This window comes from Streptomyces sp. NPDC018026, from assembly GCF_044327745.1.
In the GTDB taxonomy this organism is placed as follows: domain Bacteria; phylum Actinomycetota; class Actinomycetes; order Streptomycetales; family Streptomycetaceae; genus Streptomyces; species Streptomyces rubrogriseus.
Map to the genome: position 1 here is coordinate 1 of NZ_JBIRFY010000028.1, position 40,400 is coordinate 40,400.

Consider the following 40,400-nt stretch of genomic DNA (forward strand, 5'->3'; position numbering starts at 1 on the left):
GTACTGCAGGGGGGACCCTGTGGGAGAGTAGGACGCCGCCGAACAATTATTGCTGGGAGACCCCGCACCGGGAACGGTGCGGGGTTTTCTGCGTTCAGGGGTCGTAGAGACGGACCTGAACTGAACTGGGCGGGGCCACAAGGCCCCGCCCTTTTCTATAGGCGGCCTGCGGCTTTGAGTTCCAGGTAGGCGTCCGCGAGTGCCGGAGGAAGCTCGTCCGGGGTCGCGTCGACGACCGTGACGCCGTGCCGGCGGAGCTGGTCGGCGATGTGGCGACGCTCCGACTGGGCCTGTGCGGCCGCCGCGGCCTCGTACACGGCATCCGTGTGGCCGCGGGCTTCGGCCATGGCGGAGATGTGCGGGTCGGCCACCGAGGCCACGAGGACCGTGTGGCGCTGGGTCAGCTGTGGCAGGACGGGGAGCAGCCCCTCCTCGATCGGGGCCGCGTCGAGAGTCGTGAACAGGACGATCAGGGACCGGCGGGGGGCCGCCCGGAGAGCGGTGGCCGTGAGACCACGCGCGTCGGTTTCCACCAGCTCCGGCTCGACGGTCGCCAGGGCGTTGACCAGGGAGGGCAGGAGGTCGCCCGCGGTGCGGCCCTGGAGCAGGGCGCGTACCCGGCGGTCGTAGGCGAGGAGGTCGACGCGGTCGCCCGCGCGGGAGGCCAGGGCGGCCAGGAGCAGGGCGGCGTCCATGGAGGCGTCGAGGCGCGGGGCGTCTCCGACGCGACCGGCCGAGGTACGGCCGGTGTCGAGCACGAGCAGGATGTGCCGGTCGCGTTCGGGGCGCCAGGTGCGCACGGCGACGGTGGAGTGGCGGGCCGTCGCGCGCCAGTCGATGGAACGGGTGTCGTCGCCGGGGACGTACTCGCGCAGGCTGTCGAACTCCGTTCCCTCGCCGCGGGTGAGGACGCTGGTGCGGCCGTCGAGTTCGCGGAGCCGGGACAGTTTGGAGGGGAGGTGCTTGCGGCTGGTGAACGGGGGGAGGACGCGGACGGTCCAGGGGACCCGGTGGGTGCCTTGGCGGGTGAGGAGGCCCAGGGGGCCGTACGACCGGATCGTGACGCGGTCCGCGTGGCGGTCGCCGCGGCGGGTGGGGCGCAGGCGGGTGGTCACGCGGCGGCGTTCGCCGGCGGGCACGGTCAGGCTGTGGCGGGAGGCCGCGGTCTCGGTGCCGGGCTGCCAGCTGCTGGGCGGCCAGGCGTCGCGCAGGCGGGCCCGGAGCGGACGGCCCGACGGGTTGGTGACCGTCAGGGTCACGTCGGCGGTGTCGCCCAGACGGGCGGAGGTGTCCCCGGAGCGGGTGAGGCCGAGGCGGCGTACGGGGGCGGCCAGGGCGAAGTCGCAGGCGCAGGCCGCGGCCAGCGGGGCGTTGACCGCGAGGATGCCCGTCCAGCTGGGGTCCCAGATGCCGACGGGGACGGAGGCCAGGGCCGCGATGAGCGCGGCGCGTCCGGTGAGTGCCATCAGCGGGGCACGGGGACGTGGGCGAGGATCGCGTTGATGACCGAGTCCGCGGTCACGCCCTCCATCTCGGCCTCCGGACGGAGCTGTACGCGGTGCCGGAGGGTGGGGAGGGCCAGGGCCTTCACGTCGTCGGGGGTGACGTAGTCGCGGCCCGTGAGCCAGGCCCAGGCGCGAGCCGTCGACAGTAGTGCCGTGGCGCCGCGCGGGGAGACGCCGAGGGTGAGGGACGGCGACTCACGGGTGGCACGGCAGATGTCGACGACGTAGGCGGTGATCTCCGGGGAGACGGTCGTCTTGGCGGCCTCCGCGCGTGCGGCCTCCAGGTCGGCGGCGCTCGCGACGGGGCGTACGCCGGCGGCGTGCAGGTCGCGCGGATTGAAGCCGGCCGCATGCCGGGTGAGGACGTCGATCTCGTCCTGGCGGGTGGGGAGGGGGACGGTGAGTTTGAGGAGGAAGCGATCCAGCTGGGCTTCCGGGAGGGGGTAGGTGCCCTCGTACTCGACCGGGTTCTGGGTGGCCGCGACGAGGAACGGCTCGGGGAGCGGGCGGGGCGTGCCGTCCACCGTGACCTGGCGTTCCTCCATGGCTTCGAGGAGGGAGGACTGGGTCTTCGGGGGCGTGCGGTTGATCTCGTCGGCGAGCAGGAGGTTGGTGAAGACCGGGCCCGGCTGGAAGGAGAACTCGGTGGTGCGGGCGTCGTAGACCAGGGAGCCGGTGACGTCGCTCGGCATCAGGTCGGGGGTGAACTGGACGCGTTTGGTGTCGAGTTCGGTGGCCGCGGCGAGGGTGCGGACGAGCAGTGTCTTGGCGACTCCGGGGACGCCTTCGAGGAGGACGTGGCCGCGGCAGAGCAGGGCTACGACGAGGCCGGTCACGGCGGCGTCCTGGCCGACCACGGCCTTGGCGATCTCGGCGCGCAGGGCTTCGAGGGCGGCGCGGGCGTTGCCCGGGGCCGCGGTCTGCCCGGCGTTGTCAGTGGTCGGGTCCATCATGGACGGCGTACCTCTCTTTCGAGGGCGTCGAGTTGGTCGGCGAGGGCGATCAGGGCCGCGTCGTCACCGGGCGGGGGGCCGAAGAGCAGGGTGTGCAGGGCCTGTCCGTCGTCGTGTGCGCCGTGGAGGTGGGCGGACAGGGCGGGGAGCAGGGACTCGGGCGAGTCCGCCTGGGTGACGGGGACGCCTACGAGAGGGGCGAGGCGGGTGCGGGTGGCGGAGCGAAGAGCGGTGGCGGCGCGGTCGCGGGCGTTCGCTTTGCGGTAGAGGCGGGCGCGGCCTTCGACGGTCTCGGAGGCGCGGATCGCGACGGGGAGTTTTTCGGGCACCAGGGGGCCGAGTCGGGGTGCCCGCCACAGGGCGGCGAGGGCGGCGGCGATGAAGAGTTGGAGGGTGCCCCAGAGCCAGCCGGACGGGAGCAGGTCGAAGAAGCCGCGTTCGTCGTCCGGGTCCGGAAGGTCGGAGAGGGAGGGGAGGTACCAGACCAGGTGGTCGCGGGAGCCGAGGAGCTGGAGGGCGAGCGAGGCGTTGCCGTGCTCGTCGAGGTGGTTGTTGAAGAGGATGTCGCGGGCGCCGAGGACGACGGTGTCGCCCGGGGTGCCTTCCGCGGCCGCCTTCGTGGACGGGTCGGGGATGCGCAGGAGGGTGGCCAGGCGTCGGCTGGGGTAGCAGGCGTCGGCTTCGAGGTGGGTGCTGTAGCGGATGCCGCCCGTGTCGGCGCTGCCCGCGCGCCGTGCGGCGGGCAGGTCGCAGGCGGGGGCCAGTGTCGAGTCGACGCTGACCGCGGGGTCGGCGGTGACGCCGGGGGCGAGGCGTTCGACGGCAGCGCCGCCCGGGGCGACCAGGACGGTGCGGCCGCCGGAGCCGGACGTCGCCGAGTGCAGTCCCGTCTGCTGGCGTTCCGTCAGGAGGTCGGGCACGGCGACCAGCAGGGTGGTGTCGGGTCCGGCCGCGGCCCGTGCTTCGTCCAGGGTGGTGACCACGCGCGTGGAGACCCCCCGGTCGGCGAGGAGTTCGGCGACGGCGCGGCTGCCGTAGGGATCGGCGGAGCGCGGGTCGAGTTCGCCGTGCCGGGCGTCGGAGCGGACGACCGCGATGGCGACGGCGCCGACGAGCAGCAGGACGAGGGCGAGTGCGATGCCCCGCGCGCGGGTCCACATCTGGCGGGCGGTGGGCGAGGCCGCGGTGGTGGGAAGCGTGGCCTCGGTGGTCATTCGGAGGCTCCCCGGCGGGTGTCCCGGTCCGTGGCCTCGCCCGTGCGGCGGCCGGTCGTGCTGCCCGCCAGGTGCGGCTTGCTGCGGTCCAGGTCGTGGTCGAGTTCGGTGAGGCGCCGGTACGACTCTTCGCTGCCGGGTCGGCCGCCGTACGCGACGTCGTCGAAGTCCCGTGCGGCGGCGCGCAGCCGGTCCTTGTGGCCGGGCAGGGCCCGGCCCGCCTCGGTGGCCGCCTCGTCGGCGGTGCGGCCGGGGCGGATGTCGAGCAGGGCGCGTTCCTCGAGGGCGCGGACGACGGCCCGCATGCGTTCCTGGACGGCCTGGCTCCAGTGTTCTTGGGCGGCGTGTGCCTGGGCGGCGGCGCGGTGGTCGGCGGCGCTGCGGGGGCGGTCGTCGAAGAGGACGGGGGCGGAGGCGGGTCCGCGTCGTGGGGTGCCCAGGCGCCACCAGAGGGCGCCCAGTGCCGCCAGGACGGCCACGACGACGACCACCAGGCCCAGCGTTCCCCCGGGTGTCGCGGTGGACGCCTTGCCGAACAGCTCCTCGATCCAGTCCCAGAAGGCGTTCAGGGCCCGCTGGAACCAGCTGGGGTCGTTCTCGTGGTACATCCGCTTGGACAGCTCGCGCCGCGCGGCGTCCCGCGCGGGGTCGCGCGGGATCGTCACCGGTGGTTCGTCGCCGGAGCGCGACACCGTTCGTGCGGCGGTGCGTGCCAGCACTTCCGTGAGAACTCCCCCCGCCGGACTCACCCCGTCAGCTCCCCGGGACGGCGCCGGAGGCACCGGAGCCCTGCGGGCCGGAAGCCTGCGGGCCGGAGCCCCGGGTCCCGGCGGCGCGGGCCAGTTCGAGGTCGAGGGCCTCGCGGCGGATGCGCTGGTCGATGTAGAGCAGCACGGTCACGCCCGCCGTGATCGGGAAGGTGATCATGGAGCCGATCACCGAGCCGATGCCGCTGACGACGAGGAACGTCCAGCCGAGGTCGCCGGTGCCGTCCAGGAAGCCGCCGACGCCGTCGCCGCCGAGGGTCGCGGCGAGGAAGGCGAAGGGGATCACGATGATCGACGCGACGACGTTGGCGATGACGGTGGCGAGCAGCTGGATGCCGAAGACGCGCCACCAGGAGCCGCGCACCAGCTTCACCGAGCGGCCCATCGCCTTCTCGATGCCCTGCTTCTCCAGCATCAGCGCGGGGGACGCCAGCGAGAAGCGGACCATGAGCCAGACGGCGACGACGCCGCCCGCCAGGAAGCCCAGGGCGGTCAGGGCCACTCCGGCCTCGCCGCCCGCGGTGGCGGTGACGAGGAGACCGGGTGTCATACCGGCCGTGACGAGTCCGGCGACGATGAGGAGCAGCAGGAGGATCAGGCCGAACAGCTTCGGCACCTGGGGGCGGGCGTCGCGCCAGGCCTCGCCGGTGGTCACCGGCCTGCCGAGTACGGCGCGGCTGGTGACGGTGGTGAGCAGGGCCGTGGCCAGTACGGTGCCGATCAGGGAGATCAGGAAGATGACCCCCGAGTTGATCGTGGTCTCGGCCAGCGCGTCGCCGAGTTCGCTCAGGGTGGCGTCGGGGTCGTTGAGGGCCTCGCTGCCGGTGTCGTCCAGGACGAGGCCTTGGAGCAGCACGACGATGACCTCGGTGAAGATGGCCACGGTCAGGGAGATGCCGAGGACGGTGCGCCAGTAGGTGCGCATGGTGGAGACGGCGCCGTCGAGGATCTCGCCGACGCCGAGCGGGCGGAGCGGGATCACGCCGGGCTTGGCCGCGGGCGGGGGACCGCCCCAGCCGCCGCCCCAGCCACCGTGTCCACCCCTGCCGCCGTATCCGCCGTATCCGCCGGGGCCGCCGTAGCCGCCTCCGGGGGGTCCGGGGGGCGGGGTGCCCCAGCCCGGGCCGGGCGGTGGGGGAGGCGGGGCCTGGCCGCGGTCCGCGGGGCCGGTGGGAGCGGACCACTGGCCGGGGGGCGGCTGCTCCTTGGACCACTTCGTGCCGGGGCTCGTCGGTTCCGCACCCGGCCGGTCCGCGGGCGGCGCGGGCTGATCGGGGCCGGCGGGGCGGTCGGCGGGCTCGGCGGGGCCGGACGCGCCGGGCTCGTGCCCGTCGGACGGGGCGGATCCGGGCGATGCCCAGCCCGGAGTGTCGTTCATCGTCGCTCCTTCACGGTGCGCGTCCGCGGTCGCGGCGGCGGGTTGGCAGCCATCGTGCCATGGGGGCGTCGGCTGCGGACCGGGCGCGGTGGGGGCTGCGCACCTTCAATTGTCCGTCGTCCAGGGGGCAGACTGACCGCATGGCTGATCAGGACGCGCGAAACGGCGAGGACAAGCGGCCGGCCGGGATACCGGCCCTTCGCTGGGAGGAACCCCCCGAGGGCCCGGTTCTGGTGCTGCTCGACCAGACCAGGTTGCCCGCCGAGGAGGTCGAGCTGGTCTGCACGGACCCGGCCGCGCTGGTGGCGGCGATCCGCTCGCTCGCCGTGCGCGGGGCACCGCTGCTGGGCATCGCGGGCGGCTACGGCGTCGCGCTCGCCGCCGTACGGGGCTTCGAGGTCGAGGAGGCCGCGGCGGCGCTGGCGGGGGCGCGCCCGACCGCGGTGAACCTCGCCGTCGGGGTGCGCCGGGCGCAGGCCGCGCACCGGGAGGCGCTCGCCAGGACCGGTGACACCCGGCAGGCCGCCCGGGCGGCGCTGTCCGCGGCGAGGGCGCTGCACCGGGAGGACACCGAGGCCAGCGCCCGGATGGCCGCGCACGGACTCGCGCTGCTCGACGAGCTGCTGCCCGCCGGAGGGCATCGTGTCCTCACGCACTGCAACACCGGTTCGCTGGTGTCGGGCGGTGAGGGGACCGCCTTCGCGGTGGCGCTCGCGGCGCACCGGTCGGGACGGCTGCGGCGCCTGTGGGTGGACGAAACGCGTCCCTTGCTGCAAGGTGCTCGCCTGACGGCATACGAGGCGGCCCGCAACGACATGGCGTACACCTTGCTCACCGACAACGCGGCGGGTTCGCTGTTCGCGGCGGGTGAGGTGGACGCGGTACTGATCGGCGCGGACCGCATCGCGGCCGACGGTTCGGTGGCGAACAAGGTGGGGAGCTATCCGCTCGCGGTGCTCGCGCGGTACCACCATGTGCCGTTCGTCGTGGTGGCTCCGGTCACGACGGTGGATCCGGACACGCCGGACGGGGCGTCCATCGAAGTGGAGCAGCGCCCCGGATATGAAGTGACCGAGGTCACAGCACCTCAGGTGCCGGTGGCGGGAGCGGGAGGCGGGATTCCGGTGGCACCCCTGGGGACCCAGGCGTACAACCCGGCGTTCGATGTGACTCCGCCCGAACTGGTGACGGCGATCGTCACCGAGGAGGGTGTGGTTTCGCCCGTGACGACCGAGGCTCTGGCCTCGCTGTGTGCCAGGTCACGCCAGGTAACGATTAGCTAATGGGATGATGTCGGCTCGACCGACGGAAACGGCCCCTCCACCTGCGCTTATTCGCAGAGGGAAGGGCCGTGACATCCAACGGCGACATCAACGACTGTCGAGGGGCGATCCGTCGACATCCAACGCTCGAATCCGGGCCGGCTGTCGCAGCAGGCGGTCAAGCTGCCCCACCGCTTCGATGATGTCAGGCGTCAGCGCCTCAGCGTAGATGTCCATCGTCGTCGCGATCCGGCTGTGCCGAAGGATTGCCTTGACGATCCGCGGGTGCACCTTGAGGTGAACCAGCAGGGTGCCGCAGGACTTCCGCAGTCCCTTGGGGTTCATCTTGTCCAACCCCTCGGCCTTGATGATCCGCTGCATGGTCAGGTACAGGTTCGACGCCAGGAGCGGGTGACCCGTCCGCGAGATGAAGACGTGTCCGTCCGGATCTTCGAACCAGGGACGACCCAGACTGATCGCGCGCTCCCGCAGCATGGCCGTACGCATTCGAGTCCAGCGCAGGGGCGCGATGCACTGTGCCGGCAGGGGGAGGGGCGCCCTGGAGGTCTCGGTCTTGGTGTCCAGGTCGATCGTCCCGGCGCTGGAACGCTGCCGTTGCTGCTCTACCCAGAGAATCCGCTTGTCGAGGTCGATGTTCTCCCAGCGCAGGCCGCACACCTCGGCACGGCGGAGACCGAGCAGGCAGAGCAGCAGGAACGCCGGGTAGTACACGGTCAGCCCCCGGGCCGCAGCCAGGAAGCGGAGAACCGTCACGGCATCCCAGCTCTTGCCGCTGTCAGTCGTCGCACGGATGTGGACGAGCTTGGCCACGTTCCGAGTCAGGCCGATGTCTTCCACCATCGCGGCCGTGAGCGCCGCTGAGAGGACCCGAAGGGCCTGCTTGGCAGTCTTGGGTCCCTTCTCCTCTGCGAGCCGCTGCATGACCCCGCGCAGCTCCGCGACGCCCAGCCGGACCATGACCTTGGACCCGAGACGCTGCCGAAGGTGGTTGCGCACGGCCTGCTCGTACGTCTCGTAGCTCTTGGGCTTCAGGTTCGGCTTGACGATGACCTCAAGCCAGTAGTCGAACCACTGTCCCAAGGTCATGTCCCGCGTCGGTGTCGGGATGCCACCCTTGGCGCGGTCGAGGAGATCCCGGCGCTTTTGGTCGCATTCGTCGTACGTCTTGCCGTACGCGAACTTCCGCTTCACTGTCCCGTCAGGCTGAGGGACGTACACCGCAGCCTGATACCGGCCATCAGCGCGCTTGGTGACCGTGCCGGACCCATTGGGGTTGCGCTTTCGCTGACGGGACATCAGGAAGCCTCTTCAAGACGTGCGCGAATGTAGTCCTGAACAGCGCTCTCGGGAATCCGACGGCAGCGACCTTCGGTGATTGAGACGAGCCGCTTTTCCCTGATCAGGTCGTACACCTTCGAGCGGCTGTACTTGAGCCGCGCCATGACCTCTGGCACGGTCAGCAATTCAACAGTTGCGGTGGTCACGCGGCGGCTCCTTCCAGGGCCAATTGGTCTCGCAGGGCTTCGCGGGCGGTCTCCCGATTGAGTTGGAGATCCCGGGCGATGGTGGCGGCGAGCACGGATTCCCCGGGGGTGTGGCCGTGTCCGGCGTACTGCCAGTCCGTGAGCACGAGGACGGTGTCCGGCTCGCGGTCATCCAGGCTGAGGGCGGCGGCCTCTTGGGCGGCGCGGTAGTCGGCGCGTGCCTGGCGGAGGGCGCCGAGGGTGGTGGAGTAGCGGCGGCTCTTGCTGGAGAAGTGGCCGCGGAAGCCGAGCATGTGAGCCCAGGCCCACAGGCGTCGGTCGGGGTAGAGCTGATCGAGGCTCTTGCATGCGGTGATGAGGCGGCGGGCGTGGTCGGGGACGCCGTGGCGGTCGAGTTCGGAGAGCTCACCCACCCGGCGGTCGAGGGTGCCGGTGTTCTCAGCGGCTTTGGTGGCGTACTTGGCGACGTAGGAGGCGACGGCCTGTTCGGTGATGTCGGAGCCGTCCCCGAACGCCTTCACGGGCCGTACGTCGAGCTGGGTTCCCCACCGGAAGGTACGGGCCGGTTGGTCGGCGGCGGCCGGGACCGAGACCGATGTGTACGAGTGCGTAGTGGCGGCGCGGATCGCGTCGGCGAGGAGATCGACCGTGGCCCAGGAGGGCGGCGGGGCGTCCGGGCCGTCGGGTCCGTCGATGCGGATCACGGCATGGAAGTGCACGGCACCGCGTTTCTGGAACTCGGCAACCTTGCCGTACGACAACCGGGCGCACTCCTTGAGTTCACGTTGGGTGATGCCGGCACGGGCGGCGATCTCCCGGCGAAGCCGGTTGGTGAAGCGCTGCCAGAGCTGCCCGGCGTAGTTGTTGAACAGCACCGCGCCCGCGTAGTCGTACGTCGCCGGATCGAGAGCGGTACCCAGCTCCGGGGCGTCCGGGGCGTGGCGGGCACCGCAGCGGCAGGCGCCGCGGTCGGGCCGGTTGTGGACCGGACCGAACGACGGAGCGGTGAGGGTGGCGAAGACCCGCGGATGATCCCGGACGCTGACGGGGATGTCGCGGCGGTCGTCACCGGCGAGCCCGGCACGGATCAGGTGATACGTGTCGCCCGCGTAGGTCCAGGCGCAGGCGGGGCAGCGGGAGGCACGGCGGTTGCCGCAGGCCACCCGGAGGCGTCCGCCCGGCTCGTCGGCGGTCGAGTAGTGGTGCAGGGTGGCGCCGGTGGTCTTGTCCTTGTGGAGCGTCCAGCCGGTCAGGTGGATCGGGTCGGAGCAGCCGCCGGTGCGCTTGATCTGGTCTTGCCAGCGGTCGAAGCCGGGGGACCCGGCCACCCGCAGCAGATCGCCGAGGGTGACCGGGTCCAGGCCCGCCGGGGTGACGGCGTTGGTCACGCGTCGTCCTCCTTGGCGGTGTGGCGGTCGATCCAGTCCTCCGCGCAGACCTTGTGCACGGGCTTGCCGCGGTCGGAGCGCAGCGGGGTGGGCTTGGTGCAGATCACGCACGGCTGGTCGCCGGTGTGGTCGTAGTGCTCCGAGGAGCGCCAATTCAGCAGGGTCATGACAGTCACCGCCCGGCGCGGACGAAGGCGGCGGGGATGGCGTGGCCGGTGCCCTTGCAGGTCGGGCAGGTGATGCGGAGGGTGGCGCGGGTGCCGTCCGCGTGGCGGGTGCCGGTGGTGATGGCGACGGTCGGGAAGCCGTCGCAGTCGCGGCAGATGCGCGTGGTCGGGGCGTGCTGGGGCATCATGGGCGTGCCTTTCGGGTCCGTTGGGTCTGGAAGGTGGGAAGGCGCCCGGGGCGGCGGTTCTTTGGCGAGAGAGCCGCCCCGGGGGCCGTTAGCGGCGCCGGTTGCCGGAGGCGAGCAGGGAGCGCAGGACGACGGCGCAGACGGCGACCGAGGCGCCGGTGATGGCGACCGCCAGGAGCATGGAGACCAGGACGGCGCCGACGACCAGGACGACGGCAGTGCCGCCGCCGACGAGGGCGAGCGCGGTCCCCGGGGTGAGCTGGATCGTGGGCCGGGTCGAGGCCGCAACCGGAGCCGGGGCGACGTGCGTCGTGGTCGTGGTCGGGGTGCCGGGGGTGATCGTGGTCGGTTCGATGACGGCGGGCGGGGTGACGATGCCGGTGGGCTGGGGCATGGTCGGGAGCTTGGGCCGGAACATGAACGTTCCTCCTTCTGTGGGTTACTTGATCGCGGTGTCGATGACCGGGGCGAGGACGCTGTCAGCGAGGAGGAACCCGCCGAGGAGAAGCACGCCGATGAGCCACCAGGGCGGGCGGATGAGCTTGACGCCGAGGACTCCGACGCAGAGCAGGGCGAACCAGAGCGGGACGTCCATCACGGCCTCCTAGCGGACCTTGCAGCGGTGGGTGCGGGCGGCGAGCTGGGCGGCGGACTGGCTGGTGTAGTCGGCGGACCAGCCGCAGCCGTCCGAGCTGCACACGGCGGCGTGCTTGGTCTGGCCGTGACGGTCGCGGTGGGTGCCGATCTGCACCGGTCCGATCCGCATCACGGAGTGGAAGAAGTCGCGGGCAGGCATGACGGTGATCTCCTCTCGGTTCAGGCGAGTTGGGCGGCGATGGCGTCGGCCATATGCGGCGGGACGCCGAGGCTGGCGCGAAGGGTGTCGGCGTCGATCCGGGCGCCGGTTCGCTGCTCGTGGTCGGCGGCGACCTTGCGGGCGTGGTCGACCAGCGCAGCCGGAACCGCAACAGCGGGCGGTGATGCCGGGGCCGGGTCGGCAGACGGGAGCGCCGGAGCTTCGTCGACTGTGTCGACCGGTGCCCGGTCCGGCTGGGCGGCGGGGACCGGGTCGGGCTCCGCCTCGGGCGCGGGGGACGGGTCCGGGGCGGCGGACGTGTCCGGGGTCGAGGTGCGGGCGGTGGGTGAGTGGGCGAGGAGGGTGCCGCCGAGGAAGGCGAGGGCAGGCCATCCGGCGACGCCGAGGCGGAGCAGGGCGGGCGGGTGTTCCAGGTCCAGGAACCCGGCGGTGGCCACGTTCGCGCCGAGCGAGGCCACCAGGGCGATCAGGAACCAGCACCACGCCAGCCGGGACGGTCCGTCCGAGCGCAGTCGGCGCCAGGCGGCGACCAAGAGCAGGTCGACGGAGACGGGGTAAGCCCAGGCTTTCCAGCCGTCCTGTCCGGCAGCCGCGGCGAGGTCGTGGAGGTGGGCGAAGGACAGGGCACCGGCGATGACGGCTTGGACCAGGACGGCATCGACGCGAAGGGCAGTGCGGGCCATGGTGTCCTCCTTCCTGGTCAGTCGGTGGCGTGGCCGGTGCCCCAGCAGGTGAGGCACAGGGCGGTTTGGCGGTCGTCGGTGGCGCGTCCCTTGCGGGCGCCGACCCGGACGGTTTCGGTGTGCTCGCCGGTGCCGTCACAGTCCGGGCACTTCGCCGGTTCGGGCGTGGCGGGACGGGTCTTGCGGCGGGTGGTGGGCTTCTTCGCGGTAGCCATGACGGTGCCTCCAGGGCGGGTCAGGCGGCAGCCGGGGCCGACTCGATGGCCGGGGCCGGGACCGGGGCGAGGGTGCCGAGGGCGGGCCGGAACGGCGCGAGGGCGGGCAGATCCGGGGTCAGGTCAGCGTGCCTGTTGCAGACGTTCACGGCCTGCCGCAGTGAGGTGTGCGGGGCGCGGATGCGAGCCCAGCCGCCGGACGAATCACCAGTGACGGCGACGCCGGGCGTGTCGGTGGGGATCTGGATCGCGGCCACAACGGCATCCGGGGCGATGTCGCCGAAGGCCATATTCGCGCTGGATTCGTCGTTGACGCGGTGCGCGGTCCGGCCCGTGAGCTGGGCACGGAGCATCGTGATGCCCTTGCCGAGTTCGGAGCCGAAGCGCTGCCCGCAGATCTCCAGATAGATGCCGGCAGCGCGGCCGAGCTGAGCCAGCCGGGCCAGCGCGGTGATGATCCGATCCCGCCGCTTCTCATCCTCTTTCGTTGCGAAGAGCGCGAGTTCGGCAACCTCGTCGACCAGTACCACGATCGGCACCGGGCGCAGGTCTTCGGGCAGGTCCCAGATGTCGGCGGCGATGTCAGCATCCGGCACGTCCGCGGTGATCCGCTGCTCGGCCCGGATGAGCTGATACACGTCCTGCATGTGGGACACGAGGGCGTCGAGGAGTTCGGCGGCGGTGTCGGGGTTGTCGGCGAGCGCGGAGAACCGGCGGGCCAGCGGGAACAGCTCCACGCCCTGTTTGCAGTCGATACCGACCAGGGCGACCCGTTGCGGCGCGAGCGCGGCGACGAGGTTGCGCTGATAGACCGACTTGCCGGACTCCGTGGCTCCGAGGGTGAGCCCGTGCGGGACCGTGCGGTAGTCGCGGTAGTGCACGGCTCCGTCCTCGCGCAGGGCGACCGGGACCCGCATCGGCCGGGTGTCGACGCGGGCGGGCATCTGCACCCGCTTGAGCACGTCGTAACCGGTCATCCGCAGCTCCACCACACCCGAGCGCAGCTCACGCGAGGTGACCCCGTAGAGGGCGAAGGAGTGCCGCAGCCGGTCACACGAGGCCGCCACGTCGAAGGCGTCCTGACCGGGCCGGAGCTTGAGCCGCAGGACCAGGCCGGTCCGGGTGACCCGCAGCCGCAGGATGCGCGGGGCGCGGGGGCCGGGGATCGGCCGGTTGGTCATCCGGGCCAGGGTCAGGCGCCAGCGCGGGGCCGGGACCGTGAGGCCGCAGGCGTCCATGACCGAGCCGTAGCGGACCAGGACCCGCAGCGCGGCGAGGGTGACCCCGAAGGTCATCCAGTACCAGGCGGGGCGCCGCCACCGCAGGAGACCCGCAGCAGCGACGACCAGCACCAGGGCGATGATCGGCCACGTCATGGCTCAGGCCGCCTTCGAGGAGGAGGCACCCGCGGCGAGGGAGGTCACGGCGACCGCGCGGAAGGCGATGCCGTGGCGCTTCTGGCCGTTGAACTCGTTCTCCCACGGCCGGGCGACCAAGCCGGTGAGCGCGACCGGGGTGCCCATCATCAGGTCACCGGAGATGCCGGTCTCCGGGACGGTCACGGACAGGATCTCCACCTCACCGTTGGCCGCGAACATCACGTCCACGGTCGACAGCGCGGCGCCGGTCTCGGCGTCCATCGCCCGCTCGCCGGTACGGCGGTCCTTCACCTTCGGCTGCGGGGACTGAGCCACCATCACGGTGGCAGTGGACGTGTCGACGGGAATCTGACGCATCGTCTGTTCTCCTGAACTAGCGGGAGTTGAGCCGCCATCCGGCGGTGAGATCAGGAGACCGCGAAAGGTAGTGGACGCATCACGGTCCGTATGGACGTTTGGGGACGTCTGAGCTATCGTCAAAACGTCCCTACGGCGTCCATGGAAGGACACGTCATGGCGAACGAGCGTCTGCGCGCGGCGATTTCAGCGCAGGGCGAGACGATCCAGTCCGTGGCACAGCACGTCGGGGTGGACCCCAAGAGCGTGGAACGGTGGATCACGACGGACCGCACGCCGCACCGGGGACACCGCTGGAAGGCTGCGAGCTTCCTGGGCGTCGATGAGGTCTACATCTGGCCCGCCGTGCAGAAGCAAGCCGAGTCGGCGAGTAAATCCGAGCTGATCACGTACTACCCACACCGTGGGGCAGTGCCGGCAACGCTGTGGTCATCCCTGATCGAGAAGGCGAGCGACCACGTAGACATCCTCGTGTACGCGGGTCTGTTCCTCTTCGACAGCCACCCGGATCTTCCGGACCAGTTGGCAGAGAAGGCCAAGGCCGGAGGACAAGTTCGCGTCCTGCTCGGAGACCCCGACTCAGAGATGGTCCGGCAGCGCGGCGAAGAGGAAGGCATCGGTGGCGATCTGGCCGCACGTGCCCGGATCACCCGTCGGTACCTGGAACCGGCCATGACGACGCCGGGCGTCGAAGTCCGGTTGCACGACACGATCCTCTACAACTCGATCTATCGGTTCGACGACGACGTGTTGGTGAACCCACACGTACTCGGTGCGCCCGCGGGGCAGAACCCCGTGCTGCACTTCCGCTACATCCCGGGGGCGCGGACGTTCCGGCACTACATGCGGAGCTTCGACTACGCATGGGAGCACGGTCGGCCCGAGTAGGCAGCCGGAGCACATCACCACCGGCAGAGCGTGCAAGGCTTGAGGCATGGCCCGAGTCGACTATTTCAACGATCCGAACGCCCCGAAGGCGAACAGCATCGTTCCATCCGTCACCGCCGTGGCGCTGAACGATGCCGGGGAAGTCTTGCTGATCCACAAGACGGACAACAACTTGTGGGCCTTGCCCGGCGGTGGGGTTGACGTCGGCGAGTCAGCCCCCGACGCCGCCGTGCGCGAGACCAAGGAAGAGACTGGGTTCGACGTCGAGGTGACGAGTCTGGTCGGCATCTACACCAACCCAGCGCACGTCATGGCGTACGACGACGGCGAGGTGCGCCAACAGTTCTCGATCTGCTTCCGGGCCCGCATCGTGGGCGGCGAGCTGCGTACGAGCAGCGAGAGCAAGGAGGTGGCGTTCGTCCACCCCAGCCGACTGGACGACCTGAACGTCCACCCGTCGATGCGGATGCGGATCGACCGCGGGCTGAGTGATCGCCCCGATCCCTACGTCGGCTGATCAGCGAGGCGAGAGCGCGTCCGTTCGACGGCGGCCCCGAGGTACGGACGCGCCTTGCTGATCGCGTTGTGCACCTCGCTGCCCGGCTCGTATCGCACCAGAATCTCGTCAATGCGGTGATCGAAGTCGAAGGACTGTCCGGCCGGGCCAGTCGTCATGTCCGCGTAGATCAGCGCGTCGAGGACGGGAGAGTCCTCCCGTTCGTACACGTCAAGCTCAGCAGACAGCCCGCGCTGTTCGGCCTCGTACACGGCCCCAGAGTGGTGAGCGACGAGGCGGACGAGCCGGGAAGGCGCCCCGAGGCTTTCCAAATGACGCGCACCATCGAGCGGGTGGAACCCCGTGTCCCGTAGTTCCGGGGCGTAGCCGATGTCATGCAGCCAAGCCGCGGCGATGAGCAGATCACGGTCCTCTTCGGACACTGCCGCGGACGCTTCGCTTGCACGAGCCGCCACCGCCTGAGTGTGCAGCCAGCGGTTCCCAAGCGGAGGCAAGAGTGACTCGGCCAGTTCGGCCGCGCCGTGAGGCGTGTCCAATCCAGAGGGCATAGTCCGCACGGTAGCCGAGACGGGCGTGTAGCGGACACCCCGGACCAGCGGCCCAAGGCGTGGCGCGGTAAGAGTTTCCCTACTTCATCAAGGCTCGCTTCGCTCGCGTCGCTCCCGGCCTCCTGGAACTGCAAGCAGTCCGATCGGGAGATCGGAGGTGCCGCGCACAGCGCGGCGGCGCCGGTCGGTCGCCGCCGCGCCGCCCCTCCTTGCCTTCGTCACCGGGGCCGCGCGTCGACGCCCGCCCGCGCCCACAAGGGGGCGAAGACCAGGCCGGGGCGAGGATGAGAGAGCGATGTCGAGGTCAGTGCCCCGTCGTGGCTGGGGCGGCCGGCTCCACGGCTTTAGGCAGCCACTTTGGGGCGAGCCTCTAAGATCATGGCCCCAACGTCGTGCTTTAACGGGCAGGTCCACAGACTGCCCGACTCGCCATCAGCTTACGGGGCCATGATCACTCGCCCCAAAGCAGCTCCAGCCCAAAGCCGCTCCACCGGCCGCGACCGTGTGTGTCCGGCATGCAAGCCTGAGGCTTCATTGGATCATGTGTTCGATGCAAAATCATCCCGAAAGGGGCAGCACCCCGCTTGACGCTAAAGCCGGGATCGGGTTGCATGGTGAGTGGCCAGTGACAAGGGGTCCAGGGGACCTCTTCCCGATAGGGATAGCTGGCCTTTACCTTGCCTCCCCCCAGGGCGTGAAGGTTGTCGACAGGTTCGGCGCGACGCAGGGTTCGTACCACGAGCACTTCCGACCTTCGAGGATCCGCTGAACGGCCCAGAGGCCGTAGTCCGCGACCTGAACGCCCCATGACGTGGGAGCGTTCCAGACGCAGAGCACGATGTCGCGGTCAGTCGACAGTTGTTGGCAAACATCTTTCAAGGCGTGACGAGCACTCCCCTCCTTCCGGTTGGTGTTCAGGGACGCAGCAATCACGTAGACGGTGTCGCCAGGAGCGCTCACGCGACGGACTATCTCCTTGAAGTGGAGGTACCACGCCAGCTTGTAAAGCCGCATCTGCCCTGCTTCCCGTACGCGGGTGTAGGCATTGGGCTTGTAAAGAAAGGTTGTGTCAAGGCGAGGTCCTTGCTCCTTGATGAGCTCAAAGACCTCGGAGCGAGTGGCGTGCGAGTCAACTTTGGCGTGCAGACCTTGAGGTAGGGCCACGCCGTTGCGCTCCAGCCGGCATCGAAGCTGCAACCCCTGCCACAGGCAGTGGCCATGATCGCCTTCGAAGACCGCGGTACCGAATCCGAAGTACCTACTGGACCCGAGTGACCCCGACATGTCGAGGTCGCCCGTCTCGTCGGCGTACATGTATATCTCGGCCACTTACCCCTCCATCCTTCTGATCACGTTTCGTCACGAAGCTGCCTTCTGATGTCTGCAACTCCCTCCATGCACGGATATGTTGGCATGCCCTCTTGACACTCGTGGGGTTTCCTAGCGTTATGTGTCCACCTACCGTGGACGCATGGACGAGGTAGCTGCGAAAAATTCAGTGATCGGCAATCACGCCACCATGACGTTCAGCCCTGACCGACCGTGGCCATGGGTGTCTTACGACGATCCGGCATGGCCGATGGACCCGTGGGTCGTCAGCAACGACGAGGATCTCGCCGACGCGGCAGTGCGGCTTGCCATCTGGTACTTGCACATGCATGTCGAAGGGATGGCTCCGCTCCGGGCAGCTGCACTCTGCGAGGCAGCGATGCATCGTGTAGTCGCCGATGTAGTGGCGGAGGCGCGCACTCGACGCTTCTCTTGGGGTCGGATAGCGGCTTGTTTTGGCGTCGGGCGCACAGCAGCCCAGAAGCGATTCGGACGACACCCGAGTACAGACCGAGCTGAACAGCTTGAGGCCCAGTACCGGTGGCTTAGTGAGTACCTGTATGCAGCGGACCGTGACTCGCCGAGTGCTTACCCTGACCGTGAGGACGTCGAGATCACCCGCACCTTGTGCATCCGAAGGAGGCGGGGGCAGTACCAGGACCCCCTGGACCAGGTACCCAAGGTCGTAACTCGACGTCGAAGGGCAGCCCAGCGGGACGAGTAGATGTTGGCTTGGCATGGTGATGCCGGGCAGTGGAGCCGAGTTGGTGAGCATCTGCCCGGTCGGTGTGTCAGTGCCAGCCTTTAAGGTGCTTCCACCTTCGAAGTGACCCTGGGGGGGTTCATGTCTACTTGGCTTCTGAGCTGCAACCCGAAGAAGTTCGACCTTGAAGGGCATCGTCGCGACGGCCATGTTCTGGACTCGTGGACTGTCGTTCGCTTCGTGGGCGAAGTTGCGGCCGGCGACGAGTTCGTGTTGTGGGTGAGCGGTCCGAACGCCGGCGTGGTCGCGTACGGGCACTTCACCGGAGACGCCGAGTTTGGGCAACCTGACCTGCGCTACTGGGCCGAAGACCCGGGGCCGAGGCACTTTGTCCCGCTGGTGGTCGAGAAGTGGTTGGACCTTCGGGTTCCCAAGCAACGACTCGCTGACGACCCGCGGATGAGCGATGCCACGGTCCTTCGACAGCCGTTTGCCGGCAGCCCTCACCGGTTGACCGATGAAGAGTGGCAGGCCATGCGCGAGGCGATCGAGGTGTCAGAGGGCGCAGACCCTGACTGGGACCTGGAACCGGGCGACGAAATCCGAAGGGTCGACCTTCACGCAAGGTTCGGGGGAAGCACCCAGAACGGCATCTCTCCTTGCAGTACCACGGATAACGTTCTGATCTTCACTGCGCCGAGTTCAGGTCACCAGCACGGCTACTACGACACGTGGAACGAGGACGGAACCTTCCACTACACCGGAGAAGGTCAGACTGGTGATCAGCAGATGATCCGGGGCAACAGGGCGATCCTGGATCACCGCCAGAACGGGAAGCGACTGCGTCTGTTCGACGGTGCTCGGGGAACGGTGCGATACCTCGGGGAGTGGACGCTCGACGCGGAGGAGCCGTACACGGAGGATGAGGCGCCGGCCACTGGTGGTGGTGATCTACGGAAGGTCATTCGCTTCCACATGGTGCCGGTCAAGGCCACCATCACCGCGCCCGAGGTCGAGATCGGACAGGACTACGTAGCTCCGGATGAAACTGTCGCGCCGGCTCCGGGTACGCCGAGCGCGCCAGACCCGGATCTGGTGGGGCGTAACCTGTCGACGCACCGCAGGTTGCAAAACCTACTGGCCGCGGAAGCGCAGCGCCGTGGGTATGTGGCTCTGTCCCCAGATGTCTCCGACCCCGACTTTGATCTTGCGTGGCGGGAGACCGAAGGTCGTCTGACCGTGTGCGAGGTTAAATCGCTGACGCCCGCGAACGAGGCTCGACAGCTTCGTGCGGGACTTGGCCAGGTCCTCGACTATCAAGATCAGCTCCGTGAACGAGCGCCAGACGTGTCGGCTGTCCTGTGGGTGGAGCGGGAGCCGTCTGAGCGGAGGTGGGTCGACCTGTGTCAGCGTGTCGGTGTGACACTTGCGTGGCCGGGCGAGGAAGAGGCAGCGTTCCGGGGTGATCAGAACTGACATCCGTCGCTGACATCAACGCCGGCGGACGGGGGCAGACAGTAGCGACCCCGTACGACTATCGTCACAGGCCAGTGACCTGCCTCACCTGCGCCTTCGCATCTGTTACGAGAATGGGATGATGTCGTTTATGAAGGGACGAGTCCTTGTCGTCGACGACGACACCGCACTGGCCGAGATGCTCGGCATTGTGCTGCGTGGTGAGGGTTTTGAGCCGTCTTTCGTAGCCGACGGCGACAAGGCGCTGGCCGCCTTCCGGGAGACCAAGCCGGACCTGGTGCTGCTCGACCTGATGCTGCCCGGACGGGACGGCATCGAGGTGTGCCGCCTGATCAGGGCCGAGTCGGGTGTGCCGATCGTGATGCTGACGGCGAAGAGCGACACCGTCGACGTCGTGGTGGGTCTGGAGTCGGGCGCCGACGACTACATCGTGAAGCCGTTCAAGCCGAAGGAGCTGGTGGCCCGGATCCGGGCGCGGCTGCGGCGGTCCGAGGAACCGGCGCCGGAGCAGCTCGCCATAGGCGACCTGGTCATCGACGTGGCCGGTCACTCCGTGAAGCGGGACGGACAGTCGATCGCGCTGACGCCGCTGGAGTTCGACCTGCTGGTGGCGCTGGCTCGCAAGCCGTGGCAGGTGTTCACGCGCGAGGTGCTCCTCGAGCAGGTCTGGGGCTACCGGCACGCCGCCGACACCCGCCTGGTCAACGTGCACGTCCAGCGGCTGCGCTCCAAGGTCGAGAAGGACCCGGAGAAGCCGGAGATCGTGGTGACCGTCCGCGGCGTCGGCTACAAGGCCGGACCGAGCTGACATGGCCAGGGACAGTGCCGCTTCGGCGCCCGGGTCCGGGGCCCGCGCCGGACGGCCTGTCGGCCCCGACCCCGCCGGCCGCAAGCCTCCCGGCTCGCGGTGGAGCCGCCTGCTGGAGGGCGGGCTGCTGCACGGCGGGGTGCAGGGCAGCCCGGTGCTCCGGCTGTTCATGCGCTGGGTGCGCCGTCCCCTGCTGCCGGTCATGCGGCTGTGGCGGCGCAACATCCAGCTCAAGGTCGTCGCCACCACTCTGCTGATGTCGCTGGGCGTGGTGCTGCTGCTCGGCTTCGTGGTGATCGGGCAGGTCCGCAACGGACTGCTGGACGCCAAGGTGAAGGCCTCCCAGAGCCAGGCCACCGGTGGCTTCACGGCGGCCAAGCAGAAGGCCGAGGAGGCGGCGAGCACCAACGGCGACGACGGCACCCCCGCGGACGGGCGTCCCTCGCAGAACGTCATCCAGTGGATGAGTGAGCTGGTGAAGTCGCTCTCCAGCGGCGGCCAGAGCGCCTTCGACGTGGTCACCCTTCCCATGGGCGGGGAGAGCGGCAGCGGACGCGGTCCGCGCGCCTCCGGATCGGTCGACTGGGCGGTGAGCGTCCCCGAGGCCCTGCGGGAGCGGATCGACGGCGACACCGCGGCTGCCCAGAGCTACACCCGGATCGTCTACAACTCCGACCAGCCGTCCCAGCCGGGACTGGTCATCGGCAAGCAGGTCAACGACCCGAACGGCGAGCCGTACCAGCTGTACTACCTCTTCCCGCTCACCCAGGAGGAGAAGTCGCTCAGCCTGGTCAGGGGCACGCTGGCGACCGCCGGGCTGTTCGTGGTCGTGCTGCTCGGGGCCATCGCCTGGCTCGTGGTGCGCCAGGTCGTCACGCCGGTACGGATGGCGGCGAGCATCGCCGAGCGGCTGTCCGCGGGGCGTCTGCAGGAACGGATGAAGGTCACCGGCGAGGACGACATCGCCCGGCTCGGTGAGGCCTTCAACAAGATGGCGCAGAACCTCCAGCTCAAGATCAGCCAGCTGGAGGACCTGTCGCGGATGCAGCGGCGGTTCGTCTCCGACGTGTCGCACGAGCTGCGCACACCGCTGACGACCGTGCGGATGGCGGCCGACGTCATCCACGACGCGCGCGTGGACTTCGATCCGGTGACCGCGCGGTCGGCCGAACTGCTCGCCGACCAGCTGGACCGGTTCGAGACGCTGCTCGCCGACCTGCTGGAGATCAGCCGCTTCGACGCGGGCGCCGCCGCGCTGGAGGCGGAGCCGATAGACCTCAGGGAGGTCGTACGGCGCGTCGTCAGCGGCGCGGAGCCGCTCGCCGAGCGCAAGGGCACGGGGATACGCGTCGTCGGCGACCAGCAGCCCGTCGTCGCCGAGGCGGACGCCCGGCGGGTCGAGCGCGTGCTGCGCAACCTCGTCGTCAACGCCGTCGAGCACGGCGAAGGCCGGGACGTCGTCGTCAAACTCGCCGCCGCCGGGGGCGCCGTCGCCGTCGCGGTGCGCGACTACGGCGTCGGACTCAAGCCGGGCGAGGCCACCCGGGTCTTCAGCCGCTTCTGGCGGGCCGACCCGGCCCGCGCGCGCACCACCGGCGGTACGGGGCTGGGGCTGTCGATCGCCCTGGAGGACGCGCGGCTGCACGGCGGCTGGCTGCAGGCCTGGGGCGAGCCCGGCGGTGGCTCGCAGTTCCGGCTGACGCTGCCCAGGACGGCGGACGAGCCGCTCAGGGGGTCGCCGATACCGCTGGAGCCGGCGGACTCGCGCCGCAACCGCGGGCTCAACGACGCGGGCCTCGCCGACCCGGCGGTGGCGCGCGGCACCGACAAGTCGGTCGGCGTCCCGGCGCAGGTGCCGGCCGGGCAGGTGTCCGCGGTGTCCGCGCGGGGGCCGATAACGCCGCGGCAGGCCACGGTGGCACCCACGGCGGATCCGACGGCACTGCCGGGCAACGGCGCGCGCGTGGTGCCGAGGCCCGCGTCGGGCACGCGGAGACAGGACGGCGGACCGGCACCGGAGGCGGCGGGCCGCCAGGACGCCGGTCCCGAGGACTCGAGCAGGCAGGGGGAGGCATCTCGTGGGCGCTGACCGCGGGAGGGGCGGTCGGCGGGGGCCGGCACGCGTGGTGGCGTACGCCGTCGGCGGTGTCGTACTGCTGGCCGGATGTGCGGCCATGCCGGACAGCGGGGACCTCAGGGGCGTGGAGTCCACGCCCCGGCAGGACCCGCAGGTGCGGGTGTTCGCGTTGCCGCCGGGGGAGGACGCCCCGCCCGCCGACATCGTGCAGGGCTTCCTGGAGGCGCTGACCAGCGACGATCCGCACTACGAGACGGCGCGCAAGTACCTGACCGGCGACGCCGCGAAGAACTGGCGGCCGGACGAGTCGGCGACGGTGCTCGCGGGCGGGCCGGGAACGGAGTCCGACCACTCGGGCAACCGCGAGGACGCCAACGACTACTCGGTCACCCTGACCGGCACCAAGGTCGCCACGGTCGACGCGCAGCAGTCGTACGCCCCGGCCGACGGCGTGTACCGCGAGTCGGTGCACCTCACCCGGGACGGCAAGTCCAAGCAGTGGCGCATCGATTCGCTGCCGCCGGGCGTCGTCATGGGCAAGTCGGACTTCCAGCGCAACTACATGTCGGTCAACCGGTACTACTTCGCCTCGAACACCCCGGTACGGGCGGACGCCGAGACGGGCCCGGTGCGCGAGCCGGCGGCCGTCGCCGACCCCGTCTACGTGCGCCGGCGCGTGGATCCGATGACCCAGGTGGTGCGTTCCCTGCTCAGCGGGCCGACGAGCCTGCTGGGCCCCGTGGTCAGGTCCAGCTTCCCGACCGGTACGGCGCTGGCGAAGAACGCCGGCTCGCTGACCCCGGACGACCGCAGCAAGCTGACCGTTCCGCTGAACGACAAGGCGGCGCGGGCCGGCGCGGACAAGTGCGACGAGATGGCCGCGCAGCTCCTGTTCACGCTGCAGAACCTCACCCCGGCGGTGCAGGAGGTCGAGCTGCGCTCCGGCGGCGAGCAGTTGTGCTCGCTCTCCGAGGACCGCGCCGAGACGGTGGCGACGCGCGGCTCCGCGCAGCGGCCCGACTACCTGTACTTCGTCGACGACCAGGACCGCCTGGTACGGATCGCGGCCGGCAGCAACGGGACCCGGGCCGAACCCGTGCCCGGCCCGCTGGGCGAGGGCCGGAAGGCCCTGCGGTCGGTGGCGGTGTCGCGCGACGAACACAGCGCGGCCGGGATCGGTCTCGACAACAAGCTGCTGTACGTCGGTTCGCTGGTGTCGGGCGGTTCGCTCGGCGACCCCGTGCTGACCAGCAAGGGCAAGACGGAGGCGGACCGGCTGACCCCGCCCAGCTGGGATGCGCAGGGCGACCTGTGGATCGCCGACCGCAACCCGGCCGACCCGCGGTTGCTGCTGCTGAAGGAGGGCGCGGGCGAACCGGTGGAGGTGCGGACCCCGGGCCTCGACGGGCGCGTCCAGGCCGTGCGGGTGGCCGCCGACGGGGTGCGGATCGCGCTCGTGGTGGAGAAGGACGGCAAGCGGTCGCTGCTCATCGGGCGGATCGAACGGGACGGGAAGGCGGGCGACGTGCCCGCGGTCACCGTGCTCGAACTGCGCTCCGCGACCCCCGAGCTGGAGGAGGTCACGGCCATGTCCTGGGCCGGAGACGCCCGGCTCGTCGTGGTGGGGCGCGAGCGCGGGGGTGTCCAGCAGATCGGATACGTCCAGGTCGACGGCTCGACGCCGGAGGCATCGGTGCCCGCGGCCCTGACCGGCGTCAAGGAGATCGCCGCGACCGAGGACGAGCGGCTGCCGCTGGTGGCGTATTCGGAGGACCTCATCGTGCGGCTGCCGTCCGGGCTGCAGTGGCAGAAGGTGACGGAGGGGACCGCGCCGGTCTATCCGGGGTGAGGCGGTGCCGTTCGGCCGGGTGGGGCGTCCGCCGTTTCGTGGCCCGGCGGGGTTTTCCACAGGGCGCGGCCGACGTTTTCCATAGGCCTGGCGGGGCCTCGCGGGCAGGGGCACAGTGGTGGCCATGCGCGGATTGCGGACATGCCTGACACGGCGGACATGGCGGAGAGGGTGGGCGGACCTCACGGACCTGGTGCTGCCCGCCGAGTGCGGGGGCTGCGGCACGGCTCGGGCGGTGCTGTGCCTCCGGTGCCGTACGGCGCTGAGCGGAGCCCCGCCGTGCCGGGTGCGTCCGGAGCCGGAGCCGCCTGGACTGCCCGCGGTGCACGCGGCGGCGCCGTACGCGGACGAGGTGCGGGCGGCGTTGCTGGCCCACAAGGAGCGGGGCGTGCTCGCCCTCACGGCGCCGCTCGGGGCGGCTTTGGCGCAAGCGGTGCGGGCGGCTCTCCGGGCGGCGTGGGCGGGCGCGGGTGACGTGCGGGCCGGTGGTGCGGTGGGTGCCGGGGTGGCGGGTCCCGTGCCGGGCAGGGGTCCGGTGCTGCTCGTGCCCGTGCCGTCGGCGCGCAGAGCGGTGCGGACGCGGGGGCACGATCCGGCTCGGCGGATCGCCCTCGCGGCGGCGGGGGAGCTGCGGCGCACCGGGACGTCCGCCCGGGTGCTTGCCGTGCTGCGGCAGCGGTACGCCGTGGCCGACCAGTCGGGGCTCGACGCCCGGCGGCGGCTGGACAACCTCGCCGGTGCGCTCGCGGTGGCCCCGGGCGGTGCGGGACCGCTGCGCGAGGGCGGGACGGTCGTCCTGGTCGACGACCTGATGACGACGGGGGCGTCGCTGGCCGAGGCGGCCCGTGCGGTGCGCGCGGCGACGGCCGCGGCCGTTGAGTCGCGGGCGGGGCCGGCCGCGTACGGGACGGTGAGATCGGCTGTGTATCCGGCCGCGGCAGGGGAAGGCAGAGAGGAACGGAAGACCGGACCCCGAATGGCGGGTCCATACGGAGGCGGTGGCGTGATCCGTGAAGCGATCTGCGCGGCAGTGGTCGCGGCTTCACCAGATTCTTTCGAAATAAACCGGAACTGACTGAGAACTTACGTCGTTGCAGGTAATGAGGGAGTCAATTCACCGGAACGGAGGTACGCCGCGGTAGAGGGTGACGACATCCGTCCGGGCGAGATATGTTCGGTTGTGAGGCAAAGCCGCAGGCCACACCTCTCAAATCCGAATGCCGTGCTGCGGGTTTTACCGTCATCACCCGCACCGGTGGAGTGGAGATCCCGCCCGCGGGGGAGGAGGTGGACGTCACCGAGTCCGAGGTTTCGGGATGGACCGGAACCTGGTGCAAAAGGGAGATGCTCCGCCATCGAAGCGGAGCGATCCGGGAACGGAGTTCTGCGTGGACATCGTCGTCAAGGGCCGCAAGACCGAGGTGCCCGAGCGGTTCCGGAAGCACGTGGCCGAGAAGCTGAAGCTGGAGAAGATCCAGAAGCTCGATGGCAAGGTGATCAGCCTCGACGTCGAGGTGTCCAAGGAGCCGAACCCCCGGCAGGCCGACCGCTGTGACCGAGTGGAGATCACGCTCCGCTCCCGCGGTCCGGTGATCCGGGCGGAGGCGGCGGCGAGCGACCCCTACGCGGCGCTCGACCTGGCGGCGGAGAAGCTCGGCGCACGGCTGCGCAAGCAGCACGACAAGCGCTTCTCGCGCCGCGGCGCACGCCGGATCTCGGCGGCCGAGGTCGCCGACCACGTACCCGGCGCGGCGACGCTCAACGGGAACGGCGACGTCGTCCCGACGGAGAAGCAGGACGGCGTACCCACCAAGAAGATCGGCTCGCTGGAGGTCCAGGGCGACGGTCCGCTCGTCGTCCGGGAGAAGACCCACGTGGCCGCACCCATGTCCCTCGACCAGGCGCTCTACGAGATGGAGCTGGTCGGGCACGACTTCTACCTGTTCGTCGACTCCGAGACGAAGGAGCCCAGCGTCGTCTACCGGCGCCACGCCTACGACTACGGCGTGATCCACCTGACCACGGACACGATGGTCACTCAGGCGCACGCCCCCGACGCGGGCGATGCGCTCGGCGGCTGACACACGCCGCCGGACGGCAGCGGTTCGGTGCCCCTGGAGCGCGTGTGCGCCCCCAGGGGCACCGGTGTGCGACGGTGCGCGAGGGTGTGCGACCCCAGAGCTGCCCGTTCGGTCACCCCGCTGTCCGCCGGGCATGGAATCATGGCGGCAACGGCCCAACCGGTGGGTCGTTGCTCTGGGTTGGCGATGGCTCAGGACCACGTGCCACAGCCTTCAGGGGGAGGAACGATGGCGGACAGTTTCGGACCGATGCGGGGCGCGGGCGTCGACCACGGGATCGACGACGGGGTCGCCGGCATGGGCCCGGACGCGGGCTCCGCACGCGAGGAGCCGATCAGGGTGCTGGTCGTGGACGACCACGCCCTCTTCCGCCGCGGCCTGGAGATCGTGCTCGCGGCCGAGGAGGACATCCAGGTCGTCGGAGAGGCCGGTGACGGCGCCGAGGCCGTGGAGAAGGCGGCCGACCTGCTGCCGGACATCGTCCTGATGGATGTGCGGATGCCCAAGCGGGGCGGTATCGAGGCCTGCACCTCCATCAAGGAGGTGGCCCCCAGCGCCAAGATCATCATGCTGACGATCAGCGACGAGGAGGCCGACCTCTACGACGCGATCAAGGCGGGCGCGACCGGTTATCTCCTCAAGGAGATCTCGACGGACGAGGTGGCCACCGCCATTCGCGCGGTGGCCGACGGCCAGTCCCAGATCAGTCCGTCGATGGCCTCGAAACTGCTGACCGAGTTCAAGTCGATGATCCAGCGCACCGACGAACGCCGGCTGGTGCCCGCGCCGCGGCTCACGGATCGCGAGCTGGAGGTCCTGAAGCTCGTCGCCACCGGAATGAACAACCGGGACATCGCCAAGGAACTGTTCATTTCCGAGAACACCGTGAAGAACCACGTGCGCAACATCCTGGAGAAACTCCAGCTGCACTCCAGGATGGAGGCCGTGGTGTACGCGATGCGGGAGAAGATTCTCGAGATCCGGTGACCCGGTGCGGGGTTCCGGTCAGTCGAGCAGCCGGGCCAGCTCCCGGGTGAGCGGCTCACGCAGATCCGGAGTCTCGACCCGCTCCACGCGTACGTTCGTGCAGTCCACCCAGCTCGCCGCCTCGACCAGTGCCTGGGCCACCGCCGGGGCCGCCTTCGGGCCGTCCAGCGTGACCTGCTTGGCGACCAGGGTGCGCCCCTCGCGGGCCGGGTCCACCCGGCCGACGAGCCGGCCGCCGGCCAGCACCGGCATCGCGAAGTAGCCGTGCACCCGCTTCTGCCGGGGTACGTAGGCCTCCAGCCGGTGGGTGAAGCCGAAGATCCGCTCCGTGCGCGCCCGCTCCCAGATCAGCGAGTCGAAGGGGGAGAGCAGCGTCGTGCGGTGACGGCCGCGCGGGACGGTCTCCAGGGCCGCGGGGTCCGCCCAGGCGGGACGGCCCCAGCCCGCCACCGTGACCGGCACCAGCCCCGAGTCGGCGATCACCGCGTCGACCTGCTCGGCCTTGAGACGGTGGTAGTCCGCGATGTCCGCGCGCGTGCCGACGCCCAGGGACTGCCCGGCCAGGCGGACCAGGCGGCGCAGGCACTCCGTGTCGTCCAGGTCGTCGTGCAGCAGCTCGGCCGGGACGGCGCGCTCGGCCAGGTCGTACACCCGCTTCCAGCCGCGGCGCTCCACGCACACCACCTCGCCGTACATGAGCGCGCGCTCGACGGCGACCTTCGTGCCCGACCAGTCCCACCACTCGCTGGTCCTCTTCGCGCCGCCCAGGTCCGTCGCGGTGAGGGGGCCCTCCTCGCGGAGCTGCTTGACGACGCGGTCGTAGTCGCCGTCGGGGAGGTGGTGGTTCCAGTGCGGGCGGTTGCGGTACGCGCGGCGGCGGAAGGCGAAGTGGGGCCACTCCTCGATCGGGAGGATGCAGGCGGCGTGGGACCAGTACTCGAAGGCGTGGGTGTCCGTCCAGTAGGCGTCGTCGACGGTCCGGCGGCCGACCGAGCCGAGGCGGGCGTAGGGGATCAGCTCGTGGGAGCGGGCCAGGACCGAGATCGTGTCGAGCTGCACCGCGCCCAGGTGACGGAGCACGCCGCGGACGCCCGCGCGGCGGTCGGGGGCGCCGAGGAAACCCTGTGCGCGGAGGGCGAGGCGGCGGGCCTCGTCTGCGGACAGTTCCGTGGCGGCGGGCGGGAGGGTCGTCATACGTCCGCACGATAGAGGGTGGGTCTGACAGCGGGGAGCGGGAAGCGGGGCGCGGCCCCGCGGAGGTGGGCGCGGCGGCCCGGGGTTCAGGCGGCGCCCGGTGTCGGCAGGTACGGGGACGTGGACGGGAGGGCGAGGTCGGAGGGGAGGAGGGAGCCGACCCAGCAGTCGCGGCGGACGCCCTTGTTGTTGATCGCGGAGCGCAACGTGCCCTCCATGGTGAAGCCCGCGCGTTGGGCCACCGCGCGGGAGGCCGTGTTGCCGACCTCGGCGCGCCACTCCAGGCGGTCCACCGCCCGCTCGGTGAAGGCCCAGCGGGCGGCGGCGACGGCGGCCTCGGTGGTGTAGCCCCGGCCGCGGTGCTCCTTGGTGCCCCAGAACCCGATCTCACCGGTGCCCAGCGAGATCATCGTGACCGCGAGCATGCCCACCAGGTCCCCGGCCGGGAGGAAGAGACCGAAGGTGAACATCGAGTCGTTCGCCCAGCCGTCGGGGACCATCTGCTCCGTGAAGCCCCGCGCGTGCTCCGGGAGGTAGGGCGAGGGGATCGTCGTCCAGCGCTGGATGTCGGGATCCTGGGCGGCGGCGTGCACGGCCTCGGCGTCCCGGGGGCCGACCGTGCGCAGGACGAGGCGGTCGGTGGTGAGCGTGACGGGTTCCATCGGCCGATTCTGCGCGGCGTCCCCCACGGGCGCCAATATTTTTGCCGTGCGTGAACATCCGGTCACCTCTCGTGCGATTCACCGGAAGGTGCGGCACCATCCGCGGGGCCCGGACGTTGAAAGGGATGACAGCAGACGAGGATGCTGGATGCAAGGAGCGGACGGTCCCCGTCGCAGCAGGCCTCCCGGGGCAGCGGGGTCCTCGCATACGATGGCCGTTGCCCGATCCGTCACAGGAAACCGACCGTCCCAGGCCCGACCGGCAAGGAGACCAACCCCCGTGTCCGTCCTCTCGAAGCTCATGCGTGCAGGCGAAGGCAAGATCCTGCGCAAGCTGCACCGCATCGCGGACCAGGTCAACTCCATCGAAGAGGACTTCGCTGACCTCTCCGACGCCGAGCTGCGCGCCCTCACCGACGAGTACAAGCAGCGCTACGCCGACGGTGAGAGCCTTGACGACCTGCTGCCCGAAGCCTTCGCCACCGTCCGTGAAGCCGCCAAGCGCGTCCTGGGCCAGCGGCACTACGACGTGCAGATCATGGGTGGCGCGGCCCTGCACATGGGCTACGTGGCCGAGATGAAGACCGGTGAGGGCAAGACCCTCGTCGGCACCCTGCCCGCCTATCTCAACGCCCTGTCCGGCGAGGGCGTGCACATCGTCACGGTCAACGACTACCTGGCCGAGCGCGACTCCGAGATGATGGGCCGCGTCCACAAGTTCCTCGGTCTGAACGTCGGCTGCATCCTCGCCAACCAGACGCCGGCCCAGCGCCGTGAGATGTACGGCTGCGACATCACCTACGGCACGAACAACGAGTTCGGCTTCGACTACCTGCGCGACAACATGGCGTGGTCCAAGGACGAGCTCGTCCAGCGCGGCCACAACTTCGCCATCGTCGACGAGGTCGACTCCATCCTGGTCGACGAGGCCCGTACGCCGCTGATCATCTCCGGCCCGGCCGACCAGGCCACCAAGTGGTACGGCGACTTCGCCAAGCTGGTCACCCGTCTGAAGAAGGGCGAGGCCGGCAACACCCTCAAGGGCATCGAGGAGACCGGCGACTACGAGGTCGACGAGAAGAAGCGCACCGTCGCCATCCACGAGTCGGGCGTGTCCAAGGTCGAGGACTGGCTGGGCATCGACAACCTCTACGAGTCGGTGAACACCCCGCTGGTCGGCTACCTGAACAACGCCATCAAGGCCAAGGAACTGTTCAAGAAGGACAAGGACTACGTCGTCCTCGACGGCGAAGTCATGATCGTCGACGAGCACACCGGCCGTATCCTCGCCGGCCGCCGCTACAACGAGGGCATGCACCAGGCGATCGAGGCCAAGGAAGGGGTGGACATCAAGGACGAGAACCAGACGCTCGCCACGATCACCCTCCAGAACTTCTTCCGCCTCTACAAGCGCCACGACCACAACGACAAGGAACAGCCCGGCCTGTCCGGCATGACCGGTACGGCTATGACCGAGGCCGCCGAGTTCCACCAGATCTACAAGCTCGGCGTGGTGCCCATCCCGACCAACCGGCCGATGGTGCGCAAGGACCAGTCGGACCTGATCTACCGCACCGAGGTCGCCAAGTTCGAGGCCGTCGTCGACGACATCGAGGAGAAGCACCGCAAGGGCCAGCCGATCCTCGTCGGCACCACCTCGGTCGAGAAGTCCGAGTACCTCTCGCAGCAGCTCAGCAAGCGCGGCGTCCAGCACGAGGTGCTCAACGCCAAGCAGCACGACCGGGAGGCGACCATCGTCGCCCAGGCGGGCCGCAAGGGCTCCGTGACGGTGGCCACGAACATGGCCGGCCGCGGTACGGACATCAAGCTCGGCGGCAACCCCGAGGACCTCGCCGAGGCCGAGCTGCGCCAGCGCGGACTCGACCCCGAGGAGCACATCGAGGAGTGGGCCGCGGCCCTGCCCGCCGCCCTGGAGCGGGCCGAGCAGGCGGTCAAGGCCGAGTTCGAAGAGGTCAAGGACCTGGGCGGCCTCTACGTCCTGGGCACCGAGCGGCACGAGTCGCGCCGTATCGACAACCAGCTGCGCGGCCGCAGCGGCCGTCAGGGCGACCCCGGTGAGTCCCGCTTCTACCTCTCCCTGGGCGACGACCTGATGCGGCTGTTCAAGGCCCAGATGGTCGAGCGCGTGATGTCCATGGCGAACGTGCCGGACGACGTGCCGATCGAGAACAAGATGGTCACGCGCGCGATCGCGTCCGCCCAGTCGCAGGTCGAGACGCAGAACTTCGAGACCCGCAAGAACGTCCTGAAGTACGACGAGGTCCTCAACCGCCAGCGCGAGGTCATCTACGGCGAGCGTCGCCGCGTCCTGGAGGGCGAGGACCTGCAGGAGCAGATCCAGCACTTCACGAACGACACGATCGACGCCTACGTACAGGCCGAGACCGCCGAGGGCTTCCCCGAGGACTGGGACCTCGACCGGCTGTGGGGCGCCTTCAAGCAGCTCTACCCGGTGAAGGTCACCGTCGAGGAGCTGGAGGAGGCGGCGGGCGACCGGGCCGGCCTGACCGCCGACTACATCGCGGAGTCCATCAAGGACGACGTCCAGGAGCAGTACGAGGCGCGGGAGAAGCAGCTCGGCTCCGAGATCATGCGCGAGCTGGAGCGCCGGGTCGTCCTGTCGGTCCTGGACCGCAAGTGGCGCGAGCACCTCTACGAGATGGACTACCTCCAGGAGGGCATCGGCCTGCGCGCGATGGCGCAGAAGGACCCGCTGGTCGAGTACCAGCGCGAGGGCTTCGACATGTTCCAGGCCATGATGGAGGGCATCAAGGAGGAGTCCGTCGGCTACCTGTTCAACCTGGAGGTCCAGGTCGAGCAGCAGGTCGAGGAGGTTCCGGTCGAGGACGCGGCGCCGTCGCTCGACAAGGGCGCGCAGGACGCGGTTCCGGCCCAGGCGGGCGCCCGTCCGGAGATCCGGGCCAAGGGCCTCGACGCGCCGCAGCGCCGTGACCTGCACTTCTCCGCGCCGACCGTGGACGGCGAGGGCGGTGTCGTCGAGGGCGAGTTCACCGACGGCGAGCCCGCCCAGGCCCAGTCCGACGGACTCACGCGCGCGGAGCGCCGCAAGCAGGCCAAGGGCGGGCGGCGCCGCAAGAAGTAACGGCGCGGTGCCCGTGGGCGCCGTGGCGGTGGGAAGGGCCGGTCACCCGGGGTGACCGGCCCTTCGGCCTGTCCTGGCGGCGGTCGTGCCTGCCGGCGGCCTTGTTCCGGCGGTCCGGCTGGGGACTGTCAGTCGCCGTCAGTCGTCGTCCGCGCGGGTCCGGCGGGGGCCGCCCACTTCCACCGCCGTGCAGCGCCAGCGCAGGTCCCGGCCCCGTTCCAGGCGGAACGCCATGGCCCGCAGCCGGTCGCCCGCGCCGATGCGCGCGAAGACCTCCAGGGCGCCCGGCCGCGGCTCGAAGTACCCGATGTCGCGGACGACGGGGGAGCTGCCGCGGGTGCGCAGCGGGCCGCGTTCGGCGAGGTGGGCCAGGTCGTCGTAGGCCCGGCCGACGGTGTGGCGGAGCATCGAGTGGACGGGGCACCGACCGCTGAGGACGCCCAGCAGCAGCTCGGCGAAGTGGTCGGTGGGGCGCAGCTGCGGGACGGGCCGGCGAGGCGTCTGAGCGGGTACGACGGGCGCCGCGGAGGGCCGGGCGGCCCGTCGGAGGCTCCCGGGCGCGACCCGCCCCACGGAGGGGGCTGCGACAGGGGCCGAGGCGGCGTTCGCGGTGCGGGTCGGGCCGGAGGCCGTGCCCGGGCGGCCGTCGACGGGAGCCGTCGTGGTCGGGCGGCCGGGGGCGGAGGCAGTGGCCGGCTCGGGCGCCGAACCCGTGGCGGGATCGCCCGGGGGCTTCGCGACCGGGGCGGGCCCCGCGCCCCGGCCCGGTCCGGCCGTGGGCGGGCGGGTGTCCGCCGGCCGCGTACGCGGCCGCCGGGACCGGCCCGGAGACCCCGGCGGGCGCCCGCCGGGCCCCGCAGCACGCGTCCCGCGCGCCCCCGGTCTGCGGGGCGGCACACCGCCCGGCGCACGGGGCGCGGTACCACCGGGTCCGTCGGACAGGGTGCCGCCGGGGCCGCTGGACGGGACGCCGCCGGGTCCGCCGGGCGGCGTGGCCGCCGGGCCGTACGACGGCGCGGGGGCCGGGGCGTGGGAGGACGTGGCACCTGGGCCGCCGTAGGGCGGCGGCGGTGTTGGAGGGGATGCGGGGGCGGCGGGGCGGGGCTGGGTTCGGGTCATGACCTTGCGCATGGGAGTCCCCGTTCGGCGGCCCGGGTGATACCGGGCGGTAACTTCGCGGTCGGTGATCTTGTACGGGGTGGAGGGGCGGCACGGCAAGGACGCGGGCGGTCGGGTCGCGGGGGTCGGGAGGTTCACCTATCAGAGTGATGCGGGGGCGCGGAGAGGCCGGGACCGCGGGGTGGGGAGGGTGAATTCCGGGACCGGGGTGGACGTGTCGGAGGCCATGGGTGGGGACTCGAAAGGGGACACCCGCACGTATCCTGAAGGCTCTCCCGTCGGGCCGCCGAGCGCTCCGGCGGCGTCCCCGACCACGAAAGCGGCAGACCCATGCGCGTCTACGTCCCCCTGACCCTGTCCGGCCTCGCCGAGGCGCACCGGGCGGGAGAGCTGGGGACCGGGCCGCTCGTCGCCTACGCCGTCACACCGGCGCTGCGCGAGTGGTACCTGTCGGACGACATCGAGGAGCTGGAGTACGCCGCCCTCAACCGGGCCGCCCTGGCCTCGCTGCGCGTGCTGGCGGTCGACCCGGCCGAGGCGCGGCGCCGGGTCGTGGTCGCCGCGGACGTCCCCGACGGCGCCGCCGTGGCCGACCCGGACCGGGGACTCGATCCGGCGGCGCTGGGTGAGGTCCGGCTCGCCGGACCGCTGTCGCTGGCCAAGGCGGCCGCGGTGCACGTCGACTCCGCCGACGCCGAGGCGGACGTGCGCGCAGCGGCCGAGGCCCTCGCCGCGGCGGACGGCGGGGACGACGACGCCCAGTTCGTCGTGGACGGCGCGGAGGACCACGAGCTGCTCTGGTACGCGACGCAGGAGATCCCGAACCTGGTCTGAGCAGGAAGAACGTGCCTCGGTGTCCCGATTGTCAGTGGCGCCGGGTACGTTTTCGAGCATGGGGATGCAGACGGGCGCACACATCGTGTGGGACTGGAACGGCACGCTGTTCCACGACAACGACGCGATCATCGGAGCGACGAACGCGGCGTTCGCCGAGCTGGGGCTGGCGCCGATCACACTGGAGCGGTACCGGGCGCTGTACTGCGTGCCGGTGCCGAAGTTCTACGAGCGGCTGATGGGGCGGCTGCCCAGCGACGCCGAGTGGCAGGTCATGGACGCGGCCTTCCAGCGCCACTACAGCGTGCACCGGAGCCGGTGCACGCTCGCGGACGGGGTCACGGAGCTGCTCGCCCGGTGGCGGTCGGCGGGGCGCAGCCAGTCGATCCTCAGCATGTACGGCCACGACGAGCTGGTGCCGCTGGTCAGGGGCCTCGGGATCGAGACGCACTTCATACGCGTCGACGGCCGGACCGGGCCGTCCGGGGGCAGCAAGGCCGAGCACATGGTGCGCCACCTCGCGCAGCTGGCGCTGTCCGGGGTGGAGCCCGCTCGCACGGTGGTGATCGGGGACGCCGCCGACGACGCGGTGGCGGCGAGCCACGTGGGTGCCGGGGCGGTGCTCTACACCGGGGGGTCGCACAGCCGGGCCAGCCTGGAGGGGGTCGGGGTGCCGGTGGTGGACACGCTGGGAGAGGCCGTGGCGGTGGCGGAGCGGCTGGCGGGATGACACCGCCGTCCGGCACCGGGACGTGCCGGACACCGGGACGTGCCGGACACCGGGGCGTACCGGGCAGCGGGGCGTGCTGGACACCGGGGCGTGCCCGGCGCCGCGTCGTAGCTGTGCGGAACGTCCAAGTTGTGGGCCCGGTTTTGTACACATGCGGCTCATGACGGGGAGCCCGTGCGGGGCGATAGCCTGGTGGCGTGATCAGCGCGATAGCTCGCGGGGGCACTGGTGCCCCTGCCCTGCGCCCGGCACCCGCGGACGACATCCGCGGCCGGGCGGCGGTCGCTGATCCTCGCGGGCGGGACGGGGCATCGAACACCCCCGGTACGGCGCCGCACATCCCCCGGACGGTGACGGCGAGAGCGAAGTCACACCCGGTGGGAGCGGCGACATTGGCTGATATGCCCCCGCTCCTCTCATCTTGCGGCATAGCGTCGAAGCGGACCGGAGACCCCGTGTCCCGACGTCATGCCGGAAGGCAGGAGACCGTACTTCCTTCTACGTCACGCAACGGCGCGCGACAGGAGTCAGAGGACAATGCAGACCAAGCTGGACGAAGCCAAGGCCGAGCTGCTCGAAAGGGCTGCCCGGGTAGCTGAGAACAGCCCGGTCGGGGGCCACCTACCGACTGGGACGACGGGCGAGGGCACTGCGGGTGCCCCGGGCACGCCGGACGGTCCGGACGGCGCCCCGGACTACGCATCCGTGTTCGCGTTCCTCCAGCGCTACTACCGGCACACCGCCCCGGAGGACCTCGCCGACCGCGACCCGGTCGACATCTTCGGGGCCGCCGTCTCGCACTACCGGCTGGCCGAGAACCGCCCGCAGGGCACGGCGAACGTCCGGGTGCACACCCCGACGGTCGAGGAGAACGGCTGGACGTGCAGCCACTCCGTCGTCGAGGTGGTCACCGACGACATGCCCTTCCTCGTCGACTCCGTGACCAACGAGCTGACCCGCCAGGGCCGCGGTATCCACGTCGTGGTCCACCCGCAGATCGTGGTGCGGCGCGACCTCACCGGCAAGCTCGTCGAGGTGCTCGCCGGCGGCCCCTCGGCCGATCTGCCGCACGACGCGCACGTCGAGTCCTGGATCCACGTCGAGATCGACCGCGAGACCGACCGCGGCGACCTGAAGCAGATCACCGCCGACCTGCTGCGCGTCCTCAACGACGTCCGCGAGACCGTCGAGGACTGGGGCAAGATGCGGGACGCGGCGGTCCGCATCGCGGACCGGCTGGCGACCGAGGCCACCCCGGAGGACCTCCCCGCGCGGGAGCTGGAGGAAGCCGGCGAGCTGCTGCGCTGGCTGGCCGACGACCACTTCACCTTCCTCGGCTACCGCGAGTACGAGCTGCGCGAGGACGACTCCCTCGCCGCCGTCGCCGGTACCGGCCTCGGCATCCTGCGCTCCGACCCGCACCACGCGGCCGACGAGAGCCACCCCGTCAGCCCGTCCTTCGAGCGGCTGCCCGCCGACGCCCGGGCCAAGGCCCGCGAGCACCGGCTGCTGGTGCTGACCAAGGCGAACAGCCGGGCCACCGTGCACCGGCCGTCGTACCTCGACTACGTCGGCGTCAAGAAGTTCGACGAGAACGGCAACGTCGTCGGCGAGCGGCGCTTCCTCGGACTGTTCTCCTCCGCCGCCTACACCGAGTCCGTCCGCCGGGTGCCGGTGGTGCGGCGCAAGGTGGAGGAGGTGCTGGCGCGGGCCGGCTTCTCGCCCAACAGCCACGACGGGCGCGACCTGCTGCAGATCCTGGAGACGTACCCGCGCGACGAGATGTTCCAGACCTCCGTCGAGGAGCTGGAGCCGATCGTCACCTCCGTGCTCTACCTCCAGGAGCGCCGCCGCCTGCGGCTCTACCTGCGCCAGGACGAGTACGGCCGCTACTACTCGGCCCTCGTCTACCTCCCCCGCGACCGCTACACCACCGGCGTGCGGCTGCGGATCATCGACATCCTCAAGGAGGAGCTCGGCGGCACCAACGTCGACTTCACGGCCTGGAACACCGAGTCGATCCTGTCCCGGCTGCACTTCGTGGTCCGGGTCCCGCAGGGCACCGAGCTGCCGCACCTGTCCGACGCCGACAAGGAGCGCGTCGAGGCCCGTCTGGTCGAGGCCGCCCGCTCCTGGGCCGACGGCTTCGGCGAGGCACTGACCGCCGAGGTAGGCGAGGAACGCGCCGCGGAGCTGCTGCGCCACTACGGGTCCGCCTTCCCCGAGGGCTACAAGGCCGACCACGGCCCGCGCTCCGCCGTCGCCGACCTCGGCCACCTGGAACAGCTCGACGACGAGAAGACCTTCGCGCTGAGCCTGTACGAGCCGGTCGGCGCCGCCCCCGAGGAGCGGCGCTTCAAGATCTACCAGAAGGGCGGCACGGTCTCCCTGTCCGCCGTGCTGCCGGTGCTCAGCCGGCTCGGCGTCGAGGTCACCGACGAGCGGCCCTACGAGCTGCGCTGCGCGGACCGCACCACGGCCTGGATCTACGACTTCGGCCTGCGGATGCCCAAGGCCCCGGCCGGTGGCGCCGACTACCTCGGCGACGACGCCCGCGAGCGGGTCCAGGACGCCTTCGCCGCCACCTGGACCGGCAAGGCGGAGAACGACGGCTTCAACGCCCTCGTGCTCAGCGCCGGACTGACCTGGCGCGAGGCGATGGTGCTGCGCGCGTACGCCAAGTACCTGCGGCAGGCCGGTTCGACGTTCAGCCAGGACTACATGGAGGACACCCTCCGCAACAACGTCCACACCACGCGCCTGCTCATCAACCTGTTCGAGGCGCGGATGGCGCCGGAGCGGCAGCGTGCCGGGCGGGAGATCGTCGACGCCCTGCTCGAAGAGGTCGACGCCGCTCTCGACCAGGTGGCGAGCCTGGACGAGGACCGGATCCTGCGCTCCTTCCTCACCGTCATCAAGGCGACGCTGCGGACCAACTTCTTCCAGGAGGCGAGCGGCGGCATGCCGCACGACTACGTCTCCATGAAGTTCGACCCGCAGGCCATCCCCGACCTCCCGGCGCCGCGCCCGGCGTTCGAGATCTGGGTGTACTCGCCGCGCGTCGAGGGCGTGCACCTGCGCTTCGGCAAGGTCGCGCGAGGTGGTCTGCGCTGGTCGGACCGCCGGGAGGACTTCCGCACCGAGATCCTCGGCCTGGTCAAGGCGCAGATGGTGAAGAACACCGTCATCGTGCCCGTCGGCGCCAAGGGCGGCTTCGTCGCCAAGCAGCTGCCCGACCCGGGCGTCGACCGCGACGCGTGGCTGGCGGAGGGCATCGCCAGCTACCGGACGTTCATCTCGGCGCTGCTCGACATCACCGACAACATGGTGGCCGGCGAGGTCGTGCACCCCGCCGACGTCGTCCGGCACGACGAGGACGACACCTACCTCGTCGTCGCCGCCGACAAGGGCACCGCCAAGTTCTCCGACATCGCCAACGAGGTCGCCGAGTCCTACAACTTCTGGCTCGGTGACGCCTTCGCCTCCGGCGGCAGCGCGGGCTACGACCACAAGGGCATGGGCATCACCGCCCGCGGCGCCTGGGAGTCCGTCAAGCGGCACTTCCGGGAGCTGGGCGTGGACACCCAGACCGAGGACTTCACGGTCGTCGGCATCGGCGACATGTCCGGCGACGTCTTCGGCAACGGCATGCTGCTCAGCGAGCACATCCGCCTGGTCGCCGCCTTCGACCACCGGCACATCTTCATCGACCCGACGCCGGACGCGGCCACCTCCTACGCCGAGCGCCGCCGGCTGTTCGAGCTGCCCCGCTCGTCCTGGGAGGACTACAACACCGAGCTGCTCTCGGCGGGCGGCGGCATCTTCCCGCGCACGGCCAAGTCCATCCCGGTCAACGCGCACGTCCGCGAGGCCCTCGGCATCGACTCGGGCGTCACCAAGATGACCCCGGCCGAGCTGATGAAGGCGATCCTCAGCTCCCCGGTGGACCTGCTGTGGAACGGCGGCATCGGCACCTACGTCAAGGCGTCCACCGAGTCCAACGCGGACGTCGGCGACAAGGGCAATGACGCCATCCGCGTCGACGGCAAGGACCTGCGGGTCCAGGTCGTCGGCGAGGGCGGCAACCTGGGCCTGACCCAGCTGGGCCGGATCGAGATCGCGCTGCACGGCGGCCGGATCAACACCGACGCCATCGACAACAGCGCGGGCGTGGACACCTCCGACCACGAGGTGAACATCAAGATCCTGCTCAACGGTCTCGTCAAGGACGGCGACATGACCGTCAAGCAGCGCAACAAGCTGCTCGCCCGGATGACCGACGAGGTCGGCGCGCTGGTCCTGCGCAACAACTACGCGCAGAACACGGCGATCGCCAACGCCCTGGCGCAGTCCAAGGACATGCTCCACGCCCAGCAGCGCTTCATGCGGCACCTGGTCAGGGAGGGCCACCTCAACCGGGCCCTGGAGTTCCTGCCCACCGACCGCCAGATCCGGGAGCGGCTGAGCGGCGGGCACGGGCTGACCGGCCCGGAGACGGCCGTACTGCTGGCGTACACGAAGATCACCGTCGCCGAGGAGCTGTTGCACACCTCGCTGCCGGACGACCCGTACCTCAAGGGTCTGCTGCACGCCTACTTCCCGACGGCGCTGCGCGAGGAGTTCGCCGAGCAGGTCGACAGCCACCCGCTGCGCCGCGAGATCACGACGACAGTCCTGGTCAACGACACGGTCAACACGGGCGGTACGACGTATCTGCACCGGATGCGCGAGGAGACCGGCGCGTCGCTGGAGGAGATCGTGCGGGCCCAGACCGTGGCGCGGGCGATCTTCCGCTCCTCCCCGGTGTGGGACGCGGTGGAGGAGCTGGACACCAAGGTCGACGCCGCCGTCCAGACCCGGATCCGGCTGCACTCGCGCCGCCTGGTCGAGCGCGGCACGCGCTGGCTGCTCAACAACCGGCCGCAGCCGCTGGAGCTGGCCGAGACGGTGGACTTCTTCGCCGAGCGGGTCGAGCAGGTGTGGTCGCAGCTGCCGAAGCTGCTGCGCGGTGCGGACGCGGAGTGGTACCAGCACATCTACGACGAGCTGACCGGCGCCGGGGTCCCGGACGAGCCGGCGACGCGGGTGGCCGGGTTCTCCTCGGTCTTCGCGGCGCTGGACATCGTGTCGGTGGCCGACCGTATGGGCAAGGAGCCGCTGGACGTCGCGGAGGTGTACTACGACCTCGCCGACCGGCTGGGCGTCACCCAGCTGATGGACCGGATCAGTGACCTGCCCCGGGACGACCGCTGGCAGTCCATGGCCCGTGCGGCGATCCGCGAGGACCTGTACGCGGCGCACTCGTCGCTGACCGCGGACGTGCTGGCGGTGGGCAACGGGTCGTCGACGCCGGAGCAGCGGTTCAAGGCGTGGGAGGAGAAGAACGCGGCGATTCTCGGGCGGGCGCGGACCACGCTGGAGGAGATCCGGGGGTCGGACGCGTTTGATCTGTCCAACCTTTCGGTGGCCATGCGGACGATGCGGACGTTGCTGCGCACGCATTCGTAGGCGGTACGGCGTTGACGCCGTCGCCGTGTGAGGCGCCCCGGGCCGGGTTCGGTCCGGGGCGCCTTTGTGTCGTGCCCGGGGTGGGGGTGCACGCGGGGTGGGTGCGCAGCCCGGCGCTTGCGGGGTGCCGCTGCGCCCACCCGTGCCGCCCCAGCGGCACGATTGCCCGCAGTTGCGGGGGGGGGGGG

Annotated in this window: 36 protein-coding genes; 14 read left to right on the forward strand and 22 right to left on the reverse strand. The window is 70.8% G+C overall.

The window, feature by feature from the left end; translation table 11 throughout:
- Nucleotides 1-155 precede the first annotated feature (155 nt).
- From ACH4D3_RS40235 to ACH4D3_RS40255, 5 genes are read right to left on the reverse strand one after another with little or no spacing between them, the layout of a single operon-like run.
- Entirely contained in the window at nt 156-1,466 is a 1,311-nt protein-coding gene (locus ACH4D3_RS40235) for a DUF58 domain-containing protein (protein ID WP_398332734.1), read from the reverse strand.
- A complete protein-coding gene (locus ACH4D3_RS40240) occupies nt 1,466-2,455 on the reverse strand; it encodes an AAA family ATPase (protein ID WP_398332735.1) in 990 nt (329 codons plus the stop codon). Before ACH4D3_RS40240 ends, ACH4D3_RS40235 begins: the two co-directional genes overlap by 1 nt.
- Nucleotides 2,455-3,672 (reverse strand): DUF4350 domain-containing protein, encoded by a 1,218-nt coding sequence (locus ACH4D3_RS40245; protein WP_398332736.1) that lies wholly within the window; start codon nt 3,670-3,672, stop codon nt 2,455-2,457. The genes ACH4D3_RS40240 and ACH4D3_RS40245 overlap by 1 nt, the downstream gene beginning before the upstream one ends.
- Nucleotides 3,669-4,421 carry a DUF4129 domain-containing protein gene (locus tag ACH4D3_RS40250; protein WP_398332737.1) on the reverse strand — a complete coding sequence of 251 codons (753 nt, stop codon included), beginning with the start codon at nt 4,419-4,421 and terminating at the stop codon, nt 3,669-3,671. Before ACH4D3_RS40250 ends, ACH4D3_RS40245 begins: the two co-directional genes overlap by 4 nt.
- Before the next feature lie 4 nt (nt 4,422-4,425).
- Nucleotides 4,426-5,817 carry a glycerophosphoryl diester phosphodiesterase membrane domain-containing protein gene (locus ACH4D3_RS40255; protein ID WP_398332738.1) on the reverse strand — a complete coding sequence of 464 codons (1,392 nt, stop codon included), beginning with the start codon at nt 5,815-5,817 and terminating at the stop codon, nt 4,426-4,428.
- 140 nt (nt 5,818-5,957) lie between these two features.
- Here ACH4D3_RS40255 and mtnA point away from each other — a divergent pair, with 140 nt between their 5' ends.
- Entirely contained in the window at nt 5,958-7,100 is a 1,143-nt protein-coding gene (gene mtnA / locus ACH4D3_RS40260; protein ID WP_398332739.1) for an S-methyl-5-thioribose-1-phosphate isomerase, read from the forward strand.
- An 87-nt stretch (nt 7,101-7,187) separates the two neighbouring features.
- Here mtnA and xerC read toward each other — a convergent pair whose 3' ends face one another.
- From xerC to ACH4D3_RS40320, 12 genes are all read right to left on the reverse strand, one after another.
- Nucleotides 7,188-8,396, reverse strand: a complete 1,209-nt coding sequence (gene xerC, locus ACH4D3_RS40265) for a tyrosine recombinase XerC (protein WP_398332740.1) — start codon at nt 8,394-8,396, stop codon at nt 7,188-7,190.
- On the reverse strand, nt 8,396-8,584 hold the full coding sequence (locus ACH4D3_RS40270) for a helix-turn-helix transcriptional regulator (RefSeq protein ID WP_398332741.1): 189 nt from the start codon (nt 8,582-8,584) through the stop codon (nt 8,396-8,398). Before ACH4D3_RS40270 ends, xerC begins: the two co-directional genes overlap by 1 nt.
- Nucleotides 8,581-9,972 (reverse strand): replication initiator protein RepSA, encoded by a 1,392-nt coding sequence (gene repSA / locus ACH4D3_RS40275; protein ID WP_398332742.1) that lies wholly within the window; start codon nt 9,970-9,972, stop codon nt 8,581-8,583. The genes ACH4D3_RS40270 and repSA overlap by 4 nt, the downstream gene beginning before the upstream one ends.
- Complete coding sequence (locus ACH4D3_RS40280; protein ID WP_362760498.1) at nt 9,969-10,139, reverse strand: hypothetical protein; 171 nt, start codon at nt 10,137-10,139, stop codon at nt 9,969-9,971. The genes repSA and ACH4D3_RS40280 overlap by 4 nt, the downstream gene beginning before the upstream one ends.
- A 5-nt stretch (nt 10,140-10,144) precedes the next feature.
- Nucleotides 10,145-10,324: a hypothetical protein gene (locus ACH4D3_RS40285; RefSeq protein WP_398332762.1), complete on the reverse strand. Its 180-nt coding sequence runs from the start codon at nt 10,322-10,324 to the stop codon at nt 10,145-10,147.
- 91 nt (nt 10,325-10,415) lie between these two features.
- On the reverse strand, nt 10,416-10,745 hold the full coding sequence (locus tag ACH4D3_RS40290; protein WP_398332743.1) for a SpdD-like protein: 330 nt from the start codon (nt 10,743-10,745) through the stop codon (nt 10,416-10,418).
- 21 nt (nt 10,746-10,766) lie between these two features.
- Nucleotides 10,767-10,922, reverse strand: coding sequence for a hypothetical protein (locus ACH4D3_RS40295; protein WP_037824408.1), 156 nt, complete (start codon nt 10,920-10,922; stop codon nt 10,767-10,769).
- A 9-nt stretch (nt 10,923-10,931) separates the two neighbouring features.
- Entirely contained in the window at nt 10,932-11,123 is a 192-nt protein-coding gene (locus ACH4D3_RS40300; RefSeq protein ID WP_007387681.1) for a mobile element transfer protein, read from the reverse strand.
- Nucleotides 11,124-11,143: 20 nt separating this feature from the next.
- The gene (locus tag ACH4D3_RS40305) at nt 11,144-11,827 is read right to left on the reverse strand and encodes a DUF2637 domain-containing protein (RefSeq protein WP_398332744.1); all 684 of its coding nucleotides are present in this window, start codon (nt 11,825-11,827) and stop codon (nt 11,144-11,146) included.
- A 17-nt stretch (nt 11,828-11,844) separates the two neighbouring features.
- Nucleotides 11,845-12,042 (reverse strand): hypothetical protein, encoded by a 198-nt coding sequence (locus tag ACH4D3_RS40310; protein WP_398332745.1) that lies wholly within the window; start codon nt 12,040-12,042, stop codon nt 11,845-11,847.
- A 20-nt stretch (nt 12,043-12,062) separates the two neighbouring features.
- Nucleotides 12,063-13,418: an FtsK/SpoIIIE domain-containing protein gene (locus ACH4D3_RS40315; RefSeq protein WP_398332746.1), complete on the reverse strand. Its 1,356-nt coding sequence runs from the start codon at nt 13,416-13,418 to the stop codon at nt 12,063-12,065.
- Between the two features lie 3 nt (nt 13,419-13,421).
- A complete protein-coding gene (locus ACH4D3_RS40320) occupies nt 13,422-13,778 on the reverse strand; it encodes a hypothetical protein (protein ID WP_355574075.1) in 357 nt (118 codons plus the stop codon).
- A 156-nt stretch (nt 13,779-13,934) separates the two neighbouring features.
- Here ACH4D3_RS40320 and ACH4D3_RS40325 point away from each other — a divergent pair, with 156 nt between their 5' ends.
- Together ACH4D3_RS40325 and ACH4D3_RS40330 are read left to right on the forward strand one after the other, a co-directional pair.
- A complete protein-coding gene (locus ACH4D3_RS40325; protein WP_398332747.1) occupies nt 13,935-14,666 on the forward strand; it encodes an XRE family transcriptional regulator in 732 nt (243 codons plus the stop codon).
- A 46-nt stretch (nt 14,667-14,712) separates the two neighbouring features.
- On the forward strand, nt 14,713-15,183 hold the full coding sequence (locus tag ACH4D3_RS40330; protein WP_398332748.1) for an NUDIX hydrolase: 471 nt from the start codon (nt 14,713-14,715) through the stop codon (nt 15,181-15,183).
- On the opposite strand, the gene ACH4D3_RS40335 is transcribed toward ACH4D3_RS40330, so the two are convergent.
- Together ACH4D3_RS40335 and ACH4D3_RS40340 are read right to left on the reverse strand one after the other, a co-directional pair.
- Nucleotides 15,171-15,731, reverse strand: a complete 561-nt coding sequence (locus ACH4D3_RS40335) for an HDIG domain-containing metalloprotein (RefSeq protein ID WP_398332749.1) — start codon at nt 15,729-15,731, stop codon at nt 15,171-15,173. The two genes, ACH4D3_RS40330 and ACH4D3_RS40335, sit on opposite strands and share 13 nt — an antisense overlap.
- Nucleotides 15,732-16,403: 672 nt before the next feature.
- A complete protein-coding gene (locus ACH4D3_RS40340) occupies nt 16,404-17,060 on the reverse strand; it encodes a DUF3800 domain-containing protein (protein ID WP_398332750.1) in 657 nt (218 codons plus the stop codon).
- 844 nt (nt 17,061-17,904) lie between these two features.
- On the opposite strand from ACH4D3_RS40340, the gene ACH4D3_RS40345 reads away from it, so the two are divergent.
- From ACH4D3_RS40345 to ACH4D3_RS40375, 7 genes are all read left to right on the forward strand, one after another.
- Nucleotides 17,905-19,239 carry a hypothetical protein gene (locus ACH4D3_RS40345; RefSeq protein ID WP_398332751.1) on the forward strand — a complete coding sequence of 445 codons (1,335 nt, stop codon included), beginning with the start codon at nt 17,905-17,907 and terminating at the stop codon, nt 19,237-19,239.
- 118 nt (nt 19,240-19,357) lie between these two features.
- Nucleotides 19,358-20,047: a two-component system response regulator MtrA gene (gene mtrA / locus ACH4D3_RS40350; protein WP_003975799.1), complete on the forward strand. Its 690-nt coding sequence runs from the start codon at nt 19,358-19,360 to the stop codon at nt 20,045-20,047.
- Nucleotide 20,048: 1 nt separating this feature from the next.
- A complete protein-coding gene (gene mtrB, locus ACH4D3_RS40355) occupies nt 20,049-22,136 on the forward strand; it encodes a two-component system sensor histidine kinase MtrB (protein ID WP_398332752.1) in 2,088 nt (695 codons plus the stop codon).
- Entirely contained in the window at nt 22,126-23,973 is a 1,848-nt protein-coding gene (locus ACH4D3_RS40360) for an LpqB family beta-propeller domain-containing protein (protein WP_398332753.1), read from the forward strand. The genes mtrB and ACH4D3_RS40360 overlap by 11 nt, the downstream gene beginning before the upstream one ends.
- A 124-nt stretch (nt 23,974-24,097) precedes the next feature.
- Nucleotides 24,098-25,048, forward strand: coding sequence for a ComF family protein (locus tag ACH4D3_RS40365; protein WP_398332754.1), 951 nt, complete (start codon nt 24,098-24,100; stop codon nt 25,046-25,048).
- A 313-nt stretch (nt 25,049-25,361) separates the two neighbouring features.
- Nucleotides 25,362-26,054, forward strand: coding sequence for a ribosome hibernation-promoting factor, HPF/YfiA family (gene hpf, locus ACH4D3_RS40370; protein ID WP_016326377.1), 693 nt, complete (start codon nt 25,362-25,364; stop codon nt 26,052-26,054).
- A 228-nt stretch (nt 26,055-26,282) separates the two neighbouring features.
- Nucleotides 26,283-27,041: a response regulator transcription factor gene (locus ACH4D3_RS40375; protein WP_003975804.1), complete on the forward strand. Its 759-nt coding sequence runs from the start codon at nt 26,283-26,285 to the stop codon at nt 27,039-27,041.
- A gap of 18 nt (nt 27,042-27,059) precedes the next feature.
- Here ACH4D3_RS40375 and ACH4D3_RS40380 read toward each other — a convergent pair whose 3' ends face one another.
- Together ACH4D3_RS40380 and ACH4D3_RS40385 are read right to left on the reverse strand one after the other, a co-directional pair.
- Complete coding sequence (locus tag ACH4D3_RS40380) at nt 27,060-28,235, reverse strand: winged helix-turn-helix domain-containing protein (RefSeq protein WP_398332755.1); 1,176 nt, start codon at nt 28,233-28,235, stop codon at nt 27,060-27,062.
- Between the two features lie 86 nt (nt 28,236-28,321).
- Nucleotides 28,322-28,897, reverse strand: a complete 576-nt coding sequence (locus tag ACH4D3_RS40385) for a GNAT family N-acetyltransferase (protein ID WP_398332756.1) — start codon at nt 28,895-28,897, stop codon at nt 28,322-28,324.
- Nucleotides 28,898-29,177: 280 nt separating this feature from the next.
- On the opposite strand from ACH4D3_RS40385, the gene secA reads away from it, so the two are divergent.
- Nucleotides 29,178-32,021, forward strand: a complete 2,844-nt coding sequence (gene secA, locus ACH4D3_RS40390) for a preprotein translocase subunit SecA (protein ID WP_398332757.1) — start codon at nt 29,178-29,180, stop codon at nt 32,019-32,021.
- Between the two features lie 138 nt (nt 32,022-32,159).
- Here secA and ACH4D3_RS40395 read toward each other — a convergent pair whose 3' ends face one another.
- Nucleotides 32,160-32,429: an Rv3235 family protein gene (locus ACH4D3_RS40395; RefSeq protein WP_398332758.1), complete on the reverse strand. Its 270-nt coding sequence runs from the start codon at nt 32,427-32,429 to the stop codon at nt 32,160-32,162.
- Between the two features lie 1,041 nt (nt 32,430-33,470).
- Here ACH4D3_RS40395 and ACH4D3_RS40400 point away from each other — a divergent pair.
- From ACH4D3_RS40400 to ACH4D3_RS40410, 3 genes are all read left to right on the forward strand, one after another.
- Complete coding sequence (locus tag ACH4D3_RS40400; RefSeq protein ID WP_398332759.1) at nt 33,471-33,974, forward strand: DUF6912 family protein; 504 nt, start codon at nt 33,471-33,473, stop codon at nt 33,972-33,974.
- Between the two features lie 58 nt (nt 33,975-34,032).
- On the forward strand, nt 34,033-34,704 hold the full coding sequence (locus tag ACH4D3_RS40405) for an HAD family hydrolase (protein ID WP_398332760.1): 672 nt from the start codon (nt 34,033-34,035) through the stop codon (nt 34,702-34,704).
- Nucleotides 34,705-35,241: 537 nt separating this feature from the next.
- Nucleotides 35,242-40,212: an NAD-glutamate dehydrogenase gene (locus ACH4D3_RS40410; protein WP_398332761.1), complete on the forward strand. Its 4,971-nt coding sequence runs from the start codon at nt 35,242-35,244 to the stop codon at nt 40,210-40,212.
- Nucleotides 40,213-40,400 lie beyond the last annotated feature (188 nt).

Excerpts from the sequence above, each read along its gene's own strand:
- ACH4D3_RS40235 (WP_398332734.1), bottom strand. The coding sequence starts at position 1,466 with ATGGCACTCACCGGACGCGCCGCGCTCATCGCGGCCCTGGCCTCCGTC.
- ACH4D3_RS40240 (WP_398332735.1), bottom strand. The coding sequence starts at position 2,455 with ATGGACCCGACCACTGACAACGCCGGGCAGACCGCGGCCCCGGGCAAC.
- ACH4D3_RS40245 (WP_398332736.1), bottom strand. The coding sequence starts at position 3,672 with ATGACCACCGAGGCCACGCTTCCCACCACCGCGGCCTCGCCCACCGCC.
- ACH4D3_RS40255 (WP_398332738.1), bottom strand. The coding sequence starts at position 5,817 with ATGAACGACACTCCGGGCTGGGCATCGCCCGGATCCGCCCCGTCCGAC.
- mtnA (WP_398332739.1), top strand. The coding sequence starts at position 5,958 with ATGGCTGATCAGGACGCGCGAAACGGCGAGGACAAGCGGCCGGCCGGG.
- xerC (WP_398332740.1), bottom strand. The coding sequence starts at position 8,396 with ATGTCCCGTCAGCGAAAGCGCAACCCCAATGGGTCCGGCACGGTCACC.
- ACH4D3_RS40280 (WP_362760498.1), bottom strand. The coding sequence starts at position 10,139 with ATGACCCTGCTGAATTGGCGCTCCTCGGAGCACTACGACCACACCGGC.
- ACH4D3_RS40285 (WP_398332762.1), bottom strand. The coding sequence starts at position 10,324 with ATGCCCCAGCACGCCCCGACCACGCGCATCTGCCGCGACTGCGACGGC.
- ACH4D3_RS40290 (WP_398332743.1), bottom strand. The coding sequence starts at position 10,745 with ATGTTCCGGCCCAAGCTCCCGACCATGCCCCAGCCCACCGGCATCGTC.
- ACH4D3_RS40295 (WP_037824408.1), bottom strand. The coding sequence starts at position 10,922 with ATGGACGTCCCGCTCTGGTTCGCCCTGCTCTGCGTCGGAGTCCTCGGC.
- ACH4D3_RS40300 (WP_007387681.1), bottom strand. The coding sequence starts at position 11,123 with ATGCCTGCCCGCGACTTCTTCCACTCCGTGATGCGGATCGGACCGGTG.
- ACH4D3_RS40305 (WP_398332744.1), bottom strand. The coding sequence starts at position 11,827 with ATGGCCCGCACTGCCCTTCGCGTCGATGCCGTCCTGGTCCAAGCCGTC.
- ACH4D3_RS40310 (WP_398332745.1), bottom strand. The coding sequence starts at position 12,042 with ATGGCTACCGCGAAGAAGCCCACCACCCGCCGCAAGACCCGTCCCGCC.
- ACH4D3_RS40315 (WP_398332746.1), bottom strand. The coding sequence starts at position 13,418 with ATGACGTGGCCGATCATCGCCCTGGTGCTGGTCGTCGCTGCTGCGGGT.
- ACH4D3_RS40320 (WP_355574075.1), bottom strand. The coding sequence starts at position 13,778 with ATGCGTCAGATTCCCGTCGACACGTCCACTGCCACCGTGATGGTGGCT.
- ACH4D3_RS40325 (WP_398332747.1), top strand. The coding sequence starts at position 13,935 with ATGGCGAACGAGCGTCTGCGCGCGGCGATTTCAGCGCAGGGCGAGACG.
- ACH4D3_RS40330 (WP_398332748.1), top strand. The coding sequence starts at position 14,713 with ATGGCCCGAGTCGACTATTTCAACGATCCGAACGCCCCGAAGGCGAAC.
- ACH4D3_RS40335 (WP_398332749.1), bottom strand. The coding sequence starts at position 15,731 with ATGCCCTCTGGATTGGACACGCCTCACGGCGCGGCCGAACTGGCCGAG.
- ACH4D3_RS40345 (WP_398332751.1), top strand. The coding sequence starts at position 17,905 with ATGTCTACTTGGCTTCTGAGCTGCAACCCGAAGAAGTTCGACCTTGAA.
- mtrA (WP_003975799.1), top strand. The coding sequence starts at position 19,358 with ATGATGTCGTTTATGAAGGGACGAGTCCTTGTCGTCGACGACGACACC.
- mtrB (WP_398332752.1), top strand. The coding sequence starts at position 20,049 with ATGGCCAGGGACAGTGCCGCTTCGGCGCCCGGGTCCGGGGCCCGCGCC.
- ACH4D3_RS40365 (WP_398332754.1), top strand. The coding sequence starts at position 24,098 with ATGCGCGGATTGCGGACATGCCTGACACGGCGGACATGGCGGAGAGGG.
- ACH4D3_RS40375 (WP_003975804.1), top strand. The coding sequence starts at position 26,283 with ATGGCGGACAGTTTCGGACCGATGCGGGGCGCGGGCGTCGACCACGGG.
- ACH4D3_RS40380 (WP_398332755.1), bottom strand. The coding sequence starts at position 28,235 with ATGACGACCCTCCCGCCCGCCGCCACGGAACTGTCCGCAGACGAGGCC.
- ACH4D3_RS40385 (WP_398332756.1), bottom strand. The coding sequence starts at position 28,897 with ATGGAACCCGTCACGCTCACCACCGACCGCCTCGTCCTGCGCACGGTC.
- ACH4D3_RS40395 (WP_398332758.1), bottom strand. The coding sequence starts at position 32,429 with ATGCTCCGCCACACCGTCGGCCGGGCCTACGACGACCTGGCCCACCTC.
- ACH4D3_RS40400 (WP_398332759.1), top strand. The coding sequence starts at position 33,471 with ATGCGCGTCTACGTCCCCCTGACCCTGTCCGGCCTCGCCGAGGCGCAC.
- ACH4D3_RS40405 (WP_398332760.1), top strand. The coding sequence starts at position 34,033 with ATGGGGATGCAGACGGGCGCACACATCGTGTGGGACTGGAACGGCACG.
- ACH4D3_RS40410 (WP_398332761.1), top strand. The coding sequence starts at position 35,242 with ATGCAGACCAAGCTGGACGAAGCCAAGGCCGAGCTGCTCGAAAGGGCT.